General features: G+C 60.6%; 49 protein-coding genes (2 of these 49 only partly in view). 25 read left to right on the plus strand and 24 right to left on the minus strand.

Annotated elements, in window-relative coordinates; translation table 11 throughout:
* Positions 1–524: the 3' portion of an N-acetyltransferase family protein gene (locus tag ACSQ36_RS35355; RefSeq protein ID WP_436185673.1), read on the plus strand. 40 nt of this gene lie to the left of the window's left edge; 524 of the gene's 564 nt are visible here — the last part of the coding sequence; its start codon lies beyond the left edge, outside the window; the stop codon is at positions 522–524.
* Positions 525–613: 89 nt separating this feature from the next.
* Here the strand turns inward: ACSQ36_RS35355 and ACSQ36_RS35360 are convergent, their stop codons facing one another.
* Positions 614–1135, minus strand: a complete 522-nt coding sequence (locus tag ACSQ36_RS35360; protein ID WP_436185674.1) for a DinB family protein — start codon at positions 1133–1135, stop codon at positions 614–616.
* A 99-nt stretch (positions 1136–1234) separates the two neighbouring features.
* Between ACSQ36_RS35360 and ACSQ36_RS35365 the strand changes: the two genes are divergently transcribed.
* Positions 1235–2395, plus strand: coding sequence for a citrate/2-methylcitrate synthase (locus tag ACSQ36_RS35365; RefSeq protein WP_436185675.1), 1161 nt, complete (start codon positions 1235–1237; stop codon positions 2393–2395).
* 274 nt (positions 2396–2669) lie between these two features.
* Here the strand turns inward: ACSQ36_RS35365 and ACSQ36_RS35370 are convergent, their stop codons facing one another.
* Positions 2670–2954, minus strand: a complete 285-nt coding sequence (locus ACSQ36_RS35370) for a hypothetical protein (RefSeq protein WP_255631748.1) — start codon at positions 2952–2954, stop codon at positions 2670–2672.
* Positions 2955–3317: 363 nt separating this feature from the next.
* On the opposite strand from ACSQ36_RS35370, the gene ACSQ36_RS35375 reads away from it, so the two are divergent.
* Positions 3318–4382 carry an AraC family transcriptional regulator gene (locus ACSQ36_RS35375; RefSeq protein ID WP_255631749.1) on the plus strand — a complete coding sequence of 355 codons (1065 nt, stop codon included), beginning with the start codon at positions 3318–3320 and terminating at the stop codon, positions 4380–4382.
* 37 nt (positions 4383–4419) lie between these two features.
* On the opposite strand, the gene ACSQ36_RS35380 is transcribed toward ACSQ36_RS35375, so the two are convergent.
* The 3 genes from ACSQ36_RS35380 to ACSQ36_RS35390 form a co-directional block, all read right to left on the minus strand.
* Positions 4420–5730, minus strand: a complete 1311-nt coding sequence (locus ACSQ36_RS35380) for an MFS transporter (protein WP_436185676.1) — start codon at positions 5728–5730, stop codon at positions 4420–4422.
* Positions 5731–5940: 210 nt separating this feature from the next.
* Entirely contained in the window at positions 5941–7035 is a 1095-nt protein-coding gene (locus tag ACSQ36_RS35385) for an adenosine deaminase family protein (RefSeq protein ID WP_436185677.1), read from the minus strand.
* A gap of 27 nt (positions 7036–7062) precedes the next feature.
* Positions 7063–8412, minus strand: a complete 1350-nt coding sequence (locus tag ACSQ36_RS35390; RefSeq protein ID WP_436185678.1) for an NCS2 family permease — start codon at positions 8410–8412, stop codon at positions 7063–7065.
* 92 nt (positions 8413–8504) lie between these two features.
* Here ACSQ36_RS35390 and ACSQ36_RS35395 point away from each other — a divergent pair, with 92 nt between their 5' ends.
* Positions 8505–9413, plus strand: a complete 909-nt coding sequence (locus ACSQ36_RS35395) for a LysR family transcriptional regulator (protein WP_213768369.1) — start codon at positions 8505–8507, stop codon at positions 9411–9413.
* 21 nt (positions 9414–9434) lie between these two features.
* On the opposite strand, the gene ACSQ36_RS35400 is transcribed toward ACSQ36_RS35395, so the two are convergent.
* The 3 genes from ACSQ36_RS35400 to ACSQ36_RS35410 all read right to left on the minus strand — a co-directional run bounded on the left by ACSQ36_RS35400 (position 9435) and on the right by ACSQ36_RS35410 (position 12750).
* The gene (locus ACSQ36_RS35400) at positions 9435–10478 is read right to left on the minus strand and encodes a nucleoside hydrolase (protein ID WP_436185679.1); all 1044 of its coding nucleotides are present in this window, start codon (positions 10476–10478) and stop codon (positions 9435–9437) included.
* A 2-nt stretch (positions 10479–10480) separates the two neighbouring features.
* On the minus strand, positions 10481–11593 hold the full coding sequence (locus ACSQ36_RS35405; RefSeq protein ID WP_213768397.1) for a porin: 1113 nt from the start codon (positions 11591–11593) through the stop codon (positions 10481–10483).
* 200 nt (positions 11594–11793) lie between these two features.
* Complete coding sequence (locus ACSQ36_RS35410; RefSeq protein ID WP_436185680.1) at positions 11794–12750, minus strand: AraC family transcriptional regulator N-terminal domain-containing protein; 957 nt, start codon at positions 12748–12750, stop codon at positions 11794–11796.
* Between the two features lie 118 nt (positions 12751–12868).
* On the opposite strand from ACSQ36_RS35410, the gene ACSQ36_RS35415 reads away from it, so the two are divergent.
* Positions 12869–13951, plus strand: coding sequence for an aldo/keto reductase (locus ACSQ36_RS35415; RefSeq protein ID WP_436185681.1), 1083 nt, complete (start codon positions 12869–12871; stop codon positions 13949–13951).
* A gap of 141 nt (positions 13952–14092) precedes the next feature.
* Here ACSQ36_RS35415 and ACSQ36_RS35420 read toward each other — a convergent pair whose 3' ends face one another.
* The gene (locus ACSQ36_RS35420; RefSeq protein ID WP_436185682.1) at positions 14093–14857 is read right to left on the minus strand and encodes a GntR family transcriptional regulator; all 765 of its coding nucleotides are present in this window, start codon (positions 14855–14857) and stop codon (positions 14093–14095) included.
* A gap of 157 nt (positions 14858–15014) precedes the next feature.
* Here ACSQ36_RS35420 and ACSQ36_RS35425 point away from each other — a divergent pair, with 157 nt between their 5' ends.
* The 6 genes from ACSQ36_RS35425 to ACSQ36_RS35450 all read left to right on the plus strand — a co-directional run bounded on the left by ACSQ36_RS35425 (position 15015) and on the right by ACSQ36_RS35450 (position 24111).
* Positions 15015–16235, plus strand: coding sequence for a pyridoxal-phosphate-dependent aminotransferase family protein (locus tag ACSQ36_RS35425; protein ID WP_436185683.1), 1221 nt, complete (start codon positions 15015–15017; stop codon positions 16233–16235).
* A 54-nt stretch (positions 16236–16289) separates the two neighbouring features.
* A complete protein-coding gene (locus ACSQ36_RS35430) occupies positions 16290–19322 on the plus strand; it encodes an FAD-binding and (Fe-S)-binding domain-containing protein (RefSeq protein ID WP_436185684.1) in 3033 nt (1010 codons plus the stop codon).
* Between the two features lie 196 nt (positions 19323–19518).
* Positions 19519–20820 (plus strand): MFS transporter, encoded by a 1302-nt coding sequence (locus ACSQ36_RS35435; protein ID WP_436186450.1) that lies wholly within the window; start codon positions 19519–19521, stop codon positions 20818–20820.
* A gap of 48 nt (positions 20821–20868) precedes the next feature.
* On the plus strand, positions 20869–21651 hold the full coding sequence (locus tag ACSQ36_RS35440; protein ID WP_436185685.1) for an enoyl-CoA hydratase/isomerase family protein: 783 nt from the start codon (positions 20869–20871) through the stop codon (positions 21649–21651).
* A 1-nt stretch (position 21652) separates the two neighbouring features.
* Positions 21653–22882, plus strand: a complete 1230-nt coding sequence (locus ACSQ36_RS35445; protein ID WP_436185686.1) for a CaiB/BaiF CoA transferase family protein — start codon at positions 21653–21655, stop codon at positions 22880–22882.
* Positions 22883–23214: 332 nt separating this feature from the next.
* Positions 23215–24111, plus strand: coding sequence for a DMT family transporter (locus ACSQ36_RS35450; protein WP_436185687.1), 897 nt, complete (start codon positions 23215–23217; stop codon positions 24109–24111).
* 21 nt (positions 24112–24132) lie between these two features.
* On the opposite strand, the gene ACSQ36_RS35455 is transcribed toward ACSQ36_RS35450, so the two are convergent.
* The 3 genes from ACSQ36_RS35455 to ACSQ36_RS35465 all read right to left on the minus strand — a co-directional run bounded on the left by ACSQ36_RS35455 (position 24133) and on the right by ACSQ36_RS35465 (position 25844).
* Positions 24133–24762 (minus strand): LysE family translocator, encoded by a 630-nt coding sequence (locus tag ACSQ36_RS35455; protein ID WP_436185688.1) that lies wholly within the window; start codon positions 24760–24762, stop codon positions 24133–24135.
* Between the two features lie 117 nt (positions 24763–24879).
* Positions 24880–25248, minus strand: coding sequence for a DUF4406 domain-containing protein (locus tag ACSQ36_RS35460; protein ID WP_436186451.1), 369 nt, complete (start codon positions 25246–25248; stop codon positions 24880–24882).
* Entirely contained in the window at positions 25245–25844 is a 600-nt protein-coding gene (locus ACSQ36_RS35465) for an NUDIX domain-containing protein (protein WP_436185689.1), read from the minus strand. The genes ACSQ36_RS35460 and ACSQ36_RS35465 overlap by 4 nt, the downstream gene beginning before the upstream one ends.
* A gap of 83 nt (positions 25845–25927) precedes the next feature.
* Here ACSQ36_RS35465 and ACSQ36_RS35470 point away from each other — a divergent pair, with 83 nt between their 5' ends.
* A complete protein-coding gene (locus tag ACSQ36_RS35470; protein WP_436185690.1) occupies positions 25928–26683 on the plus strand; it encodes a DeoR/GlpR family DNA-binding transcription regulator in 756 nt (251 codons plus the stop codon).
* A 58-nt stretch (positions 26684–26741) separates the two neighbouring features.
* Here ACSQ36_RS35470 and ACSQ36_RS35475 read toward each other — a convergent pair whose 3' ends face one another.
* The 3 genes from ACSQ36_RS35475 to ACSQ36_RS35485 all read right to left on the minus strand — a co-directional run bounded on the left by ACSQ36_RS35475 (position 26742) and on the right by ACSQ36_RS35485 (position 30722).
* Positions 26742–27431: a nucleoside 2-deoxyribosyltransferase gene (locus ACSQ36_RS35475; RefSeq protein WP_436185691.1), complete on the minus strand. Its 690-nt coding sequence runs from the start codon at positions 27429–27431 to the stop codon at positions 26742–26744.
* Between the two features lie 1118 nt (positions 27432–28549).
* The gene (locus ACSQ36_RS35480; RefSeq protein ID WP_436186452.1) at positions 28550–29098 is read right to left on the minus strand and encodes a glycine zipper family protein; all 549 of its coding nucleotides are present in this window, start codon (positions 29096–29098) and stop codon (positions 28550–28552) included.
* 484 nt (positions 29099–29582) lie between these two features.
* On the minus strand, positions 29583–30722 hold the full coding sequence (locus tag ACSQ36_RS35485) for an ABC transporter substrate-binding protein (RefSeq protein ID WP_436185692.1): 1140 nt from the start codon (positions 30720–30722) through the stop codon (positions 29583–29585).
* Between the two features lie 434 nt (positions 30723–31156).
* Here ACSQ36_RS35485 and ACSQ36_RS35490 point away from each other — a divergent pair, with 434 nt between their 5' ends.
* The 4 genes from ACSQ36_RS35490 (at position 31157) to ACSQ36_RS35505 (ending at position 34551) form a co-directional block, all read left to right on the plus strand.
* Positions 31157–32680: a beta strand repeat-containing protein gene (locus tag ACSQ36_RS35490; protein ID WP_436185693.1), complete on the plus strand. Its 1524-nt coding sequence runs from the start codon at positions 31157–31159 to the stop codon at positions 32678–32680.
* The gene (locus ACSQ36_RS35495) at positions 32641–32907 is read left to right on the plus strand and encodes an autotransporter outer membrane beta-barrel domain-containing protein (protein WP_436186453.1); all 267 of its coding nucleotides are present in this window, start codon (positions 32641–32643) and stop codon (positions 32905–32907) included. Before ACSQ36_RS35490 ends, ACSQ36_RS35495 begins: the two co-directional genes overlap by 40 nt.
* Positions 32888–33202 carry a hypothetical protein gene (locus ACSQ36_RS35500; protein WP_436185694.1) on the plus strand — a complete coding sequence of 105 codons (315 nt, stop codon included), beginning with the start codon at positions 32888–32890 and terminating at the stop codon, positions 33200–33202. The genes ACSQ36_RS35495 and ACSQ36_RS35500 overlap by 20 nt, the downstream gene beginning before the upstream one ends.
* 233 nt (positions 33203–33435) lie before the next feature.
* A complete protein-coding gene (locus tag ACSQ36_RS35505) occupies positions 33436–34551 on the plus strand; it encodes a porin (RefSeq protein ID WP_213768383.1) in 1116 nt (371 codons plus the stop codon).
* Positions 34552–34665: 114 nt separating this feature from the next.
* Here the strand turns inward: ACSQ36_RS35505 and ACSQ36_RS35510 are convergent, their stop codons facing one another.
* Positions 34666–35988 (minus strand): MFS transporter, encoded by a 1323-nt coding sequence (locus tag ACSQ36_RS35510; protein ID WP_436185695.1) that lies wholly within the window; start codon positions 35986–35988, stop codon positions 34666–34668.
* A gap of 264 nt (positions 35989–36252) precedes the next feature.
* Between ACSQ36_RS35510 and ACSQ36_RS35515 the strand changes: the two genes are divergently transcribed.
* From ACSQ36_RS35515 to ACSQ36_RS35540, 6 genes are all read left to right on the plus strand, one after another.
* A complete protein-coding gene (locus ACSQ36_RS35515) occupies positions 36253–37188 on the plus strand; it encodes a LysR family transcriptional regulator (RefSeq protein ID WP_436185696.1) in 936 nt (311 codons plus the stop codon).
* A 113-nt stretch (positions 37189–37301) separates the two neighbouring features.
* Positions 37302–37985, plus strand: coding sequence for a TetR/AcrR family transcriptional regulator (locus ACSQ36_RS35520; RefSeq protein WP_436185697.1), 684 nt, complete (start codon positions 37302–37304; stop codon positions 37983–37985).
* Between the two features lie 70 nt (positions 37986–38055).
* Positions 38056–39876, plus strand: coding sequence for an alkyl sulfatase dimerization domain-containing protein (locus tag ACSQ36_RS35525; RefSeq protein ID WP_436185698.1), 1821 nt, complete (start codon positions 38056–38058; stop codon positions 39874–39876).
* 30 nt (positions 39877–39906) lie between these two features.
* Entirely contained in the window at positions 39907–41562 is a 1656-nt protein-coding gene (locus tag ACSQ36_RS35530) for a long-chain-fatty-acid--CoA ligase (protein WP_436185699.1), read from the plus strand.
* Between the two features lie 452 nt (positions 41563–42014).
* On the plus strand, positions 42015–43157 hold the full coding sequence (locus ACSQ36_RS35535; RefSeq protein WP_436185700.1) for a diguanylate cyclase domain-containing protein: 1143 nt from the start codon (positions 42015–42017) through the stop codon (positions 43155–43157).
* 579 nt (positions 43158–43736) lie between these two features.
* Entirely contained in the window at positions 43737–44123 is a 387-nt protein-coding gene (locus ACSQ36_RS35540) for a nuclear transport factor 2 family protein (protein WP_213768389.1), read from the plus strand.
* 184 nt (positions 44124–44307) lie between these two features.
* On the opposite strand, the gene ACSQ36_RS35545 is transcribed toward ACSQ36_RS35540, so the two are convergent.
* Positions 44308–44619 carry a hypothetical protein gene (locus ACSQ36_RS35545; protein WP_436185701.1) on the minus strand — a complete coding sequence of 104 codons (312 nt, stop codon included), beginning with the start codon at positions 44617–44619 and terminating at the stop codon, positions 44308–44310.
* Between the two features lie 426 nt (positions 44620–45045).
* On the opposite strand from ACSQ36_RS35545, the gene ACSQ36_RS35550 reads away from it, so the two are divergent.
* On the plus strand, positions 45046–45699 hold the full coding sequence (locus ACSQ36_RS35550) for a DUF2278 family protein (RefSeq protein WP_436185702.1): 654 nt from the start codon (positions 45046–45048) through the stop codon (positions 45697–45699).
* 63 nt (positions 45700–45762) lie between these two features.
* Here the strand turns inward: ACSQ36_RS35550 and ACSQ36_RS35555 are convergent, their stop codons facing one another.
* A complete protein-coding gene (locus ACSQ36_RS35555) occupies positions 45763–46104 on the minus strand; it encodes a zinc ribbon domain-containing protein YjdM (protein WP_436185703.1) in 342 nt (113 codons plus the stop codon).
* A gap of 85 nt (positions 46105–46189) precedes the next feature.
* Positions 46190–47350 (minus strand): alpha-hydroxy acid oxidase, encoded by a 1161-nt coding sequence (locus tag ACSQ36_RS35560; RefSeq protein ID WP_436185704.1) that lies wholly within the window; start codon positions 47348–47350, stop codon positions 46190–46192.
* 97 nt (positions 47351–47447) lie between these two features.
* Between ACSQ36_RS35560 and ACSQ36_RS35565 the strand changes: the two genes are divergently transcribed.
* Positions 47448–48275 (plus strand): IclR family transcriptional regulator, encoded by an 828-nt coding sequence (locus ACSQ36_RS35565; protein ID WP_436185705.1) that lies wholly within the window; start codon positions 47448–47450, stop codon positions 48273–48275.
* Between the two features lie 1087 nt (positions 48276–49362).
* Here ACSQ36_RS35565 and dapA read toward each other — a convergent pair.
* The 5 genes from dapA to ACSQ36_RS35590 all read right to left on the minus strand — a co-directional run bounded on the left by dapA (position 49363) and on the right by ACSQ36_RS35590 (position 55888).
* Positions 49363–50265 carry a 4-hydroxy-tetrahydrodipicolinate synthase gene (gene dapA, locus ACSQ36_RS35570; protein ID WP_436185706.1) on the minus strand — a complete coding sequence of 301 codons (903 nt, stop codon included), beginning with the start codon at positions 50263–50265 and terminating at the stop codon, positions 49363–49365.
* Positions 50266–50291: 26 nt separating this feature from the next.
* Positions 50292–52007: an ABC transporter permease subunit gene (locus tag ACSQ36_RS35575; RefSeq protein ID WP_436186454.1), complete on the minus strand. Its 1716-nt coding sequence runs from the start codon at positions 52005–52007 to the stop codon at positions 50292–50294.
* A 96-nt stretch (positions 52008–52103) separates the two neighbouring features.
* Positions 52104–53201: an ABC transporter ATP-binding protein gene (locus ACSQ36_RS35580; protein WP_436185707.1), complete on the minus strand. Its 1098-nt coding sequence runs from the start codon at positions 53199–53201 to the stop codon at positions 52104–52106.
* Positions 53202–53255: 54 nt separating this feature from the next.
* Complete coding sequence (locus tag ACSQ36_RS35585; RefSeq protein ID WP_436185708.1) at positions 53256–54362, minus strand: ABC transporter substrate-binding protein; 1107 nt, start codon at positions 54360–54362, stop codon at positions 53256–53258.
* Positions 54363–54460: 98 nt separating this feature from the next.
* A complete protein-coding gene (locus ACSQ36_RS35590) occupies positions 54461–55888 on the minus strand; it encodes an FAD-binding oxidoreductase (protein ID WP_436185709.1) in 1428 nt (475 codons plus the stop codon).
* A 759-nt stretch (positions 55889–56647) separates the two neighbouring features.
* Between ACSQ36_RS35590 and rpoD the strand changes: the two genes are divergently transcribed.
* On the plus strand, positions 56648–57434 hold the beginning of the coding sequence (gene rpoD, locus ACSQ36_RS35595; protein ID WP_436186455.1) for an RNA polymerase sigma factor RpoD. It continues 1106 nt past the right edge of the window; the window shows 787 of its 1893 coding nt (coding positions 1–787); its start codon is at positions 56648–56650; the stop codon falls past the right edge of the window.

A 57434-nucleotide genomic window follows, 5' to 3' on the forward strand; every position in this document is an offset into this window, starting at 1 on the left:
TTGGAATACGCGAGGCCACGGTCGAAGACGCGCAGGCTATCGCCACGATTCACGTGGACTCATGGCAGGCGGCTTATCGGGGAATCCTGCCCGAGGCCTACCTGGCGAATCTGGCCGTGGCGCAACGAAGCGAGGCATGGCGTAAGTCGATCATCGCCGGAAGGCCCCGGGTGCTGATCGCTCATGCCGATGCTGATGCCGACGAAGCGATTCTCGGTTGGGTCGCATTCGGGGACTCACGGGACGGGGACAAGGATCATCGCTGGGCCGAAGTGGAGACGCTTTACATCGCGCCGGCTTTCTGGCGCAAAGGCGTCGGCAAGCGATTGATCGATGCTGCCCGGCACGCGCTGCAGTCCGCGGGATATACCGATGTCGCCCTGTGGGTCTTGCTGGACAATCGTCGCGCGCGCGCCTTCTATAAACGAAGCGGCTTTGTCTGCGATAACTCGAGCAGAGGCGTTCAACTCGGCGGCAAGTGGCTGACCGAGCTTCGATACTGTTGCGCGCTCGGCGGGACCTGAGTAACTGCTAACCGCTTCATCGCAGCGGCAAGCGCGGGCGGCAGTTCCCTGACAAACAGGAAAACAGCGTGGCACGCGATAGCTGTCGCTCAAGCAAGCCCCTTCTCCGCGAGACGTTGGTAAAAAAGCAGATCAAGTTCCGGCGCTCGTCCCGCTATACCGGTCAGCAGCGCATGCACCTGGCCACGGTGATGCGTCTGGTGATTGAACCAATGCGCGAGTGCGGGCGCGAGAGGTTGCGTGATCGCGTCCGGCGTGGAGACACGCCGGTACGTGATCGAACCTTCCAGCGAAGCGTCATCAAGCCCCGTTACGTGCCGCACGATCCGTGCATCCTCCCTCTCACGCGCATGGCGCAGCGACTCAAGTTCCTCGAAGAGGATCGCGTCGAGCCTGTCAGGTGAATTCCCCTCGCCGGTGAAACGAAACATCCATACGCGGTCGGTCACGAGCAAGTGATTGAGCGTCCCGTGTACCGATCTGAAAAACGCGCCCCGGTCCGCTCGATAATCGGCGTCGCTGAGGAGCGCGGCGGCATCGAAGAGTCGTGTGTTCGCCCAGGCGTTGTAGCGCGCGAATGTGTCGAAGTGCTGTTTGAACAGGCTCTGCATGTCGTCCTCCTTGCGGCTTTAAATCGTTCGTCCTGCATGGATATTAATATTGATAGAGTTGACGTCAATCTTGATTCAATTCATCAATGTGAGATCCCCATGGCATGGATGACGGCGGCCGAGGCCTTGAGCGTATTGAACGTCCGCGCGCAGACGCTGTATGCGAACGTGAGTCGCGGAAAAATCCGCGCAAAGCCCGATAAGACAGACCCTCGCCGCAGCCTTTATCACCGCGACGATGTATTGCGGATGGCGGAGCGCCGTAGCGGACAACGCAAGGTGGAGAAGGTCGCGGCGCAGACAATCGACTGGGGTGATCCCGTTTTGCTTTCCGCTATCTCGACGGTATCGAACGGCAAGCTTTGGTATCGCGGGCGGGATGCCGTCGAGCTCGCGAACGCGGCGTCGTTTGAGGAAGTCACCGGGCTGTTATGGGAGACCGATGCGGTCTTGATCAAACCATCGGTTGCGCGCAAGGCCGCCGGCGCCGACGATCCTTTGACCGCGAGTCTCGTCGCTTTGGCCAGGCGTAGCGCGCGTGATTTGCCATCGAGTGGACGCACGCCTGCTGTGCTGCGAGACGAGGCCGCCAGCGTGCTTTCGACGCTTGCACAGGCCATCCTTGGCGGTACAGCTTCTTCGCGCGCAGGACGCACGTTAAGCGAGCGCCTGGCCGTATCGTGGGGACGCAGCGAGGCGGAAGACGCAATTCGGCGCGCCCTCGTTTTACTCGCCGATCATGAACTGAATGCATCGACCTTCGCGGCGCGCGTCACCGTGTCCACCGGCGCGTCGTTATCGGCTGGCGTGCTGGCTGGCCTCGCTACGCTCACTGGACCGTTGCATGGAGGGGCGTCGTCGTCGGTTCGCGCGCTGATCGAGTTGGCAGCCGATATCGGCCCTGAAGCGGCCGTGCATAACTGGCTGGCGCAAGGCCGCGCGTTTCCGGCGTTCGGGCATCCGCTATATGCCGATGGGGACCCAAGGGCGAGCGCTCTGCTCAGCACAGTAAGCGTGCCGCGGCTCTACGCGGAACTTGCCGCGTGCGTGGAGAGGGCGGTTGGCGAGCGGCCGAACGTTGACTTCGCGCTGGCGGTTCTTGCCGCTGCGTTCGATCTGCCGGCGCATGCGCCGCTGTCGCTGTTCGCGCTTGCGCGCTGTGCTGGCTGGCTCGCTCACGCGCTGGAGCAAGCGCAAACGGGCCGCCTGATCCGGCCTCGCGCACGTTATGTCGGGTTACAACCGAAGCCCGCGGAGTGAGTCTGCCCGAGCGGCAGACTCATTAGTTCAAGCATCCAGGTCGATGGCGATTTTCCGAAATGTGCTGTGCTTGCAAGGAAGCGGTAAGCATCGACGATTTGCTCGAAGCCGAATGCTCATAGATCACCGGCTTGATGCCAGTCGTGGCGATTGCGCGCGGCATCGGCGAGATTCGCTGTCGATCCCGTGTGACCGCCCTCAATAGGCTTCCAGGTCGCTACCCGTGCCTGCGCTTACCGCTCGTTCTCCAGACCTCCGCTCGTCCTTTCGCGATTCACGCTGCCGTTTGTGTCAGTGCGTTCGGCCGTGCGCGCTTGGCCAGATCCAGTAACAATCGTTTCACCCGGTGTTGTTGCACGGCCACAAGATCGCTCTCATTCATCAGGACCCGGAGCCGGCTTTCCCAGTACTCCTGGTCCATGCCGTGGACGGGTCCAGCCGAACTGACGCGCACGACGGACCTGACCATGCGTTCGATATGGTCAAGCTGGTGATCGGCTAAACTTGCGGGCATCAAGTTGCCGGGATTAAGCGACGGTGCTTTCTTTAAAGCGCTCATTTGCTGATATCTCGTCTGCTTCGCTGAGCTGCCTCAGGAAGGGTGCTGCAATCAATTCGTCCGGACATCGCTGATCAGGCTGCTCATTCTGCCAATACCCATACCCATGGCGATGAACGAGCGGGGCGGTTTTGTTTCCCGCTCCCGCCGCCTTTTGATGGAAAAGCCTGCGCTTCCCGCTTGCAATGCCGTAAACAAGGCATTTGCCTCTCATGATGCGGAATGGACAGCGAAGTTATTAATCTGAAGATAGCGCACAGTTTTTGGCAGGCTTTACCCTATGTCTCAGTTCTCGAAATAAATTGATCATCGCGACCCGGGCAGGATGGATCGGCTGTTTGGAGGCACTAACAGGTAATGAAAATGGCTTCGTATACCCGCCGCGACGGGCTCGCTCAGGCTGCCGCGCCGGACGCTGGCATCGTCCGCAGCAGTTTCAGCACGTACGCCTCGGAGGTGGACCAGCAGCTCCTCGCCTGGCGCGACCGGGTGGGGCATGTCGTCGATGTCCTGCCTTCAAAGGCGCAGATCGCGGGCGGCTTTAACGGCCGTATCGACCGGTATGCAGTGGGCGATTTCATCTTCACGGATGCCGTCACCGACGCCATGTCGCTTGAACGCTCGGTTGCGAGAGTGTCCGCCGACGTTCGGCGGGACTATGTTTTCCACATATTCGTCCAGGGCGAGGTCGACGCGGTAGTGGGCATGCAGAAGAAACGCAGCGCCCCGAATCCGATTCAGGGAATAGTCGTTTTCGACATGGACCAGCCGTTTCGCACCGAGCGGTCTGCGTGCCAGGTGTTGACCATGTTCGTGCCGAGAGCGGTCGTGGAGGCCGCGATTCCAGACGCGGATTCGATTCATGGGCGCGCGGTCGAGCACGGCGCGCCGTTGACCCAACTGGTGACGAATCACGCGTTGGCGCTGAGCCGCGACCTGGCCGGAATGAACGCGGCGCAGGCGGCGCGGGAAATGGATGCCGGCGCGCAACTGCTGCTCGCGGCTTTCCGCAAGCAGGCAAGGCTGACCGGCGACGCCCGCGCGGCGGTGCAGGCGGCCATGATGAGCCAGGTGCGGCGGTATGTCGAAGCGAATCTCAACCAGCCTGATCTTTCGCCAACCAGCGTGGTGGATGCGTTGCACTTGAAGCGCGCCACGATCTACCGCTGGTTCGAGCATGAGGGCGGACTGGGCGCGTATATCCGCAATCGCCGTTTGCGCGAGGCGGCTGACGAGCTGGTCCGCTTCCCCCACCTTCAGGTTGTCGATATTGCCTACGGGCTGGGGTTCAACAGCGCGTCGGATTTTACGCGCGCGTTTCGCCGCGCCTACGGCATGAGCCCGCAAGATGCGCGCGCTCGCGCGCTCGAGTTGCAGCGGGCAAGCAAGCTGGACCTGATGTCGTCGTACGGGCCGGGCGGCAGATAGCGCGATAACCCCGCGATAACCCGGCGCGCCAGCCCAATCAGTCGGGCGCCGTTTCGGGGAAGCGCTGCAGGGCAAAAAGCGTGATGCAGATGGCGGCGATCAGATACCACGCGGGTATCATCGGATTGCCGGTCGCGGCGATCAGCCACGTGACGATAAGCGGCGAGAAGCCGCCGAAAATCGCCACGCCGAAGCTGTACATGATGGAAAGCGCGGCGGCGCGATGTTGCGGCGCAAAGGCCTCCAGCATCATCACCGTGCTCGCGCCGGCATTGCTGAGCGCGACCGCCACATACCCAAGGATGATCAGCAGCGCGGTGACATTGCCTACGCCCATTCTCAAGGCGAAGAAGGCCGGGTAAGTCAGCACAAGACAGATCACGAGCGCCAGGTACTGGATTGGCTTGCGGCGCTTTTGGCCGTCGGCGATCCGGGCCACCAGCGGGTTCGCCACCAGGATCACGAGACCGGACAGGCTGGCGGTCAGCAGGCTGATGGCCGGGGGCCGATGCAATGTACGCACCAGATAGCTCGGCATATAGAACACCGTGATGTAGATACCGATCGACGGCGCGGCCATCATCAATGTTCCGTAGAACAACGGGCGGCCATGCTTTGAGAACAGAGTCGCGAGCCGGGGGCGCTTGGGTACCTCCACGACAACTGAAGGCATGCTCCGGCGCAGATACCAGCCGACGGGGCCGATCAACCCACCGAGCACAAACGGAATCCGCCATCCCCATTCGTGCATGTCGGCCGGCGAGAGCAGCTCGGTGGTAGTTGCGCCGACCATCGCGGCGGCAAATGCGGCCGCGCCCTGGCTCGCGCCACGCCAACTGGTGAGATAACAGCGGCGGTTGCGCGGGACCGACTCCATCAGCACGGCCGACGCCGGCCCGATCTCGCCTCCTGCCGCGAGCCCCTGCATGAGTCGCGCGAGAACCATCAACACCGTTGCAGCCGGGCCAATGGAAGCAACCGTGGGCAGGCAGGCGATCAGCCATGTGCCGAGTGTCATGAATGCGAGCGACCAGGTCATGCCGGCTTTGCGGCCCCGGCTGTTGGCGATCTGCCCGATGATGATTGCCCCGAGCGGGCGCATGACGAAGCCCGCACCGAAGGTCGCAAGCGAGAGCAGCAGTGAGGACAGCGGGTTGTGCGACGGGAAGAATAGCTTGCCGATGATGACGGCGGAGAAGCTGTAGACCGTGAAGTCGTACGCGACAAACGCGTTACCGATGATGGTAGCCAGGACGACGCGGGCGGGTTTTGCTTTTGGGGTGTGGGTCAGGTGGTCTGCTGCGGGGTGCATAGGCGCGGTCTTGGGGGCGGCGGTGCCGATACGCATAAGTTACGCACGCGTTACGCATGAGTTGCTATCTTGGGCTTGGGCGATGCGGGGGAATGATAAGGCAACGCGACTATTTGTGCTTGGGGCCCCATCGACGCTGACCCGGCCTCCAACATCCCCACCGACCGCCAGCGCCCAAAACCCGTCCAACCCCCAAAACCCGTCCAACCCCCAAAACCTATCCAACCCCCAAAACCTATCCAACCCCTATGGCAACTGCTCGGCCAACGCGTCAAATTCACCCGGCCATTGGGCTCGCCACGCGTCGCGCGTCGCGCCATCGACCCATGCTCCGTCAATGCCGTTGAGCATGAAACCCTTCAAATCGCCGATGCCAAAGCCGAAATGGCTGAACATCAGTTCCCACGCTTCACTCGGATTCACCTTGTGCAGCGCCGGGTCGTCGGTATTTGGATGAATCTTCAAACCAAGCCCGGGCATGCGGCGGATCGGATGCAACTCCGCCCATTTCTCCGGCGGCAAAATGCGCAAGTAATAAGAGTTGCTAGGCACGACCGTGAACACCAGGCCAGACGCGGCATATTTGGCGGCCAGCGCGGGATTATCGACGATCGTATAACCGTGATCGACACGATCCACCTTCAGCAACTCAACCGCAGTCTCCACATTGCGCCAAGGCATGCCGAACTCGCCCGCATGCGCGGTAGTCTTGAAGCCTGCATTTCGGGCATTGCGATAAGCCTTCCAGAACAATTCCGGCGGCCGGTCATTTTCACGATAATCCACGCCAATGCCGGCGACTTCATCGGCGCGATGGGCTTTCATCCACTCGACCAGGGTCACCGCTTCGTCGGGATCGGCCTCCCGGTCAATACTTGGAATCAGCAGCGCGGACATTCCAAAGTCCCGCGATGCATCGCGGATCGCCGCGACAATGCCGGCCTGCGCATCGCCGTACGCAATCTTCGATACCCGTACCGTGCCGGTGGGATTCCAGAAGAATTCTGCGTGGCGCACGTTATGCGCGGCGGCGTCCTCCAGATATTCGTACGTGATGCGGTGCAGGTCATCGGCGTTGGTGAGCAGGTATTCATCAAGCGCGCGCAGCACGCGCAACACGCCAACCGGCTTCTCGCCGCGCGTATAAAACGCATCGATCTCCGCCCGCTCGATCGGCGCACGGCTTTTTTCGGCCAACGCGATAAACGTCTGGTGCCGAACCGCGCCCAGCAAATGGCAGTGCAGTTCGACCTTCGGGATTGCCTTGAAAAATGCCCGATGCGCAGGCGTGATCTTGATGCCGGTGCGTGAAGCGGGCACATTGCCAAATGTCTCGTTCATATTCCAGGTACTTGCGGGAGTGCAGGATTAATGGTGTTTAACAACGGTCCAGAAGTAATAACCGAGCGGAATCGCCAGCACGACAAGACCCCAGGGGACTTCTTTAAAGCGGCCTGCAAGCAGCTTCACGATCACGAAACACAACAAGCCGCCCGCAATCCCTGTGCCGAAACTGTTCGACATCAGCGTGAGCAGGACCATGGAAAGGACCGGGAAAGCGTCCGTGAAATCGTCGAAATGCGCGTGGCGGATCGTGCTGAACATCGACAGGCCGATCAGGATCAGCGCCGGCGCGGTGGCTTCCTTCGGAATCGCGAGCGCGACCGGTACGAACAGCAGCATCAACGTGAACATGCCTGCCGCAGCCAGCGATGAGAGGCCGCTGCGCCCGCCCGCTTCCACGCCCGCCGCCGATTCGACCAGCGCCGTGAGCGCTGGAATACCGAACACGGGGCCGAGCGTGGCTGCGATCGAATCGACGAGGAACGGCCGGTTGATATTCGGCAGGTTGGCGTTTTCATCGAGCAGGTTCGCTTTGGCGCCGACCGCGAGCGTCGTGCCCAGTGTCGAGAAAAATTCGGCTGCGAAGAACACGAACAAATAAGGAATGGCAGCCACGGTCAGCGCGCCCGGAATATCGAGCTTGAACGCAACGGGCATGATGTCGTGCGGCAACGAGATCATGGATTGCGGCAGATGCGTGACGCCCAGCGGTACGCCCGCCGCCGCCGCGATCAGGATTGCCCAGAGAATGGCGCCGGGAATGCGTCGCCCCTGCAACACCACGGCTGCGGCCAAACCAATCAACGCGACAATCGTGCCGGGCCGTGAAAAATCGCCGAGGGCCAGCGCATTGGTCTTTGCGTTTGCGATCACCATACCCGCGTTACGGAAGCCAAGCACCGCGATAAAGAGCCCGATGGACGCGCCCAGGCCGAGCTTGATCTGAGCCGGGATCAGCCGCACGACCAGACTGCGTGCGCCGACCAGCGTGAGAATCAGAAACAGCACGCCGGAGATAAACGCAATGCCGAGACCGGTTTGCCAGGCGACGTGTTCGGTCGCCGCCAGCGTCACGCCAAGGATCACCGACCCGCCAATCCCAGGCCCGACGATAAACGGCAGATTCGTATAAAGCCCCATGAAAATGGTGCTCAAAACAAAAACGATGATGGTCGACGTGGTCGCCGCACCCCGATCCATGCCGCCCGTTGCGAGCAGCGACGGGATCACGACGAGCAGATACGCCGCCGCGAGAAACGACGTAATGCCTGCAAGCGTCTCGATGCGCACGCTGGTATTGCGGGCGCTCAATGCAAAGCGGCGATCCAGCCAGCCGCCCGATGTTTTTGGTGCGGCGAGGTCGGGAGAAGCCATCGAAGATTCCTTGTTCACTATTATTTCCTTTACCTGTGCCGGCTTGGTCGCGCTTTATACTGCGGCGCATTGTCCCCAAGCGGTGGCGCTCAATGTCCGATCGTTCGTCCCTCTTACCCGCGCTGACGTTGCGGCAAGTGCAGTACTTCGTTGCGCTCGCGCATGCGCGCAGCTTCACACAAGCGGCGCAATCGCTTTCGCTGACACAACCTGCCCTGACCGCCGCGATCCGGCAGATCGAGTTCCTGCTCGGCGGTCCATTGTTCGCGCGTTCCGCTCACCGCCTCACGCTGACTGCTGCCGGCGCCAGCATACTGCCGCTCGCCGAACGCCTGCTCAACCACGCGCGCGGTACGTTCGACGACATGGCCAGCACCTTCGCCGAGCAACTGCAGACGGTGCGCATCGCGATGATTCCATCGGTGGCGGGGCGTCTGCTGCCGGTGCTGAACGCGTTCCGCGAACAACAGCCGTCGCTGCGCTTCACGCTCACCGACCTGCCCAATAGCGCGCTGATCGACGCTGTGCGCGATGGCGTCGCGGACATCGGCATTGGCGTGCATGAGCCGGAAGCGAACCACGAGGCCCTGCGTTTCAAAGACGTCTTCGAAGACGAGATCGTCGTGGTCCTGAGGCGCGACGACCCGCTCGCCAAACGCAAGACCCTGCCGTGGGCGAAGCTTGTCGGCCGCGATCTCGCCGTGTTCGTGCGCGGCAGTGTGAGCGACGCGCTGCATCGCACGAGTGGCGATGAAAAATTGCGTCTCTCGGTGGCGTACCGGATGGAATACTCCGAGCCGCTCTACGCGCTGGCGCGCAATGGACTCGCGATTGCGGTGCTGCCGAGCCTTTACACATTGCATCTGCACGATCCCGAGCTCGTGGCGCTGCGCCTCGACAAACCGCGCGTCACGCGTGCCATTGCGTTGATCTCGCTGGTGGGCGAAGATCGCGGCCCGCATGCGAAAGCGTGCTGGGACTATATTGCCGCGCACATTTGAAGCATGGGTCACAACGTCGGCTCAAGGTAGCGTAGCGATGCTGGCCCGCAACGCGGCATAAAACGCGTCGGCATCGACGTCGGTGATCCAGGTCGCGTTCGGCGTACGGCCACTATGTCCGCTCCAGTCGACCACGGTCTCTCCCAGCGTCCATTGCCCGGTTGTTTCCACCACCACATTGACCAGCCGGCCCTTGAACAAGCTCGGGTCGACGAGATAACCCGCTGCCGTGGGGTCGTACATGGGTGCTTCTTCCACGCCGCGCCGGCCCTTCTGATACTTCACTTCCGCCGCCATGATGTCCGCGACAATCGCGCCGCAACGGTTGCCGATAGCGCGGATGGGTGCGATGCGGGCGGGCGTGATGGGCGCCTTCACGGCGACATCGCGTGGCAGCACGACGATCGGCACGCCGCTCGCGAAGACAATGCTCGCCGCTTCTGGATCGACGTAGACGTTGAATTCGGCGGCCGGCGTGATGTTGCCGCGCTCGAAGAATGCGCCGCCCATCAGCACGATTTCGCGCAAGCCTTCGCGGATTTCGGGCGCTTCGGTGAGCGCCGTCGCCAGGTTCGTCAGCGGTCCGATCGCGCAGATCGTCACGCTGTGGGGCGCGGCCGCTTTCAACGTTTCGATGAGATACGCCACTGCGTGTTGCTGAGCGACCGGCGCCAGCGGTTCGTGCAATTCCACGCCTTCAAGGCCGGTCTTGCCATGTACGTTCGCCGCGGTAATCAGCGGGCGCATCAGCGGACGCGGGCATCCCGCGTACACCGGCAAGGTCTTCGTCTGACCTGCCCAGTCACGCACGATGCGCGCGTTGCGCTCGGTCAGGTTCAGCGGCACGTTGCCCGCAACGGCGGTCAGTGCGCGCACGTCGAGCCGGTCGCGCGCACCGAGTGCGAAGAGGATGGCGATGGCATCGTCCTGACCCGGATCGCAGTCGATGATCACCGTGCGCCGTTCGTTGGCAGCCTGCGCGAGCGGGTTGAACAACGCACCGGCAGTCAGCGCGACCGATGCCATGAGGAACGTGCGACGGGGGACGTTAAAAGTTTGGCTCATGGTCAGAATACGTGGCGCATGCCGATGGTCGCGACCAGTTGGCGCGTGGTGGTCGACTGCGCGAACGCGAAGATCTGCGCATGCTGCGCGTCGCCGGCGGCTAGCTGACCAATCACCGTCAACGCTACGTCGGTACGCTTCGAAAGAAAATAGTCTGCCTGCAAGTTCACCTGATGCCACTGCGGTTTCTGGTTGATGACGTCGTACTTGCCGTCCGTGTAACCGTAGGCCGCGCCGAGGAACAGCGCCGGGGTCATGGTGTACACCACGTTCACGCCGAAGTTCTGCAAGTGCAGGTGGGAGTTGTCGAGGTAATCGTAGTGGACATCGGTGAAGAGTGCGGCGAATTGTGCTCGACCGATGGTGTAGAAACCGCCGGTGCCGGCAATGCGCTGTTTGCTCGCGAACACGGACGGGTTGGTCGCGCTCTTATCGAAGATCAGGATGGGTGATGCGTAGTCGTTGGAGATCGCGCCGTCCTGATTCGTGGGGCTGTACGGGTGGTTGTACTGCGCGTAGACCGCGCTCCACTTCAGCGGGCCGTTCTCGTAACCGACCCCGAAGCTGTACGCGTTGTTGTCGCCGAAGCCGGTCGAATTGCTGAAGCCATAGATGGCGGTGGCCTTCAGCCCACGATAATTCGGGCTCACGTACTTGACCGAATTCTGGACGCGAATGTCGTTATAACCGTTGTCGTTATCGCCGATATTCACGCCGTTGCTCGCGATGATCACCGGGCCGATGTAATCGTGGATCGTGTCGTACTGGCGGCCGAGGGTCAGCGTGCCGTAGGTTTTATCGGCGAGACCGACATACGCCAGCCGGCCGAATTCGCGGCCGTTCTGGGAGGCCGCGCCGCTCATGATGTTGAAACCGTTCTCAAGCTGGAACACCGCGCTCAAGCCACCGCCCAGGTCTTCCCGTCCTTTCAGGCCCCAGCGAGGATTCTGGTTCGTGCCGCTGAGCGCCTCATAAGCGTTGTGACCGCCCTGGTTGGTCGCGAAGCCGACACCTCCTGAAATCAGGCCGTAAAGGGTGACACTGCTCTGTGCATACGACGACACCGTGAAGGCGCCCAGCACCGCGAGAGGAGCAAGCTTGAGTAGTTTCATGATGGTCCGGTGGCGAGTAAATGTTCTTGTCGCGCTCGTTTTTCGTTGCGTGGCGCGTTGTAAGTGCATCGGACTGTACAAAGCCGAAAACCATAAAAATAATTGTGATTTCTTATCAACCCATCAAATGGATTTATACAAGGAGCTTCAGGTGTGGAGAATGTGCGCGGGTTGAGGACCCGCTGACAGGTGCGTCCGACCGTTCAGGCGATGCCTTGCTCCAGCGTCGGCACGGTGCGTAAGCGCGCCACGTCCCGGCCTGGCGGCGCGCCGAACAGGCGGCTGTATTCGCGGCTGAACTGCGACGGGCTGTCGTAGCCCACCTCGAATCCCACCGCAGCAACGTCTCCCGATTCCGCCAGCAGCCGTGCACGCGCCTCCTGCAGGCGTATGCGCTTCTGATATTGAAGCGGGCTCATCGACGTAACCGCGCGGAAGTGCCGGTGAAACGACGAAACGCTCATGCCGACGAGCCCGGCGAGCGCTTCAGTCGCGAGCGTCTCGGCGTAGTGGCCGCGAATCCAGCGGATGGCATAACTGATTTGCGATAAGCGGCTGTCGGCGAGACCGATCTGCCGCACCATCGCACCCTGTTCGCCCGCTAGCAGCCGCCAGAGAATTTCGCGTTCGAGCATGGGCGCGAGCACGAGGATATCCTCAGGACGATCCAGCAGGCGAAGCAGGCGCACGATCGGATCGAGCAACTCCGGCGATGCATGGCTGATAGCCAGACCCAGAGGCTCGGCGACGGTCCTGTCGCCGGTCGCAGTCTCGAGCAGCAGGGTGGCGATGTTCGCCGGCTTCAGCACCAGCCCCATCGCGAGAAAAGGTTCGCGCTCGCTCGCCTTGACTACATGACCGGTAATCGGCAAATCGACGGACACTACCAGGTACTGCCCCGCGCGGTATTCGAATACCTTGTCGTTAAGCACTGTGCGTTTGGTGCCTTGGGCGATCACGGCAAGCGTGGGTTCGTACACATGGTAGATCGGCTCGGTGGTTGTGTCGGAAGCCATGACGGCGACGCCCGGGAGCGCTTCGACCATCATGTCGGCGCGGGCGTGGCGGGTGATCAGCGTGCGAAGTTCGGCGAGATGGTCCATCTCGCCACGGTAAGCGGCAGACGCGCCAACTGCAAGCACGGCAAGCAACGCACGCATGATCCGCTCAATATTGGCAGGATTGTGCAAGAGCTTGCGAGCATTGGTCTATCGCCGGGAAGGCGCGCGGTGGTTTTATTGACGTCAAGCCAACCCGTCAATTTTCAGGAGAAACATCATGTCGCTGGATTCGTACGTCACCCTCGGCCGCTCCGGCCTTCGCGTCAGTCCGTTTTGTCTCGGCACTATGACTTTCGGCGAAGACTGGGGCTGGGGATCGAGCCCCGCTGAAGCAGAAACCATCCTTGCGGAGTATCTCGACCGAGGCGGCAATTTCATCGATACCGCCAACATCTACACCGTCGGCCATTCCGAAAAGATCATCGGCGATTTCTTTGCGCGGCAAAAAGGCCGTCGGGATCGCACTGTCATTGCCACGAAGTTCTTCGGCAACCTGCATCGCGGAGATCCGAACGGTGGCGGGGCCGGGCGCAAGGCAATCGTCGAGCAATGCGAGGAATCGCTGCGCCGGTTGCAGACGGATTACATCGACCTGTACTGGATGCACAACTGGGACCGCACCGCGCCCATTGAAGAGACGATGCGCGCAATGGACGATCTCGTCAGCGCCGGCAAGGTGCGTTATCTGGGGTTCTCCGACGCGCCCGCCTGGAAGGTCGCGCAGGCGCAGATCATTGCGCAGTTCCGCGGGTGGACGCCGTTGATCGCGCTGCAGGTCGAATACTCCCTTTTGCAACGGACCGTGGAGGGAGAACTGACGCCGATGGCGCAAGAGCTTGGCATCGGCGTGATGCCTTGGAGTCCTCTCAAGAACGGCTGGCTGTCGGGCAAATACAGCCGTGAGAATGTGAGTACCGTTGCGTCGGATCGCGGGTCTCTGGTCGGTTTGCCGGGCGAGAAGGATTTTCTGGTTATCGATGCGCTGATGGCCGTTGCCAAGGAAGTGAACGCTACTCCGGCGGCGGTTGCGCTTGCGTGGGTACAAAACCGTCCGGGCGTGGCATCGACAATCCTTGGTGCACGCCGGATTGATCAGCTTCGGGCGAATCTTGCCGCGCTCGACCTCAAGCTGACTGACGCGCAGATCGCGACCCTCGACGCGGTATCGAAGCCCGTGCTCAACTTCCCCGCCGATCTCAACAGGGATCTTTCGCCGAGCTTTGCATTTGCAGGCGCAACCGTCGACGGTCAGCGGACGGCGGTGTTGCCCTTGCTGTCCGAAAACGCGCCTCGATATTGAAGGAGTAAGGGCGCCGGGGACTTGTGGTGTCGAGCCCCGGTGCAGTAGATAGCCTTCCTTAAACAACGGTGAGCGACGATTTCCGAGGGCGATTCAATTTCGCAGACGCTATCTGCGAAATCTTGCTTAGCGCGCAGCAATTTAACCCGGCGGCAAGTCAGGCAGCGTGCCGCCTTCCGAGTGCGTGCGCAGCGTCGTCATGGTTCTCTCGGCCAGTACCGCATCGCGCTTGGCCAGCAAATGACCGCGCAGGATCGACGCCATGCGCTTGCCGTCGCGCGCTTCCAGCGCCTCGATCATCGCTTCGTGATCGCGGATTGCGCTGTCCCACTTCACCGTCTGGAAGTTGGACCGGAACCGTAATGCCTGCAGCCGCCGGTTCACCGATACATAGGTCTGCCGCAGCGCGGAATTACGCGCGGCGTCGTTGATCTTGTCGTGAATGGCCTGATTGCGGCTGTAATACCCCGACAGGTCGTTCTGTTCCCGGCACGCCAGCATGGCGTAATGCAGCGCCTTGATTTCGCTCAGCTCGGTGGACGTTATCCGTTCGCACGCGAGTTCGCCCGAGAACGCTTCCAGCCCGCTCATCAACTCGAAGGTCTCGCGAATCTCCGCCTCGCTCATCTGCGACACCGACGCGCCCCGGTTCGGCAGGATGTCGATCAGTCCTTCGGACGCCAGCACCTTCAGCGCCTCACGCAACGGCGTGCGTGAAATGCCCAGCGTCTCGCACAACGTTCGTTCGTTGAGCTTCACGCCCGGCGCGAGCAAGCCCTCGACGATGAAATTGCGCAGATGCTCAACCACCGTGTCGTGCAGCCGTTGCCGCTCGACCTTGGGGAGCGTGGCCGCGATCTGCGCAATCTGTGCAATTTGCAGATCCGCCAAATGTTCATTTTGCATTCAATACCTCTACCCATTCTGTTGGCGCGATTTTACCGTACGACGCCGGCAAATTTGGAGGGACGGGTTTTCACCTAATAAAAACAAGCATTTATCGCTTCCGATCGCCGCGACGGTGCGATAAAGTATTTTGCATGCAAAATTCAAAGGACGCATCATGTTAAAGCTGGATTTCCATCCCGCCGGTCGCCATTTTCTGCAGATTCCCGGCCCCAGCCCGGTCCCGGACCGCATTCTACGGGCAATGAGTTATCCGACGATCGATCATCGCGGGCCGGAATTCGGTGCGTTGGGCCTGAAGGTCCTGGACGGCATCAAGGCCATCTTCAAGACCGCGCAACCGGTCGTGATCTATCCGTCCTCGGGCACGGGCGCATGGGAAGCGGCGCTTTGCAACACGCTCAGCCCCGGCGACACCGTGCTGATGTTCGAGACCGGCCACTTCGCGACGCTCTGGAAAAAGATGGCCGAAAACCTCGGACTGAAACCGGAATTCCTGGGGCTGCCCGGCATCGAGGGATGGCGGCGCGGCGTGCAGGCGGACATGATCGAAGCGCGTTTGCGCGAAGACTCGCAGCACACGATCAAGGCGGTTTGCGTCGTGCATAACGAAACCTCGACGGGCGTTACATCGGACATTGCAGCCGTGCGGCGCGCGATTGACGCGGCGGGGCATCCGGCGCTGTTTCTCGTCGATACGATCTCGGGCCTCGCGTCCGCCGATTATCGGCATGACGAATGGGGTGTGGACGTCACCGTGTCGGGGTCGCAAAAAGGCTTGATGCTGCCACCGGGGATCAGCTTCAACGCGGTTTCGCAGAAGGCGATCAAGGCAAGCAAGGACGCCAGGTTGCCGCGCGCGTTCTGGGCGTGGGACGAGATCATCGAGATGAACAAGAGCGGGTACTGGCCGTACACGCCGAACACCAATTTGTTGTACGGCTTGTCCGAAGCGCTCGAGATGCTCGGTGACGAAGGACTCGACCAGGTCTTTGCCCGGCATCAAAGACTGGCTGCCGCTTGCCGCGCCGCAGTCAACGCATGGGGACTCGAGGTTCAGTGCGCCGACCCGGCTGTTTATTCGCCGGTGCTCACCGGCGTGATGACGCCCGAAGGAGTCGACGCGGATGCGATCCGCAAGACGATCTACGAGCACTTCGATATGTCGCTCGGCACGGGCCTCGGCAAGCTGAAGGGCCGCATGTTCCGCATCGGGCATCTGGGTGATTGCAACGACCTCACGCTGATGGCCACGCTCACAGGCTGTGAAATGGGCCTCAAGTTGTCGGGCGTGAAGCTTGCCGGCAGCGGCGTCCTGGCGGCAATGGACCACCTGACGAGCCACACCGCAGCACCGGCATTGAAGGCGGCGGCGTGAGATCTTCAGGTAGGCATGAGTAATCCTTACTAAATCAACCGCGCGTAGACGCCGATGCTGACTAAATCATCCGAAGCACTCGTCCAGCCGATCCACCTGATGCCGGCGTCGGCGCGTGCCACGCTGTCGCCGCTGGCCATGCGCCTGCGCCAGGAGTTGAAGGGCGATGTGCTGTTCGACCGGGCGGCGCGCGGACGCTACGCGACGGATGCATCGATCTATCAGATCATGCCGCTGGGCGCAGTCGTGCCGAAAGACCAGGCCGACTTGCTGCTCGCTTTGGAGATTGCACGCGACGCACGGGTTCCCGTGCTCGCACGCGGTGCCGGAACGAGCCAGTGCGGGCAAACGATTGGCGAAGCGCTGGTTATCGATACAAGCAAGTGGCTCAACAATATCGTCCACTTCGACCGTGAGGCGCGCACGGTAACGGTGGAGCCGGGCGTGGTGCTCGACCATCTGAACGCGTGGCTGAAACCGCACGGCTTGTGGTTTCCCGTCGATGTATCGACCAGCGCGCAATGCACGATCGGCGGCATGGCGGGCAACAATTCGTGCGGCTCGCGGTCGATGGAATACGGGATCATGGTGCACAACGTGGCGTCTATTGACGCCGTGCTGGCCGATGGTCATCAAGCTACGTTCGCGGCATTGCATGCAATGTCATCCGACTCCCGCACGCGTTCGCTGGTCGAGGGTGTGCAGCGTATAGCGCTTCGCGAACGCGATGAAATCCGCGAGCAGGTGCCGAAGGTATTGCGGCGCGTGGCGGGCTACAACATCGATCTCTTCGATTGCCAGAGCCCGTTGCCCTTCAGCGCCGACGGCGAGCCGAATCTCGCGCAGTTACTGGTGGGCTCCGAAGGCACGCTTGCGTTCAGCCGGCAACTCACGTTGAAGCTGTGGCCGTTGCCCGAGCACAAGATGCTTGGCGTCGTGAACTTCCCCACGTTCTACGACGCAATGGACATGACGCAGCACATCGTCAAGCTGGGGCCGGTCGCGGTGGAACTGGTCGACCGCACGATGATCGACCTGTCGATGTCCAATCCCGCGTTCCGTCCAGTAATTGAACGCGCGCTGGTCGGCCAGCCGCAAGCCGTGTTGCTGGTGGAATTCGCCGGTGCGGACAAGGCCGTGCAACTCGCGAAGCTTGCGCAGCTCGTGGAACTGATGGGCGATCTGGGCTTGCCGGGTTCGGTGGTCGAGATGCCCGACGCCACGCAACAAAAGGCCCTGTGGGAAGTACGCAAGGCCGGCCTGAACATCATGATGAGCATGAAGGGCGACGGCAAGCCGGTCTCGTTCATCGAAGATTGCGCGGTGCCGCTCGAACATCTCGCGCAGTACACCACGCGCCTCACCGAGGTTTTCCACAAGCACGACACCGAAGGCACCTGGTACGCGCACGCGAGCGTCGGGACGCTACATGTGCGGCCGATTCTTGATATGCGTCGCACCGGCGCGCAGAAGATGCGGGCGATTGCAGAGGAAGCATCGGCTTTGGTGCGCGAATACAAGGGCGCTTATTCAGGCGAACACGGCGACGGTTTGTGCCGCGGCGAATGGGTCGCGTGGCAATACGGACCGCGTCTCAACGAGGCATTCCGCGAGATCAAGACGCTCTTCGATCCCGAGAATCGCATGAGCCCGGATCGCATCGTGAATCCGCCAAAGATGGACGACGCGACGAACTTTCGTTTCACGCCGACGTACCGCGAACGTGAGATCGCGACGCAACTCGATTGGTCGCAATGGAACGTGACACGCGATCCGTTGACGGGTGCCGAGACCGGGCCTGGAACGGGCGATGACCGCACCGGCGGGCTCGCGAAGGCTGTCGAGATGTGCAACAACAACGGCCATTGCCGCAAGTTCGATGCGGGCACCATGTGTCCGAGCTATCGCATCACCAAGGACGAACAGCATGTCACGCGAGGCCGCGCGAACACGCTGCGGCTCGCGATCAGCGGGCAACTCGGTGAGGGCGGCCTTGCAAGCCAGGACGTGAAGGATGTGCTGGACCTGTGCGTATCGTGCAAGGGCTGCAAGCGCGATTGCCCGACGGGCGTTGACATGGCGAAGATCAAGATTGAAGCGCGCGCCGCGTGGACGTCGGTGAATGGCTTGCGCATGCGTGACCGGCTGGTCGCCTTCCTGCCGCGTTACGCGCCGTATGCGAGCCGCATGCCGTCGCTGTTCGGGTCGGTCGAGCGCTTGCCGCGTTTCGCAGGCTGGTTGAAGACGCGCCTTGGGCTTGCGCCGCAACGCTCGTTTCCGCATTTCACGAAGTCATTTTTATCGACGGCGGTGCAACCCTTGCCACCCGCGCAGGGCGACAAGGAAGTGCTGCTTTTCGTCGATACCTTCAACAACTATATGGAACCCGACAACGCCCGCGCCGCGAAGCGTGTACTCGAGGCGGCCGGCTACACGGTTCATCTGAACGTGAAGGCGGGAGAGCGGCCGCTGTGTTGCGGGCGCACGTTCCTGTCGGCTGGACGAGTCGACGAAGCGAAGGCTGAAGCGCGCCGCACGCTGGACACATTGCGGCCTTATATAGAACGCGGAGTGCCGGTTGTTGGCCTTGAACCATCGTGCCTGCTTTCTTTCCGCGATGAATTCCTCGACTACGGTTATGGCGATGAAGCGCGCAAGCTCTCGCAGTCATCGTTCTTGTTCGAGGAGTTCCTGGTCCGCGAGAAAGAGGCCGGACGCCTGCGGCTTTCGCTCAAACCCCTCGCTCAGCCGAAGGCACTGGTTCACGGTCACTGCCATCAGAAGGCCTTTGATGTGTTTCGTCCCGTGCAGGCTGTGCTCGGCTGGATTCCTCAGCTAGAGGTCTCGGTAGTCGAGTCGTCGTGTTGCGGCATGGCCGGGAGTTTTGGTTACGAAGCCGAGCACTACGAAGCATCGAAGGCAATGGCGGAGTTGTCGCTGCTGCCGGCCGTGCGGAAGGCACGAAAGGCACAGGACGCGGTGATAGTCGCCGACGGCACCAGTTGCCGTCACCAGATAGCGGACGGCACGGATGCGAAGGCGCTGCATGTCGCGCAGGTATTGGCCGCTGCGCTCAGGGAATATTGACCCGCACGGGTTCACATAAACAGCGGACGGCGTCACGTTCCGCGACACTGGAGACCAGTATGGCACGACCGCGCAAACCCAGGATTCGGCAGATCGCTTTAACGTCCATTCAGTAAAGCCTTATCGAAGTTCCGGATGCAGTTCGCTTCGGGCGCCCATGAGCGCCGGGATGAAGCACGCACTACTCAAGGAGACGATGATGTTCCGTCGAGCTACGACGCGCGTTCTGTTGCTGCTGTGCGCAATGTATTTCATCACCTATGTCGACCGTGTCAACGTCAGTACCGCCGCCTCGCAGTTCGGCGCGGAACTGCACTTGTCGCATGTCGAGATCGGCTTTGTTTTTTCCGCATTTGCCTATCCGTATCTCGTGTTCCAGATTATTGGCGGATGGGTGGGGGACCGCTTCGGGCCGCGTCGGACGCTTGCTGTTTGCGCCGTGATCTGGGCGGGCGCCACGATCATGACCGGGCTGGCCGGCGGGTTTGTATCGCTGATCATTGCGCGCTTGTTGCTCGGACTGGGCGAGGGCGCCACGTTTCCTACCGCGACCCGCGCCATGTCCAACTGGATGCCTGCCGATAAACGCGGCTTCGCGCAAGGGACCACGCATGCCGCCTCGCGTATTGGCAATGCGGTGGCGCCGCCATTGATCGTCTGGTTGATGATCGCGACGAGCTGGCGCGGTGCTTTTATTGTGACGGGGATCATCAGTTTTCTGTGGGCGATTGTCTGGATCTTCTATTTCCGCGACAACCCCCGTGACCACAAGCGCATTACCGCCGATGAGTGCGCCACGCTGTCCTCGTTCTCCGGAGTCAAGCAGCGAGTACCGGTGCCATGGCGTGCGCTGCTGGGACGGATGGCGCCGGTTACCGCCGTGTACTTTTGCTACGGCTGGGTGTTGTGGCTTTTCCTCGGCTGGATTCCGCAGTACTTTCTCCACAACTATCACATGGAGTTGGGGAAGTCGGCGCTGTTCGCATCGGGCGTTTTCTTTGCCGGCGTGCTTGGCGACTGGCTCGGAGGCTCGCTCACGGACCGCATCCTGCGGCGCAGCGGCAACCTGCGCATGGCTCGCAATGTGATGGTCGGCGTCTGCATGCTCCTGACGCTGCTGTCGCTCGCGCCCATCATGCTGGTGTCCAACATGTCGATCACGTTGGCCGCGGTTTGCCTGAGCGGCGGGTTCTTCTTCAACGAGATGACGATCGGACCCATGTGGGCCGTGCCGATGGACATCGCGCCGAAGCACGCCGGCACCGCGAGCGGCATCATGAATTCGGGTTCTGCGCTGGCCGCGATTATCAGTCCGGTGGTCGGCGGTTTCCTGATCGACAGGACCGGAAACTGGAACCTGCCTTTCACGGTTTCCATGATCCTGATGGGTCTCGGCATTGTGCTCTCGTTCACCATGCGGCCGGATCGGGCGCTGGACGTTGATGCTGTGGGCGCAGAAGGAAAGGAAGGCGCTGAGCCGGCGAGGAAATTTGTCTAGAAGCGCGCGCGGGCCGGAAGCGATTATTTTCTTTTTCCAGGAGACGATGTGGCTGAACCATCCATCTTGATCGAACGCGAGGCGGGTATTGCGACGGTTGTCATCGACCGGCCCGCGAAGCTCAACGCAATGACCAAGCCGCTCTGGCAGTCGCTGGGCGAAACCATTGATGCGCTCTCCGCCGACGACACCATCCGTTGCATCATCCTTCGCGGCGCTGGCGAGAAAGCCTTCTCGCCGGGCAACGACATAGCCGAGTTCCGCACCGATCGCTCCAACGTCGAACAAGCCCGCGCTTATGGGGCGATCATGCATCGCACGTTGAGAGCGCTGGGTGCTTGCCGGCATCCGATTGTCGCGATGATTCACGGCATCTGCGTGGGGGGCGGACTCGAGATTGCGGCCATGTGCGATCTGCGCATCTGCGGAGAATCCAGCCGCTTTGGCGTGCCGATCAAGAACCTCGGTCTGGTGATGGCGCATGCGGAACTCGATGCCCTCGTACAACTCGCGGGTCCCGCCGTCGCGCTCGAAATCCTGCTGGAAGGGCGCATCTTCGGCGCGCAAGAGGCATTAGCCAAGGGGTTGGTTACGCGGGTCGTAACTGACGATCAGGTCACCGCCGAAACGCTTGCGACGGCGGTCCGGATTGCGGAGGGTGCGCCTTTGGTCGCGCGCTGGCATAAGCAGTTCGTGAAGCGTGCGATGAACCCGGCGCCGCTCACATCCGAGGAACGTGATGAAGGTTTCGCGTGCTTTGGCACGGAGGACTTTCGCACGGGTTATCAAGCTTTCCTCGACAAGGTCAAACCGGAATTCAAGGGGCGTTGAAATGCTCGACACAGAAACAGGCAGCAAAGGCCCGCTTAGCGGCATGCGCGTCATCGAACTGGCTCACATCATGTCCGGCCCTATCTGCGGAATGATGCTCGCCGACATGGGCGCCGATGTCATCAAGGTCGAAAAGGTTCCCGGCGGCGACGACTGCCGCCGTTTCGCTCCCATCCTGGAAGGCGGGGAGTCGGCGTCGTTCATGATCGTGAACCGCAATAAACGCGGCGTCGCGATCAACCTGAAGACCGACGGCGGCCGTGAAGTGCTGCGAAAAATGCTCGCCACCGCCGACGTAGTCACGGAGAACTACCGTCGCGGCACGATGGAAAAACTAGGCATGGGTTATGACGCACTCAAGGCGGAAAATCCCGGCCTGATCTATTGCGCGATCTCGGGTTTCGGCCGCAGCGGACCCATGGCCGACAAGGGCGGTTTCGACCTGATCGCGCAGGGCATGAGCGGTCTCATGAGCATGACCGGCGAACCCGGTCAGGCACCGATCAAGGCGGGCTCGCCGGTCACCGATATCAACGCAGGCATTCTCGCCGCGCTTGGAATCTGCGCGGCCTACGCCGGCAAGCAAAAGACCGGGCTGGGCCAGATGGTCGACACCTCGCTCTTCGAAGCCGGTTTGCAGCAGATGTACTGGGCCTTCGCCAACTACTTCGCCGACGGCACGGTGTTGCCCAAGGCGGGCTCGGCGAATCCAACCAGCGCGCCGTATCAGGCGTTCCGGACCCGCGACGGCTGGGTGAATATCGGCGCGGCGAATCAGAGTAATTATGAGCGGCTGGTTGGCGCGCTGGATATTCCGGGGCTTGACGAAGATGAGCGTTTCAGGACCAATGCAGGGCGTTTGAAACATCGGGGAGTACTGGTCGACATCCTGACAGCGCGGCTCGTCGAGCGGACGACGAACGAATGGCTCGCGGCTTTCGATGCAATCGGCCTGCCGTCAGGGCCGGTGCTCGGCGTCCCCGAAGTAGTGGCGCATGAGCAAGCGCTGGCGCGCGGAATGATTGTCGAGACGACGCATCCGGTAGCAGGGCGCATGCGCGGTCTGGGCCTGCCGATCCATTTCTCTGACGGGCGTACCGAGTCACCCTTGGCCGCACCGCTGCTGGGTCAACATACAGTGGAAGTACTGCAGGAATATGGCTTCTCCGACGAACGTATTCATGCGCTAAAAGAGGAAGGTGCCATTCTCGTCAGCGATGTAACGGTCTGAGTCCATGTTTTCAAAGACTGAGACGTCCGGCGTGCCGGACGTCTAGCAGCTAAATCCGCTTAGGTCGGACTTCAGCTATAACGCTAAGCACATTCCCGTTCTAGCGGAATGTCTTAACCCGCCAGCAAGGTGATTTAATCCGTCATCGTCCGAAAACACCGCGTCGCATTTGATCAATATCGTGAGCAAAAGCATCGCCTGACGCCCAGTCATCCGGTGATAAGCTACGCGATGTCCAGACAAGTCGGTTCTCGTATCGGGTTCGCTCGACTCAGCGTTATCGCAGGACGCTTGCGCGGGGACGCCGCGTTTCCTTCGGATCATGAATCACTATGCCTGCAACCATTGCCCAAAGCAGAGCGGTGCCGCTGCGCAGCATTACGCAAATCCTCGCCGCCATGCTTTGCTTTGCAGTGGTCGATGCCCTGGCAAAGTCGGTCAGCCTGAAATACCCCGCTAACGAGATCACGTTCTTTCGGATGATCTTCGGTTTGTTGCCCGCGTTTGCGATGTGCCTGCAAGGCAAACCCTTGAGCGAGCGGCTAAGGACACTGGATTTTCCGGCGCAGACACTCCGCGCGATTACCTTGCTTTGCGCACTCGGACTGTTCTTCGCGGGATTGCCTTACGTGCCTTTGAGCGAAGCGGTTGCCATTGTCTATTCGGAAACGATCTTCGTGATCGTGCTGGCGCCCTTGCTTCTCAAGGAAACGCTAAGACGTCGTGATGCCGGTGCGGCCGCGATCGGTTTTATCGGCGTGCTTTTAGTCGTGCGTCCAAGCAGCGATCAGACAAGTTGGCTCGGCCCCGTGCTCCTTGTAGCCAGCGCGATTTTCGGGGCGTTATCGATTTTGCAAATCAAACGCATCCGCGCATCGAACGATTCGAGTGTCACCGTGCTTTACTTCACCTTCATTGGTGCGGTCGTCAGCGGGCTTTCGCTCTTTTTCGCGTGGCAAACACCGACGCTGGATTTCCTGGCCGTCATGGGTTTGCTCGGCGTCCTGGCCGGCACCGGGCAACTGCTGTTGACCATGGCGTTCCGGCAAGCCGATGCGAGCGCGCTCGCGCCGTATAACTACACCAGCATTGTCTGGGCAGCGATCTTTGGGTATGTGGTCTGGGGAGAGATAGTCGGCATGATGTCGCTGATCGGCATCCTGCTGATTGTCGGCAGTTCAATACTGGTTGCGATCAGGAGCAAGCAAGCCGATGGTCCGCTGGTTTAATCAAGCGAACCGAAGGCCGTCTTAATCAATCGACAACCTCAACGCAAACGCCAGCAAGGCAATCGAGAACGTCCAGCGTTGCACGACCTGAGCGCGTGGATGGCTGCGCAGCCAGCGCGATAACCGTATGGCGGAAAACGCGAGCGTTGTGTCGAAAATCGCGCCGACAGCAACCAGCACCACGCCCAACTCAAGAACCTGCGCCCAGACCGCGCCCGCTTCCGGATGGACGAATTGCGGCAGCAGGACCGAACAGAACAGCAGCGCTTTGGGATTGAGCAGATTGCCCAGCACGCCCTTCGACAAGGCGGCGCGCAAGGTTGGGCGCGTCTTCGATCTCGCGTGGCTGTCGTCGAGACCGAACGCCGGCGAGCGAAAAATCTGGATCGCCACGTACGCGAGATACAACGCGCCTGCAATACGTACACCGTCGTATAGCCACGGCGCGCTGCGCAGCAGCGCCGCGACGCCGAGCGCCGACAACGTGACATGCATGCTGCGAGCAATCGCCAAGCCGGCAGCGGTCGACAGTCCGTACCTCAAACCATGCGATGAACTCCCCTGCAGGATGAGCGCCATATCCGGACCAGGAAGCGCATACACGACCGCAAGGGCCCCGATAAAGACGAGCAGCAATTGCAGCGAGACCATGATCCAACCTCCGTTTTGAAGGCTTGATATTGCCGCTGATCGATGAGCGTTTTCTGGCGTAGTTGTGTCTGTTTTGAGGCGCGCTTAGGGGAAAACGCCAAGCGTCCAGTCTTGATGTCAGACAGTCGCCTCCGGAATCTCCCCCGCGCTTCTATAAACCGGCAAGCCGAGTTCTTCAGCCAGGCGGACATCGGCATCGGCGCCCTGGGACGCGCCGTCGATTCGATACACCGCGTGACATTGCCTTATCAGGCGATTCGCGACCGGGTACAAGAACGTTTCGCTGATCGGATCGCCCACCGCTTTGGAGCCTGCCGCAGCCGCTAGCGGAAGCGCTGCCCACTCGCCGATCATGGGCATATGTCCGCGCCGGTAGACCTGCAACGCAGCCTCTTCAAGCCGATGAAGATTGCCGGCAATCAACGCGGCATTCCCTTTTGTGCCGCTGCGATACGGTCCCGCGATGAGTATCAGTCGAGGTGTCACCATGCGCTCCTTTCAAGCACCGGGTTTAACGCGGCGAATTGCAGCAGCATGATGGTTTTCGCATCGACGATCTCGCCGCGACGCACCGCATCCAGCGCATCGTCGAGCGTCAATTCGATCACTTCAAGATCCTCGCCCTCCGCCTCCACGCCGCCGCCGTGTCCCACGCGGGTCGTTGCATCATATTCGGCGATGAAGAAATGCAGCTTCTCCGTGACCGAACCGGGGCTCATGTACGCTTCAAAAACCTTCTGCACATTGTCCACCCGATACCCGGTTTCCTCTTCCGCTTCGGCGCGGATCCGCTCCTCAGGCGTTGCGTTGTCGAGCAGTCCGGCGGCCGCCTCGATCATCATGCCGTCGTGGCCATTGACGAACGCGGGAAACCTGAACTGCCGGGTCAGCACGACGGTTCGCCGGTCGCGGTTGAACAGCAGGATCGTCGCCCCGTTGCCCCGGTCGTAGGTCTCGCGGCTTTGACGCTGCCACACCCCGTCGCGGCGCTGGAAGTCGAACGTCGTCTTCTTCAGCACGTACCAGTCGTTGGACAGAACCGTTGTGTCGATAATGCGAACCCTGTCTTTTGTAGCCACCATCTTGTCAGCTCCACATCGCCCAAAGGGAGTAGTCATGGTATCGTGCAGATTCGTGCAATATCAAGATATTTCGTGCAAACGCCATGCTGACATCTCAACGCAAGAAAGCGATCCTCAAAACCCTGGCGCGTGATGGACAAGTGCTTGCCAAACAACTCAGCGAGACGTTCGGGGTATCGGAGGACACGGTGCGGCGCGACCTGCGCGAGTTGGCCGCCGAGGGATTGCTGCAACGCGTTCACGGCGGCGCGCTGCCCGCTTCTACGGCCGTGGCGCCGTTCGCCGAGCGCCGGGGCCTGGAGTCGACGGCCAAGCGCGCGATTGCCGCAGCGGCGGCGGCCATGATCGAAACCGGGCAGGTGGTGATCATCGATGGCGGCACGACTTCTGCCGAACTCATCCGCCAGATCCCGCAGGATTTATCGGCCACGGTGGTGACGCATAGCCCGAGTGTTGCCGTCGGGCTGGTCGATCATCCCTTGATCGAGGTGATTGTCATCGGCGGCCGGCTGTTCAAGCATTCAATCGTGACGGTCGGCGCCGCCGCCGTTGAAGCGATGTCGCATATCCAGGCCGATATCTATTTCATGGGCGTGACCGGCGTGCATCCGACCGCGGGCTTGAGCACCGGCAATTTCGAGGAAGCGTTTGTAAAGCGCGCACTTGCCGCTCGCGCGGCGGAAACGGTTGTGCTGGCTTCATCCGACAAGATCAACGCTGCGTCGCAGTATGTGATCGGCGGCATCACGCTGGCTCAGACGATCATTGTCGAGCGGGAAACAGAGCTTGCACTGACCCAGCCGCTAGAGGACGCAGGTATGACGATAGTGCGGGCTTGATCGGGAACAAGCAGAGAACAAGGGGTCCTGTCGCATTTAGCGTTCTCACTCGTTCCGACTAGAACTGCCCGCTTGCAAGCATAGCGTCCAGGCACGCTTGCGGGCCGCCCACGACAATACGGGCAGTGCACGCCAGCATCAGATTCATGTTCAAGCCGAAGTCTTCGACCAGGAAACCATTTGCGCAATACGCGGCGGATTCGTCCGTCTTTACCGATACGCGCTCGAGCAGCGATCGGTCGTCGTCGATATACGCCCATATCGGCTTGCCGAGCGCAGCAGCAAAACCGACTTCGAACGCGGTTCCGCTGTCCGGCTCGCCCGCTCCGCGAAAGTCGTTGAGGTTGGCGAGGATGATGTCGGCGGAACGAATGGCGTCCATGTTCGCGCGGCAGATCCACTGCGCTTTTGCGCGGGGCTCAAGCTCGTCGGGAACCTGTCCGTCGAGCGGATAGAGACCGATCATCCCGCGGGCCTGGCAGAGCGCTTTCAGATGCCGGCCGTGACTGAGCGCGTCGCTGCGGAAAACGTCGAAGCCCGCGAGGTAGACGCGCGGGGTGGCCGCGGCGCGCTCGATGGGTAGAGGGGCGGGTGCAAAATGCCCTTCGCGCACTTTGCGTCGAACCCGGTTCAATTGCTTATGAACCGACGCCACCAGTTTTCCGGTGCGCATCGCAATTTCCTCGACGCTTAAGCCCTGGTCGACCAGTTCGATTAAAGTCAGTTGCTTTTTGGTTGGCCCGCGCATTGCTCTCCTCATATACCGCTTTCGGCAGACATTCCCCGACACGGGCGTAAGTAGAATAGCGAACGCGGGTCAAGTCAAGAACCCCGTTGTGTGCGCTCAAAACATAGGATACGACAGTGCCCGGAAAGTCTGCGACCTCGACGCAATCCGCTGTCGGTTGACGCCCTTTAGAGGGATAGCGGGGGCGAGCGTCGAGATTCAGGTAGCCGCCTTCCATGATCAAGCTCCCTGTCAAACCGTCCAGGTGCGGACAAAGGACACACCACATTGCTGATACATTTGTGGCCGATGGCGGTGATGGAGATCCTGTTATTCTGTTTTTATCGCGCTGTGGCTACGCATGAGGGTGTGATGCACCCGTGACCACCAGCGCCGCGTTCGCTGGCTGGAATTTGCCGTCTTACTTCGTTGGGCACGTTTGGTGGAAACCTGCCTAACCCGTAGTGCGCCGATAAAGCCTCTCAATGCCGCGCACTATCCGCCCAAGGCGGCCTCGGGGCGAACTTCTTGTTGATTTCCCCCGGAAACTGACCCACTTTTAGTCTAAGCGGGTCAGTTTTGCGTGGCCGTCAACAGCCGGGATATGAAGCTCCCGCGCGTCCGGATGGCTAGCAGTTGGCAATCACGGCACACTCACGAATCCCGATCAGCGACGAAGCCACGACAGGGCGTGTCCGTTGTGGGCTTGTGATGGAATCTACGCTTTCCCAGCGTGCTGTCGGTATGGAAGGCATCGGGACACTCCGCCTTCAATTTTTCGATCGTCATGTCAATATGCTCGATGCCGATCTTTGATGCGTTAATCAATTCTGTTCGATGAGGATAGCTAATCATTATGGTCTCTCACTTATCGGGAAGGTTTGCTACGCAATGGAACTTGTCAAAGGTTGTTCGCTGCAAGTGCCAGTGCGCATTGACTGGATACATCGTATAGGCAGTCAATTAGGGAAAATTACGTCGCGGCCATCGAACGCATACGGTGGACTTCGTGCCTGTATTCCGACTGTCGGGTCACCGACGCACCGCGGTACAAGGCGGTTCGACTACTTAGACCGCGCGAAGACCAGGCGGCAAACTGCGGATGGAATAGCAAGGCCTCGGGGCATGGGTCGTCAGTACTACCAGTAGCCGAAAGGCTGCGGATAGCCATAGACGACCGGCGCAGGCGCAAGGACAGGCGGCGGTGCGTACATTGGCGCGGTCGCAAAGCCGACCGCCTGTGTGATTTGATTTCCCTTGGACGCCATGCATTGCGAATAAGCGGCGTCGTAGCGGGCTTGCAGACTGGCCGAGGTGGCTTGAGCCCCGTTGGCGCCCGCAGCGCTGCCAAGCAGCAAGCCAGCGCCAGCGCCGATCGCCGCGCCGATACCGGCATCGCCCGCTGCCGCGCCGAATAGCGCGCCTGCCGCCGCGCCGCCTACGGTGCCGATCGCCCCGCTGCGTAGACCGTCGTTGGCCGCCGCCGATGGTTGCGAGGCATTGTCAGAGCGGAACGCATAATCCCTGCACGCGTAATCTTCCTGCTGGAATTTGCTCAGCGGCTCTCCTTTCGGCGGCAACGCGACCACGGTCGGGCCGGTGGGAGGAATGACGGCGCACCCGGCCAAGGTGAGGGCGATCAAGCATAGAGGTGTTGCCGCGCTCGCGAGTCGTAGACGTTTCATGATGTCGATATCCAGTAGTGAGTACATGGATGACACTGTGACGTCGAAGAATTAGCGTTGAATTACCTTACGGCGAGTGAGGATCCTCTTGCCAGGCCCAATGACGGGTCTTCTGCCATTGCCGTCGGTCGCTCGGCGACGGCAGAGCGACCGCTGTGGTGGACGCCAATTCGATGGGGCGGAGCTAGACAGTGCCTGACTCGAGACACCGGGTAGGCCGGCCTTGCCGGTTCTCAAGCGCGGCGAGACTAGTCACGAGCAGTATAGGCAGACCGGGGACCAGATGTGCAGTGGATCTCATGGCTGGTCGCGACGCGCTTCATTTCCATGCTCGAAATCGAACGTGGAAAGCATCTCGGAGACCGCCGCGGTCGCAGAAGCCAAAACCCGTCGGGCACCCCGTTCGTCAATTTTCACGTCGAACGGGAATGCTAGCCGTATGGCGCCGGTGGCAGGTGCGCTGTGTTGCGAATGGATCCCGAGCCGCCTAGCCGCCCGCCCCGATTACCGTCGGCCGGCCGTTGTGCAGACCAATGATTTGCAGCGGCATATGGGAATGGTTGTGATCGTCCATTACGTAGGTACCGCCCAGCAAAGACTGCATCCGGGTGGTCTTCAGCGCCTCCTCGATATCGGCCGGCTTGTCCGACCCGGCACGGCGTATTGCATCGACGATCAGATAAGTTGCTTCGTAAGCGTAGAACGGCAACTGATTCGGTACCAACCCATATTTGGATTCATAGGCATGGACAAAATCCTGCACTCCCGGCGTTTCGATGGCCGGGGAAAACATTGAAACGCTGGCGGCATTGTCGAGCCCACCAGAGGCGATGAAACCGGGGGATACCGCCTTGGCGACCGCCGAAAAGTCGATGCGCCCGGTCAACGGCACCTTCCAGCCGGACTTTTCGTAAGCCTGGAAGAACGGCGCGGTGGAAGCATTGAGAATCGGCACTACATGATCGGGGTTGATCTCCTTGAGCTGTTGCAGCACGGGTTCGAAATTCGTGGTGCCGCGCGCCACGGTGATGCTGGTCACAACCTGTATTCCCAGCTCGCTTGCCGCCCGGGAAAAGCTCTGCGAATTCGCATTATTGAAATAGCTATCGTCGCTGATGATCGCAACACGCTTCGCGCCCTGTCTTTTCAACCAGCCCATCATGCCGCGAGCAATATCGAGTTCGGACGGAATGGTCTTGAACACATAAGGATTACCACCGACGCCCGACGCTTCCACGAAATCCTGCAGCGACGAGATCTCGATCACGAGCGGAACCTTCTCTTCCTGGGCCACCGGCATGATGGCATGCGTAACGGCGGTCAACAGCGCACCGATCATCACCGACACATGCTCCTGTTCGATCAACCGATGCACGGCCTTGATGCCGGTCGCGGGATCGGATGCATTGTCGCCATAGAACGCCTCGACGGGACGTCCGAGTACGCCGCCGGCTTCGTTGATCCGTTCAAGCGCCAATTCGATACCATACTGCTCGGTCTGGCCGCGCGCCGCGTCCGAGCCGCTAAGCATCGTCGTTACACCAATGCGCACGGGGTTTTCGGCAAGAGCAGGAGCAGCGGCAAGCATTGCCGCGACCAGGAGGACCGTGAATTGTGTACGTTTCATGATTGCCCAGGTGTCGATGGATGCATTGAATATAACTGCATTACGAGTTTAACGAATGACCGGCCCGCTCGTGCGGAACCGGCATTGGAATACCAAGCAGACATACGAACAAAGACAGGGAGCGACCCAGACCGTTACCGGTCACTCGCATCAGCGCGGGGAGGCACCCTGTCGTTGCCTTAAAGCGGCTGGAGTCGGAGCCGTCCCAGTGAAGGCTCATTCAAGGATGGGTGGGCAGCAGGAATTTGCGTGAAAGCCGCCGTTGCGGGGTGGTCGTAGTTGTATCGGGCGGTCGCTCGTGTGATCGGAGATCGAGGCGTGCTGCCCGCAAAGCCGGTCATGTTGAAGAGGCGCGTTAACGTCATATTTAATATTGCATAAATGCCTTTCATCGACAAAACTAAAGGCAGGCTGACTTTGTCGGGGGCAGATCGATGCTGCCAGGCAACTTGTTTGTCCAGACGCCTGCAAAAGGCAATTATCATTGCTTCCAGCGCGACGTCGTATGCGCATTGCGTACGATGTTCGCTTCGTTCGTGGTGGCAGGTGGCGTTTCCACCGCGCAGGCCGCGTGCGCTCCCGACGGGCAAGGCGGCGTTACCAATACCGGCGGGACCTGTACGGTCGTCCCTCCCGTCAACCGGATCACCGCAACGGGTAATGGGACGACTACGGCGGCTGGCGTCACGCTATCCGTGCCGTATGGCGTCACGCTATCCGTGCCGTATGGCGTCACGCTATCCGTGCCGTATGGCGTCGCGGTGACGGCTTCGGGAGGAGCGTCCGTCAGCCTCGGTCAGGATGACGTCGCTGGGCCGTCGATTATTTCGGCTCCCAACGGCGGTGGCCTCGTCGGCCTGTTTGCGACCGGGGTGTCCAGCCAGATCACAGCGGATGGTCTCAACATCGGCCTTCCTTCGGGGGGCGGGAACGTCGCAGCGAGAGCAACCGCCGGTGGCCACATTACATTCCTGAATAGCGCCACTATCGCCTTTTCGCCAGGCGGCGGGGGTGGCACGGGCCTGCTAGCCGACGGCGCAGGCAGCCAGATTACAGGCGCCAACGTCACCGTGACGGGGGCGGGCGGCGGCGGAGATTTCGTCGCCCACAGCAACAACGGTGGAGATATCGCGCTGACGGGCGGCGCACTCAGCCTGGTGTCTCCTGGCGGCGGTGTCGTCGGCGTGCTGTCGGAAAACGGCAGCACGTTCATGGGCAATGGTGTCGCGATCAGCGTGTCCGGCTCGGGCGGAAATGTCGCGGTGAAGTCCACCAGCAATAGCGATATCGCGTTGACTGGCGGTTCCGTCACATTGAACGGGACAAGTGGCGAAACCGGCTTGATGGCGCAGGGCGCAACGGTCACGGCGGTGAACGTACCGATCAATGTGACGGCCAACCAGTCATCAGCCGCTACGGTACAAGGCGGTGGCACGCTCGCAATCACTGGCGGTCCGGTGACGGCGTCGGGTAGAGGAACGTTCGGACTACTGGTCAACGGCGCGGCGGGCGCCACCAATACGCTTGAACTCAACGGTACGACGCTCAGTTCCACGGCCGACTCGCTGCACGTGAGCGGTGCCAACGCGAACATTGCGGTGACCGGATCGACTGTCACCGACAACAACGGCGTCCTGCTCAGTACCACTGGGTCTGCGTCGGCAACGACCTTCGACGCGGGCGCCTCGACGCTGAGCGGCGCGATTACCACCGGTTCCGGCAGGACGTCCGCCGTCACGCTGCACGACGGTACCGAGTGGACGGTCACGGGCAATTCCAACGCGACCAGCCTCGCCAACAATGCGAGCAGCATCCTGTTCGCGACGCCGGCTGGCGACCCCACCCAGGCCACAAGTTACAGGACCGTGACTGTGGGAAGCTATACGGGCTCGGCAGCGCTATCACGATCAATAGCTATCTGGGTGCCGACGGCTCTCCGTCAGACAAGCTGGTCGTGAACGGGGGCGCCGCGACCGGGACGACGGATCTCACGGTCCGCAACGCCATCGGCCCCGGTGCCGAGACGCAGGCCAACGGCATCCAGGTCGTGCAGACACTCAACGGCGGCACGACCGCGTCGGGTGCTTTTGCGTTGACCGACAGGTTGCGCGCCGGCGCCTTCGACTACTTCCTGTTCCATGGCGGCGTCGGCGGCAGCAGTCCTAATGACTGGTTCCTCCGCTAGCGACAGTCTCCTGAACTCTCTCAGCAACCTCAGGCATCCGCATTGGCAATATCGCGACCGGGCGGCGATGCTCCCGGTCCACGCACCGGCAGACGGATGCGTCGCATTCGCGAAGATCAGTTCGACTTCACTGAACTGCGCCTCGAAGACAGGACTGCGGCGGCTGTACAACGGTTGCCATCTTCAGATCGCTTATTGCAGGCTCGCGCCTCGTGACAACGCGCTCGTGATCACCACCCCGGCGGATTTTGCAAAAGGGCCCTTTGGCGGCTGGCAGCGGCCTGTCCCGGCTTAAAGCCTCTGCCAGCCTTCCGGCGCACCTCGCACTCCATGCAGTGAGTGCATCCAGACGATAACAACAATGCACTGGAATTATTACAAGCTTACCGTCAAATTGAAGACGCAAGCACCGTCTTGTAAGTCAGCAGGACGAATCGACAAGCCTTTGCATGGAGATGGTGAGGCTGTCGATTCCGGCACAAAGCCACCAATCAAGTAGAAAGCGATACTCAAAAAAGCGGAGACAATATGAGGAAGTTGAGCAAGTGGCGTTATGCCTTGCTGCCGGTCGCGTTGGCTTGTCAGCAAGCCCATGCGCAATCGAGCGTCACGTTGTATGGCGTTGTCGATGAAAGCGTCCGCTACATGACGAACGCCAACAAAGCGGGTGATTCAAGCGTGGCACTTGGCAATGGCGGTCTGACGCAGAGCCGCTGGGGCCTGAAGGGTGTCGAGGATCTGGGGGACGGTTGGTCGACCTTCTTCAAGCTCGAAAATCGATTCGACATCAACAACGGTCAAAGCGATCCCACGTTGCCGTATTTCAACGAAGCACAGGTCGGAATACGTTCGAGTACGTATGGTCAGGTCATCGTAGGTCGTCAGTACAACGTGATGATCGAAGGGATCACGATTGGCGGATACGGCAGCAATCCGTGGGTTCCGTATGACTTCAGCTTCCAGCCCGAGGTGACAATGACCGGCGGGATCTGGACGAGCAATCAGGTCCAGTACCAGTTTCATGCTCACGACCTCATGGTCTCGACGGCCTATGCGTTCGGTGGTGTTGCGGGTCACATGTCGTACGGCAGCGAGATGGGCGTGGCCGCCGCCTACGCGCCGGCGGGCGGTCCGGTCTCGCTGGGTGGCGCCTACAAGGAATCGAAAGACTCCGTCAACGGCAGCGATTCGAAGTCATGGACCTTCGGGGGATCGTACACATGGGACAAGACGCGATTTGCGCTGGGGTACATCGTCGACCAGAACGATGCCGGTTTCTCCAATTTCGCTAACGGACCGTTCACGGCTGCTGCCCTGACAGCGCTCAAGTACACGGACTTTTCAAAGCGTCGGATGATCATGGGAGGCGTGACGCAGCAGGTGGGTAACGCGTGGCACTTTGCGGCGAACGTCTGGCGTACGCTGCAGGATGGCAAGACCCAATCGAAGGACGGGTCAGCGTGGCAGTATCAGCTGGTGGCTGACTACAACTTGTCCAAGCGTACTGACGTGTACGTGGAAGCAGATTACTCGCAATACCGGGGAGACCTGATCGGCGCGCAATTGCAAGGTGTCAACGGCGTCGGGCTGGCTCAGAAGGGTACGCAAGTGGGCGCGATGGCAGGTCTGCGTCACCAGTTCTAACGTTACTGTTGTTACTGCTGACCGGATCAAAACTGCGGCGCCCGGCAAAATGCCGGGCGCCGCAGTTTTTGCTCCGGCATTCCAGAAACAACGTTCCCGGAATTAAAAGCGTTTTCAACCGATGGCGGATTGTTGCAGATGCTTATGCGAGCGTTGCGGATTGAGCAGCATGAATCCTGCTGCGCCCACCACGACCAACAGCACGCCGGTGGCGGCAAAGCCCAACTCATATCCTCGATTGTTCGCCACCACGCCGAGCACCTTGCCCATCGCCGCAGGGGCAATCAAACCCGCCAACGTTGCAATCGAATTCGTGATCGCCAGCATCGCGCCGCGCCGTGAATCCGGCGTGACTTCGGCTACCAGCAGCGGGCCGAACGTGAACGCCTGGAGGGCCAGCGCGCTCGCCAGCGCCATCAGCGCCACTTTTGCGAACGGTGGGGCATCGACATACAGCATGCAGTACGCCATTCCACTCACGACGCATGCGCTGCTGACCAGCCCGCCACGCGCCAGCCGTGACGACACACCGCGTGCGAGCATCCGATGCGACAACATGGCCAGCGCGAGCCCGATGGGAATTTGCGCTGCCACTTGCAGCGCGAAGAGCCAGCCCGCCTCGGTGGCGCTGAACCCGAGCGCCACCCGAAAATAGCTGGGTACCCAGGTCACGCCGATCGCTATCACCGAATAGCCGACAAGCCCCTGCAGCAGCACGCCGATCACGGTCCGGTCGGTGAGAAGGCGCCTATAACTCACACTCGAGCGGACCGGCGACCAGCCGGCGCGCAGCGCATTCCCGAGCGGCTGGCGGCGGTGCGCGTCGCCGCTTTTTCCCACGCCCAGCCAAAGGATCGTCCACATGACGCCGACCACACCCAGCGATAGAAAAGCCGCGTGCCAATACCAGCGTTGAGCGATAAAGGTGAGCACCGGCCCCGCCAGGATGATGCCGGTCGTGGCGCCTTGCTGGACGATGGTGGTCGGCAGGGCGCGTTCATGATCCTCGAACCAGGTGTACACAACGTGAAGCGCGAGCGGCGACGCCGGCCCTTCTCCCGCACCAAGCAGGATTCGACAGGCCAGCAGCACGGCGAAGCTGGTTGGCCACGCAAGCGGCAATTGCGCGATCACCCACACCAGGGCAAGGCCGGCCATCAGCCATTTCACGTTGAGGCGGTCGGCAACCAGCCCGACGCTGATTCCCGACAACGCGAAAAGCAGGAAAAACGCGCTTCCGACAATTCCAAACTGCGCATGCGTCAGTTGCATGTCTCGCATGAGTGGCAGGGCGACGAGGCCCAGCACGGCCTTGTCGGCGAAATTGATCGCCATGAAAAGAAAGAGCGACGCTACGATCACCCAGCGCCGACGGTTGGTTGCTGCCACGGGTGCAGAGCGGTCCAACACGAATCCGGAATCTTTTGCTTCAAACATCGAGTGCTCCTGAGAATGCCCTGGCAGGGGGTAACGAACTCGTCGTACCCCGACGCGTTACCGATGACGATGACAGCACGTGGACACCGTAGCGGACAAGGCGGGTTTTGGAGCGGTGCGCAATGAGGTGGTTTTCAATAACGTCTCCTGTGTGCGGCTCTGTATTGAGCTTATCGAAGCGGTCCTGGCCGCACGTTTGCGCCCATTTGAGGTGGTATAACGCAATAGTTCAAGTGCAATATCTTTATCGGGAAGTTGCAAACAATGCATGAAATCAATTCTCGCCGGCTCTCTCACGTGGTTGCGCTGGCTGAGGAAGGAAGTTTTGCCCGCGCTGCCAGCCGCGTTCATTTGAGCCAGCCCGCGCTGAGCCGCAGCATCCAGGCGCTTGAGGACGAACTCGGCATGAAGCTCTTCGATCGTGCCGCGCGCGGAGTCGCGCTGACGGCTGCCGGCCGCCTTCTGGTCGAGCGCGCCCGGCGTGTCCTGTTCGAAACACGGTGCATGTTTCGTGATGTCGAGTTGCTCAAGGCACACGAACTCGGCGAGGTGAAGATAGGCTTGGGGCCCTACGCGGCTGTCGTGCTGTTGCCAGATCTGCTGGTTGAGTTTTCACGGCGCTTTCCCAAGATCAAGGTGCTGATCGAGCTGAGCGAAGGCGATGAACTCATGCAGAAGCTTCGCGCGGAACGGGTCGATTTCGTGGTGACGGACCGGCGCGTTCCGCCCGTCGCGCCGGACCTGGCGTTGCACCGGTTGCCGCGTCATGAAGGCGGCTGGTTTGCCCGGCCGGATCATCCACTGCTCGTGCGCGGCCCGGTGCCGCTCTCCGCGCTGCGTGAGTTCCCGCTTGTTTCCGTGTCGCTGCCTGGGTTTATGAAAGACGCGCTGCATCGCCTGCTCAAGTATCGCGCGCACGAGGAAATTCCGTTGCAGGTCGAGTGCAATGACGTCGCCGTGCTCAAGGAGGTCGTGGCCCGAACCGATGCTGTGCTGTTCGCGACGGCCTCGGCCGTCCGGCGCGACCTGGAGGCCCAGCGCCTCGCGCGCATTTCGCTCACCCATCCGCCGAAACTGAGCCTTGACTTCGCCCTTGTATCCCTGGCTGAGCGGACCCATTCGCCGGCAGCCAGCGCGGCGTTTGCGTTGACCGAAAAAGTCATGGACGACGCCAATACGGCCGCGCGCGGATTGATGTAACCGCGCCGCGCGCAGGCATAGGGCTTTCCCTTGGGCGGGTTGACAAAGCGCCGGCGTTCACCGAGGATCCGGAATCCAGATTCCGTTTCATGCAACGTCGTTCACCAGGCCCCATGACCCGACCCCAGGCACGCAGTCGCGCAGCAGTTGAATCCGCCCTCGCGGTGCCGCGGCAGGCGCGCAGCCAGATCGGGCTGGAGAAGATGCTACAGGCTGGCCGCGAACTGATTGAGGTGAGTGGCAACCTGGACGATCTGTCCATCACGGATATCGTTGAACGCTCGGGCACTTCTATTGGCGCGTTCTATCGTCGCTTTGACAGCAAGGACATGTTTTTCGACGTGGTGCTCGACCGCGCAATGACCGAAGGTCGCAACCGTGTTCGCGACATGGTCGCCAGCGGCCCCGAATGGCGCTCGGGCGACGCACGGGCGGTCGCGGACGCGATCGTCGAGATGTACGTGCAGTCGTTTCGCCGCAACCGCGGACTATTCCATGCGTCGCTGTTACGCGTGTCGCGACCGAGAGCGACGTGGGACGTCGTCAAGGAAGCAAACCGCGACGTGCTGGCGTTGATCGTGCCGCCGCTCGTCGCTGCGATTGTGAAAGAACGCGATGTGCAAAAAGCGGATGCAAGTTCGATCGAGTTCGAGGTACAAGCCGCGCTTCAACTGATCCTGGGGATGCTGGTCAACATCGTCCTGAACGACCCGGGCCCGTTGTCGCTGGCGAGCCGCCGTCTCGCGCCTTGGCTCAAGACACAGTTTTGCCGTTGCCTGATTTTGGCTACTCCCTGATTTTTTCATCAAAAACGGAATAAGAATTCCTATTCCGATGTTATTTATAGACTGCCGCAAGGAGACATCCATGACCTCATGTTGCGCTGGCATATCGCGCCAACCCGCTTTTGACGCGCCACACGTTGGCGAGCCGCTTGATGTCGCGTTCGACGCCGGCGTGAACCTCGCCTTCGCGATCGCCGCGCCGACCGTTCCGCCGCGCCTGACGGAACATTCGCAGCGCATGGCTCAGCGTATCTACCGCGTGGCGGAGCGGGTGTACTGCGCTGTCGGCTATGCGATTGCGAACATCATCTTCGTGGTCGGCGACGACGGCATCGTGGTGATCGATACAACCGAAGCGGTGTCGGCGGCAAAGCGCATTTATGAGGACTTCTGCGCAATCGATCCGCGCCACGCGCAATTGCCGGTGAAGGCGGTGGTGTACACCCACAACCACACGGACCACACGGGCGGCGTGCGTGCGTTCGCCGATGAGGCGCAACTCGCGGCGGGAAGCGTCGAGATCATCGCGCACAGCTCGCTGATGGAAACGGTCATCAACAACGCGAACCTGGTCGCGCCTATCCTGGCCGCGCGCTCGGCGTACAGCTTCGGCACGTTGTTGCCCGCAGGCGCGACCGGTAAGGTCAACGCAGGAATCGGGCCGGTACTGATTGCTGAACCGGCGAGTTTTCTTGCGCCCACGCGCGTGTTCGACGATACCCTGGACATCGTGCTCGCCGGGGTGCGTTTCGAGTTCCGTTATGCGCCATCGGAGGCCGATGACGAGATCGTGATGTGGCTGCCCGAGCTCGGCGTCCTGCTGTCGGCAGAGGTGATCCAGGGCGAGTGTCTTGCGAACGTGCATACGCTGCGCGGCACGCGCTATCGCGATCCGGTGCGCTGGTATCGCACGATCGACATGATGCGCGACTTCCATGCCGTGCATATGGTGCCCGCGCATGGCCGTCCGGTGTCGGGCAAAGCGGCCGTGGCGGACGTATTGTCCGTGTATCGCGACGCGATCCAGTTCATCCACGACCAGGCGATCCGCCATATGAATCGCGGCATGACGCAGGACGAACTCGCGGAGGCCATTCCATCGCTGCCGCCGCATCTGGCCCAACATGCGTGGCTGGGCGAGTACTACGGCACGGTCAAGCATTCCGTGCGGCAGGTGTACACCGGACAACTGGGGTGGTTCGACGGCGATCCCGCTTCTCTCGATCCATTGCCGCGTGGAGAGCGGGCTCGTCGCACGGTCGCCATGATGAACGGTTCCGAAGCCGTGCGCGCGGCCGCCTGGGTGGCTATCGGTGACGGTGACTGGCGCTGGGCTGCCGAGCTTGCCACGTTACTCGTGCGACTCGATATAACGGATAACGACGCACGTACGATCAAGGCTGAGGCGTTGCGCCAGTTGGGGTATCGCACCGAGAACACGAATTGGCGCAACTGGTACTTGAGCGCGGCGCGCGAACTGGAACATGCTTATGACGACCTGCCTTTCGCGGGCGGCGGGGGACTCGCGTCAATGGACGTGATGCGCGCGCAACCGCTTGGCAACGTGTTACAGCGCCTCTGCGTCTGTGTCGATCCCGCCCTGTCTGCCGATGTACACATGATCCTCGTGCTGCGGCTGACGGACCGGGACGCCACGTTTGCGCTCGAATTGCGCAAGGGCGTGCTTCAGGTTCACGAGCGTCCGTGGCCATCTGCTCACCTCCAGCTTGCACTCGATACCGCCACGTTCTACACGATGCTGCGCGACATCGCGGGTCAGATGCCGGAACTGCTTGAAGCAGGAACCGCCGCGCTCGAGCGCGGAAACATCGATCAACTGAATGCGTTTGTCGGCTGCTTCGATCGGCCATCGCGACGCTTGCCCGCGCTCGCGGCACGTTAGACATCGAGGAGAAGCACGATGAGAAGCAGAATGGAAAGAACCTGGTTGAAAGCCTATCCACCCGGCGTTCCCGCGGATATTGACCCGGCGCGATACCGTTCGCTGCCGGACCTGCTCGACGAGAGCTTCGAGGCGTTTGCGTCGCGGCAAGCGTTTGCCTGCATGGGCCGGACGCTCACGTATGCGGAACTCGACGTGCAGTCGCGAAATCTCGGCGCGTGGCTGCAATCGAAAGGGCTCGCCCGGGGCGCGCGGGTCGCGATCATGATGCCGAATGTGCTGCAATATCCGGTGGCAATGGCGGCTATCCTGCGCGCCGGTTATGTGATCGTGAACGTCAATCCGCTCTATACGCCGCGCGAACTCGAACATCAACTGGCCGACAGCGGGGCCGAGGCGATTGTCCTGCTCGAACCATTCGATGCAGTCCTGCAGGCGGTCCAACGCAACACGCGGGTGTTGCATGTCGTGGTGACGTCGATTGGCGAGATGATGGGCGTGTCAATGGCAGCATCAGACTCGCTCACGTCCGACGGCCAGGCGCCTACCCCGCGCACCGGTTTCTGGGACGCGTTGGCGCAAGGCGCCCGCAGCCCGTTTGCGCGTGCCGATCTCAAGCCTGATGACCTGGCGGTGCTGCAATACACCGGCGGCACGACGGGCGTTTCCAAAGGGGCGATGCTGCTGCATAGGAACCTGATTGCCAACGTGCTTCAGAGCGAAGCGTGGCGCGAGCCGTTGACCCGCGATCGTCCCAATGCCGATCCGATTGTCACCGTGGTCGCCTTGCCGCTGTATCACATCTTCGGGCTGACGGTATGCGCGTTCCTGACCATGCGGGCCGGTGGCCTCGGTATCCTCATTCCGAATCCACGCGATATTCCCGCCATGATAAAGGCGCTGCAGGGTTACGCGATCAACTCGTTCCCGGCCGTCAACACGCTCTACAACGCGCTGCTGAACGACCCGGGGTTCGCCACGCTCGATCTGTCCCGGCTACTGCTTGCGAACGGCGGCGGCATGGCAATCCAGCACGGGGTAGCGGCGCGCTGGTTTGAGAGGACGGGCAAGCCGATCATTGAAGGCTATGGACTGTCCGAGACTTCGCCGTGCGCGACAAGCAACCCGTCCAACGGTACTGCGTTCAGCGGTTCCGTGGGTGTGCCGCTGCCTTCGACTTTCATCGTGATTCGCGACGACGACGGGCGTGATGTTGCCAACGGTGAGCCCGGCGAAATTTGCATTTTCGGACCGCAGGTGATGGCCGGCTATTGGAACCGCCCCGATGAAACCGCCAGCGTCATGACGCCCGACGGCTACTTCAAATCCGGCGACATCGGCATCATGGATGAACGCGGCTTCGTAAGGATTGTCGACCGCAAGAAGGACATGGTCATTGTGTCCGGCTTCAACGTGTATCCGAACGAAATCGAGGACGTGGTCGCCTCGCATCCTGGCGTGTTCGAGGTCGCGGCGATCGGTGTGCGCGACGAACATTCGGGCGAGGCGGTGAAGCTTTTCGTCGTGCGTCGTGATCCGGATCTCTCTGAGGGCGACATCCTGGCATTTTGCCGGGAGCGGCTGACTGGTTACAAGAGACCGAAGGCCGTCGAGTTTTGCGATGATCTCCCCAAGAGCAATGTAGGAAAGATCTTGAGGCGCAAGCTTCGCGACAGGGAAGGTTAGGAAACGGGTGTCATCGGCTGAGTTTGAATCAGATCGAACTCAGCCGGAAGCGGACCATCGAGCACGGGTCAGCGAGTGTTGTAATCAAATTTCAAAACGCGATGGTGCTGGCCGCGGCACATAAAAAGATTCCCATCGCCTCATCGATGCTGCGAACCAGTCGCAGCCACCCCACATCTTCTTTCGTTTGCCGATCCTTCACCAGGGACAACGGCGCCCGCAGTTGAATTCTAGGCTTTCTCCGTCGGCAGTGGACTTCATTGGCACAGTGGCCGCTTTAGTGCCAATCAGGCGAAATGGCCGCAAGCAGCGCCCGTCCCATGCACCGCTCGCAATCGCCTGACATAAGCCAAGTATAGAATACCGGCTTATTCGGCTAAAGCGCTCGGATGGGCGCCCACGCCGTGACGAGCAAACTTGACCCGGCAGTCGCGCATAAAACGAAACGATCCATGGATACGAAAATAGCGCCGTTTAGCTTGCCTCGCTGGCGATTTACGACCTGGTTATGTTATTCCGGGCCCGACGTACCAGATGACATCCGGGTCGCGCTGATCGGAAGCCTGTTCGGCACGCTGCCTATTTTCGCCGGTGGCGTCCTTAATACCATCGCTGTCTCGGTCGCGATCGCCCTGCGCGAACCCTCGGCGGCATTTATCGCCTGGGTGGTGATCGAAGTCGTCCTGTGCAGCGCACGCCTGATCTTGTTGGTCGCGGCGCACCGTGCAGCGAGGCGCGGACAGCCGACCTTCACCGATGTCTATCTGCTCCTCGGCGTTCTTTGGGGTGCAAGCGTGGGTTACGGCGCATTTATCAGCATCCTGAGCACGGACTGGATCGCCGCCACGCTCTCCTGCTTGTCCGCTGCCGCGATGGTCGGGGGCATCTGCTTCCGGAATTTTGGCGCACCCCGACTGGTCGGGATCATGATTCTTTTGTCCCTTGGCCCGTGCTGTATTGCAGCGGCGATGTCCAGAGAGCTCATCCTGAGCCTGACGCTGATTCAGATTCCGTTCTACCTCGTCGCCATGAGCATTGCTGCATTTCGCCTGAACGGATTGCTTGTCTCGACCATGAAAGCGGAACGGGAGAATGATCACCGCGCGCGCCATGACGCGCTGACCAGCCTGCCGAATCGCGCCGGGTTGATCCATGCGTCGCAGACCCGATACAAAGCGGTGTCGGACAGCACCGTAAAAACCGCCGTTCTTTATATCGACCTGGATGGCTTCAAACCCGTCAACGACCGGTACGGCCACGAGGCGGGAGATCTGCTGCTGGTGATGATCGGGGGCCGTCTCAATGCATTGAAGGGACCGGAGGACATGGTGTTTCGCATTGGCGGTGACGAATTTGTCGTCACGTTCAGCGCGTCGAACTATGAGGAAGCGGCTGCATTCGCGGATCGCCTGATCAGCGAAATGTCTGCACCGTTTGCGCTGACCGCGCATGTCTCGGTCAATGTGGGCGCGAGCATTGGCGTGGCATTGATTCCGGACCACGGCACCGACGTGCTGACGGCGCTCAATGCCGCCGACAAGGCGCTCAACGTCGCGAAGGCAATGGGAAAGTCGCGCTGGAGCCTTGCGTCCTAGACGGGGACTTCACGCCTTCTCTCACGTATCGGTTTCAGGGCAGACAAATCGATCGGGCCGCCCGGGTTGTCGTATTGCCGCTTGCAACGGATGTTCAAAGTAAGCTACTTAATACTTAGGCATCCTTTCTTCAGTATGTCCCGCCATTGCTGCAGTCGATCCGCACTCGACACCCTGGATTTATAGGCGGCCACAACCTATAACACCGTTCATTGTGCTGGTTAATACATCGCGTTTAAGTTCGGCATGACTGGAAAACTCCCGTCATTTCCCGTTCTTATGATGATTCTTCCTGCTTCATGACTGGCGAATCCTGAAGCGGGGGAAACCCCCGGTCATTCAAACCGAGCCGCTAATAAGCCGCTAACAAGCCGGTAATCGTCGTTATCGACGCCGCTGCCTTAAGGTATTGCGAGGTTGACCGTCTCACGTGAGACGGTGTATCGGACGTAGGCGAGGTCCCGTTTGTGACGGTGAAGCCTTGGCGAAAGCACACCGCCCATGCGCATCGACCTTCGCGGCAACTCGATTCGTTCGGTGGACCGTCCCGCGCCACCCATTTGCTCCAAGGAGGAATTCATGGACACGCCCATGGCTGTTTTGAAGCGGGCTTATCAGGCGTTCGGGCGCAACGACATCGAGGCAGTCCTCGAGTGCATCGCGCCGACGGTCGACTGGCGAGTCGTCGGCCCCGCCTCGTTACCTTTTCCAACGCAATGCCGTACCCGGCAGGAGGTCGGGCAGTTCTTCAAGGAGCTGGCTGCGGACGGCGAGATCACGGTGTTCGAACCCCGGGAATTTATCGACGCGAACGAACATATTGTCGTTCTCGGGTTTGTCCGGGTAATGCTTAGCGAAACCGGCAAACCATTCGAGTCGGAGTGGGTTCACATCTGCACGGTCAAGGACGGGTTGTTGACGCGCTGGATTGAGTTCTTCGATACGGCGGCGCGTTTGACAGCGTAGCGCCAGCGATTGCTTCGGCCTCGGGCGCGGCGCACGCCAGCGTGGTGCCGCACCGCACATGATTCGACCCAGCGAGCATAGCCCGCCTGCTTGGCATGCTCGCCGTTTTTTTGGGCGGATTATGCCGGGCAATTGTCCGGCACACTACACGAAGGTGGAAAATCAATGGTGAATCGCATCGCCGCTAGGCAATGGCATTCACCCTGTCGGACCTGCGCTCGCCTTCGCCAACCGGCTTCGATCCACCGTTCAGCCACGCCATCTCCACGTGCAGGAGTTCCGACAAGCGACGGCAGTCGGCAGCTCGCGGCAGCGTGATACCAGCTCGCCACAGCGTGACATCGCCCTCGGTGACACCCAGTGATTTCGCCACGCGCCCGGACGAAAGCCCGGAGCGCTTGATGGTCATGTCAAGCCTTGCGGCGAACGCGCGGCCCACTCGTTGGCTATCAGGGGCGTCGCTGACGTGGTGGTCAGAAAGGGAAGGTGCATTCATGAATGTCGCAGGACCTGATAAACGGTTACGGTGGTCGAACGGGGCACTGTACATGACGAAAGAGTCGCGTTAGTGACATTACATACCGCTCGCAAAAGCCGATGTGTCTGCGAGCGTACATAAGATGAAAGGTGCTTGTGATGATCTCCGCGCGCCCGTTTTCTTAATGACGTTTTGATGGCAACCGCACATTCTGACGATGTTTTCGAGCGTTCGCCGTTTCCATTGCACTTCTTGCCAAGCCGTCTGTCGAACTGGCCGACGACAAGCGCAATGCATGCATTGCGCTTGTCGGATGGGCGTTCCGCGAAGTCGCCCGGCGGCTATGGCGATGTCAGGGTTGATCGCGGGAGTAAGGTGAGGGATGAGAGAAGCTGGATTTCGCAAGGGCAGCGGTTGCTGCTGGTTTTAGTACGAGGAGGACACATGGCAGTGAACTACGGGGTGCTCAAGGGCACCGTGACCGGTCATCTTCGTAATGCCGATGACGACCACTATCAAATTCTGGTCCACGCAGGAACGACGGTTTTTCGGATTGCGTCGAACGTAAAGTCGTCGGCGCCGCACGCGCCTTCAACAGTTCTGTTCGAAGAGCTGGATACGTTGCCCGATACGTTGACGAGCGGTCTGGGCGCGTTGACGCCTGGGTTCACCAAGCTGCCGTCTACACCCGGCGGTCTCGCCATTGACTATGTGCGCAGCGGCCTGGTCGATATCAAGGCAATGGTGCCCGTTCCCGCCGACGCACCTGGCTCGACCAACGATCTGAAAGATAAACTGGAAAATGCGGTTGTCACGGCGATGGCCATGGAAGGGTCGATCATTTACGCATTTGGATCGCGATGGGGTCCTGAAGAAAACAAGCCGGACCAGTATTTCAAATTCGTCCCGGGCAATGGCGTTCACGACATCCACATGAACCAGGGCAACGGCGGGCAGTACGAGCAGGATAACGGCGTGTATCAGGACGGCGCGCTGATGATCGCGTACGCGGACAACACATGGCGCGCGTTTTTCTTTGCGTTCCAGTCGCAGAGTTTCGATACCGACGACCAGGGCAATCCGATAGCGGGAGGGTGAACGCTGCGCAGGGCATCGTCGAAAGTCATCGCGGTCCGATGGCTTTCGACCTCCGCCTACTCCTTAAACCTTCTTCAAATAGCAGGCTTTCAGCATAAAGCTGCCGGCGTCCATCTTGCAGTCGACCTCGTGGTCGCCGCCTACCAGCCGGATGCTCTTCACCTTCGAACCCACCTTCAGCGTGATCGATGAGCCCTTCACTTTCAGGTCCTTGATCAGCACCACGGAGTCGCCGTTGGCCAGCACGTTGCCATTGGCGTCCTTCACCACTGCATTCGCGTCGTCATCGGTGGGCGCGGCTTCTGATGCTGACCATTCATGACCGCAATCTGCGCAAATGATGCGATCGGCGTCCGCGTAGGTATTCTCCATCGCGCATAGCGGGCAGGCTGGGAGTGTAGACATAGTTCCTTCAAATAATCGTAATAATCGAGGAGGCGCGAACGCGCTCCGGCGACCGGGATTATAAAGGGCTGGCTGACTGCGTTGTCTAAACCAAGCGTGCGCCACGCGAACCATCGCGCCCGACAAACGCCGGACCGAGATCGCCAATCCCCTGGCACCCCAGCAGCCGCAGCGAAATCAGCATCTCGTCCATCATCAGCGCGAGCACTTCGCTGGCCCCGGCTGCTCCGCGCGAAGCGAGTCCATACAACGGAGCACGCCCGAGCAGCACTCCGCGCGCGCCTAACGCGACCGCCTTCAGTGCATCGCTGCCGCGCCGCACGCCGCCATCGATAAAAATCTCCGTCTTTCCGCGTACCGCCGCAACGATTCCCGGCAGCAACTCCAATGGTGCGAACGTGCTCCCCAACTGCCGTCCCCCATGATTCGATATCACCACGCCATCCGCGTCATGCGCCACGGCCAGCAGCGCGTCTTCCACACCCATGACGCCCTTGACGATCACCTTGCCGCTCCAGTGCCGCCGTATCCACTCCAGATCCCGCCAGCCCAGCGTCAAGTCCATCTGCCGGCTCAGCATGGCGGCATGACGCGATAAATCCGCATGCTCGCCCACGCTCTTCGCGATGTTCTTCAATTGCGGAGAACCCGCGCGCGCCATCTGCCAGCACCAATGCGGATGCGTCAGGCAATCGACGAGGAGCCTGGGCGACAGGCGCAACGGCAAGCGGAAACCATTGCGCGTGTCGTGATCGCGCTTGCCGTGCACGGGGACATCGACGGTGAGAACCAGCGTTGAATAACCTGCAGCGCTTGCGCGTCGCATCAGGTCTTCTGCAATGCCTCGATCCTGTTGCACATAGAGCTGCATCCATAGATCACCGTGCGGTGCGGCGGCGCGCACATCCTCCAGCAGCGACGTCGATGCCGTCGACAACACGAACGGCAAGTTCGCGCGGCTCGCGGCTTGTGCGAGCAGTTCGTCGGCGCGCGGCCAGAAGAGTCCGTTCAGACCTGTCGGTCCCACGATCAGCGGCGCGGCCGCTTCGCGTCCAAAAAATTGCGTAGTGCTTGAACAGCGTGACACGTCGGTGAGCACACGGGGTTTGAACAGGCACTGCCCGTACGCGTCGATATTGCGCCGCAACGCGTCGCCGTCTTCGGCGCTGCCCTCCAGGTAGTCGAACGCAAGCCGCGGCAGGCGCCGTTGTGCAGCGATCCGGTATTCAGCGACAGAGGCAAGCATCAATGCTCCACGAACTGGCAATCGACCATAAACGTGAGATTCGATTGCACTACAATTGAGATAATTACGATCCGATACCTTCAAAGCCCCCACAAGCATGTCCAAAAGCGCCGCTGGCACGCCCGAAGAGCCGAACGAAACGAGGGCCGCGCGCTCGTCGTTGTTCGTTGGATCGACTGAAAAAGCCTTCCAGGTCCTGCATGCTTTCGACGGTCCGAGCCGTCATATGACACTCGTCGATATCGCCCGCGCGTCCGGTCTCGACCGCAGCGCGACGCAGCGCCTTGTTCATACGCTCGAAGCGCTCGGTTATCTTTATCGTGTGCCCGAAACGCGCAACTACGGCCTGACGACGAAGGTGCTGCAGTTCTCGTACAACTACGTGCGGGCCAACGAACTGATCGACAAAGCCTCGCCGTATCTGCTCGATATCAGTCGTCGTCTTGGCGAAACCACCAACCTGCTGGAACTCGATGGCCACGAGATCGTGTTTGTCGCGCGTTTTCCGGGGCAGCATCTGGTGAACATCGACATTGTGGTTGGTGCTCGTTTGCCGGCCATGTTCACTGCTGCGGGCATAGCAATCCTTTCGCGTTTGTCGGACGAGCGCGTGCGCGAGATCCTGGCGCAAACACGGCTCGACCCGCTCACGCACTACACAGAAATCCATCCCGACAAACTGCTTGAACGCGTACGCAAGGTCGCGCGGCGGGGTTACGCGGTGATTGAGAACGAGACGGTCCTCGGCGATATTTCCGTCGCGGCGCCGGTCACGGATCACGGTGGTATGGCCGTTGCTGCGATCAATATTTCGGTGCCGACGTCGCGGTGGTCGATCGAACGAGTGGAAGCCGAACTCGCGCAGCATGTGCAGGTCGCTGCGACGTCGATTTCGAAAGCGCGGTTGGCGGGTTACAAGCGTTGAGGGGTTTTGGGGATTGGTCTTTGTTCGCACTTGGGGGTGATGGTGGGTTTTGGGGTTCTTGGGGGTGGGGTCGATGCTGGGGTGGTCGGTTCCGGGGGGTAGCGGTCGGGGTTATTGCCGGGTTGGTGCTTTCGGCGTTAGTGGTCTGCGAGAGTCGGATTTTCTCTTTATCACTATTAGCCACTGTGCGTGGCGGCACGTCATTTCTTTGTCCAAAGCGACAAAGAAACGAAGCAAAGAAAACGCTTTCCAACCGCGCTACCCTAAGTGTCCACAGCGTGCAGTTTTGATTCATAGGTGCCCCAAAAGCACGGTGCTCGCCAGAGCGAAGGATGTGTGAACCCCTCCTTCTCCGAACACCGATACCCACACGCTTCGCCACCAGTGATTGAACCTGCCCAAGGAGCACCCCGCGCTATCCGCGGAACCTCCCTCCGAATTTGTACTCTCGTCGAACCACGCGGCCAACCCGCAACGTATCAAAACCCCAAAGATGCTTAAGGCAGTAATCAACGAAAATAATCGTATGGAGAACGTAGCCAATTCACTAAAACTCGAAGCGGTAATTCGCGTCAAGCTGCTACGGATCAGGCTGCGATCCACGAATATGACCGCGCAGCCCAGGCAGCTAACCCACCAAAAAACGAAACCGAAAAGACGCGTGAGGCCGTGGTGGTTCCTTGGCAATGGTGCTTGCCCGAGAGCGTACGGGGCGAAGCGTGTTCATGTCAGGATTCGCGAGAAGGAGGGGTTCACACATCCTCCGCTCTGGCGAGCACCGTGCTTTTGGGGCACCTATGAATAGAAACTGCACGCTGTGGACACTTAGGGTAGAGCGGTTAAAGCGTTTTCTTTGCTTCGTTTCTTTGTCGCTTTGGACAAAGAAATGACGTGCCGCCACGCACAGTGGCTAACAGTGATAAAGAGAAAATCCGAGTCAGGCAGACCACCAACGCCGAAAGCAGCAGCCCAGCATTGACCCCGACCACTAACCCAAAAACCACCCCCCCGGCATTGACTCCGACCGCTAGCCCCAGAACCGCCGACCCTGCCCCCTAACCCCAGAACCGCCCCCCGCCCCCTAACCCTACCCACGTTCAAACAAATCAAGTTGTTTCTCCAGTTCCACGCGCAACCGCCCCGACAACTCCGCCTCCGCTTGAACCAGCGGCGCAAGCATCGCAGGCGCGTGCACATCGATCAGGTCCATCACGGACTTCATCGGCCCGGGATTGGTCTCGGCGAACGCCATGTTCATCAGCGGAATCAGCGAGCGATGCAATGTCAAGGCTTCCTGCGTCTTCCCCTCCGAAGCCAGTTGATAAATCTTTCGCCACGCAGTCGGCAGCAACGTCGCCGTGACGACAATCCCGCCCCGCGCACCGGCCACCACGTGCAATGGGAACAACGTATCCTCACCGCTCAGCACCGCGAACGATTCATCCACGCCCGCAACGGTGCGCAGAAAATGCCACATGTCCGTGTTGCACGCCTTCATGCCAATGATCCGCTCATGCCTCGACAACTCGTGCAGCACCTCGGGCGCAATCGCAATCCGCGTGCGGTACGGAATTTCATAGATGAGAATCGGCAGCGGCGATTCATCGGCGTAACGCATGAAGTAATCGCGAATCCCGCCTTGCGTCGGGTTCGTGTAGTAGGGCGTCAGCACGAGCAGACCATCGGCGCCGGCCCGAGCGAAGTCCTTTCCCGCTTGCATCGCATCGTGATAACCGGGGTCGAGCACGCCCGCGACAACGGGGATCTTGCCCGCTGCCTGCTCCGCCGTGATCTCGGCCATGCGAATGCGCTCGGCGCGCGATAACGCGCCATATTCGCCGGTGCCGCCAAGCGGCACCACACCGTCCACGCCTTGTTTCAGCAGATAGCGCATGAGCGCGCGAGCGGCGTCGGCATTAATGGTGTCGTCGGGATTGACGGGAGTCGGAATGGCCGGCAAGACGCCACGCAGTTGATGTGCTGAAAGCATGAGTTAGTCCTGGAAAACAAGGTTATTCAAGAAGCAAGGCTGCGGCGGCGCAACCGGTCCGCCACCCAGATCAAGGCTGCAATGAAGACGAACAGGCACGTGGAAACGGCCGCAATGACCGGTGAAATCTGCATCGTGATTTCGTCCCAGAACTGCTTGGGCAAGGTCGTGCTCAAGCCGCCCGACGAGAACAACGCAATGGTCAGTTCATCGAAGGAGGTAGCGAAAGCGAACAGGAACGACGACATCAACCCCGCACCGAGAATCGGGAACGTGACGAGGCGCAGCGTGGCCCACGGCCGTGCGCCCATGCTATGCGCGGCCAGATCAAGTCGCGTGTCGTAGTTGCGCAGCACGGCCATCATGGTGATCACCACGTAAGGCACAGCCACCACGGTATGTCCCAGCACGAGGCCGAACGACGACCCGATCAAGCCGATCTTCGCGAAGAAATAGAACACGCCTACTGCAATGATCATGCGGGGCACCACGATCGGCGCGAGGATGAAAGCGAGCATGGCCGCCTTGCCCTTCATGCCGCCGCGCACCAGCAGAAACGCAGCGGGCGTGCCGATCAGCATCGAGAGAATGCCGGTGCCGATACCCACCAGCATCGAGCGCGTAATGGCCTGCATCCACAACGGTGAATCAGTGATCTGCCGATACCACTGCAGCGAGAAACCATGCGGCGGCCACGCGAGACCGGACGCGGAATCGAACGAGAGCGGAATCATCAGGAACGCAGGCGCGCTGAGGAAGACAAGTAGCAGGATCACCACCACGCGCAACGTCAGGCTTTCGCCGTTGGCGGCACGGCGTTTGCGACGTTTGGGAAATAGACTGATTACCGCATCGGTCGCGTTGCCCAGCGCGGTCAGGATCACATCACCCAGCATGCGGCTCCAGCCGCCGCCGTGCTTTGGACCACGCGCGGCCGAGCTGCCGCCAGCCATCGTGGAGAGCCCAACCATGCGGTCGTAGATCAGGAACACGAGCAGCACGACTGCCAGCAACAGCACGGAGATTGCCCCTGCGAAACCCCAGTTCAACGCCTGCATCACCTGGTCGATGATCAGTTGCGTAATCATGGTCTGATGTCGTCCGCCGAGCAGCGTGGGCGTAATGAAGAAGCCGATAGCCGTGACAAACACCATCAACGCGCCCGCGGCAACGCCCGGCAGCGAGAGCGGAAAATACACCTTCCAGAACACCGTGCCCGGCCGCGCGCCGAGCGTGGCGGCAGCACTTGGCAAGCGGCGGTCGATGTTCTCCATTACCGAGAGCATGGTCAGCACCGCGAGCGGCATCAGCGCGTGGACCATGCCCACGATCACGGCGGAAAAGTTATAGAGCAGGCTCAACGGCCGGTCGATGATGCCAAGTCCAAGCAACACCTGGTTGATCACGCCGTTGCGCCCGAGCAGCAAGACCCATGCAAAGGTACGCACGAGAAAGCTGGTCCAGAAGGAGAGCAAGACCCAGAACAACAGGCGGTTCTTGCGCTCCCGCGTCAGCGATGAAATCAGATACGCGATCGGATAACCGGTGAGCACGGAGAAGAAGGTCGTCCACAATGAGATCTTCAGCGTGATCAGCAATACATCCACATATACCGACGATGCAAAGAGCCGCTTGTATTCAACCAGCGTAAAGCCGCTGTCGTTATGTACGCTGAGCAGCAACAACTGGCCGACGGGGTACACGAGCATCACCAGCAGCAACACGATGATCGGTGCGCTCATTGCGCCGGGTCGCAACCACGCGCGCCATCGGGCAGGGCGTGGCGGCGGCGCGTCCGGATGCGTTTGCTCGGCGGTCAGGACGGAACGATTCATCTCTTACCCCGCAATGGCAACAGCGTCCGCAGTCAGCCACGAAAGCCCGAGCGTCTGCCCGATCTCGTACTGGCGGCCGAGCCGGTTGGTAGGGAAAGCCGCGACGAGCGGCGGGGCGTCGCTGATATGCGACTGCAGATAAAGCTTCGTCATGCTGCCGGTCACCATGATGTCGGTGAGCTTCGCCGACAATGTCCCGCCGTTGATCGACGCGGCCGGCGGCCCATCGTGGATCTGCAGGTTTTGCGGACGCAACATCAGCTTCACCGGCTTGCCGTCTCGAATCACGGAGTCGTACGCCATTGCGTTGACGTTCGCGCCACCCTGCACGCTGATCTGTACCTGATCGCCGCTGCGCCCCGTGACCACTGCATCGAGCAGGTTCGATTCGCCGAGGAAATCCGCGACAAACACGCTCTTCGGGCGGAAATACAGATCCGCGGGCGTGCCGAGTTGCGCAATCGATCCGGCGTTCATCAGGCAGATGCGGTCGGACATGGTCATCGCCTCTTCCTGATCGTGCGTGACGTAGACAATCGTAGTGCCCAGGTCCCGATGAATCCGCTTGATTTCCAGTTGCATCTGGTCGCGTAATTTCTTGTCCAGTGCGCCGAGCGGTTCGTCCATCAGGATGATCGACGGGCGGTAGACCATACAGCGCGCGAGTGCAATCCGCTGCTGCTGACCGCCCGACAATTCACGCGGATAACGCCCCGCTACATGCGGCAGATGCACCATCTCAAGTGCTTGCATGACCTTCTCGCGCGTCGCTTTGGCGTCGGTCTTGCGCATCTGCAACGGGAACGAGATGTTCTCCGCTACCGTCATGTGCGGGAACAGCGCGTAGTTCTGAAACACCATGCCGAGGTCCCGCTCATACGGCGCTCCATACGTCACGTCGACCCCATTGATCCGCACCTGGCCATCGTCCGGCTGTGCCAGTCCCGCGATCAGGCTGAGCAGCGTTGTCTTGCCTGAGCCGCTGGGTCCGAGCAGGGTCAGGAATTCGCCCTGGGCGACATCGAGATCGATCGGCGCGAGCGCGACGAAGTCGCCATAACGCTTGCACAGTCCCGTGATTTGAAGATTCGAGGCAGACATGGAATCGGCATCCGTGGCGGTGAAAACACAAAAGGAACGCGATGAAAACAGCGCTCAGGTCAGGATCCAGCTATTGAACCGTTCGAGCGCGACGCTTTGTTTTTCCTGCCAGAACTTCGCATCGATATGCAGGCCGTTCTTCATGTTCTCCGGGAACGTCGGGCAATTCTTCGCAATCTCCGGCTTGATATAGTTAAATGCTTCGGGCTGCGTAACACCGGCCGGAAAATATTCGACCAGCGCGGCCTGACGTTTTGGATCGGACGCAAACTTGATGAACTCGCGGCACGCGGCCGCGTTCGGCGTGCCTTTGAGGATCGACCAGTTGTCGACGCCCCAGATGTTCTGGTTCCAGACGATCGCCACCGGCGCGCCGTTCGCAATAGCCGATTGCGCCCGCGATACCCACGTGCTGATCATGTCGACTTCACCGGAGCCCAGCATCTGTTCGACTTGCGCACCCGTGGTCCACCATACATCGACGTGCCTGGAAATTTTGTCGAGGCTCGCGATGCCCTTGTCGAAGTTGACCGGATAGACCTGCGAGGGCGACGCGCCGTCTGCCATCATCGCTTCTTCGAAGGTATCGAACGGATACTTGCGCAGGCCGCGACGGCCCGGGTAGTCCTTGACGTTCCACATATCGGCCCATGAATTGGGGGCTTTGCGGCCCTTGAAGGCATCGGTGCGATACGCGAGCACGGTCGTATAGATGTTGGTGCCGACGCCATACGGCGACATGTATTGCGGTGGAATCTTCGCAATCACCGGATCGGCTTCAAGCCCATGCTTCTCCAGGTATTCCTTGCCGCCGCCCGTCAACAGGAGGATAGCTGGCTGACTGATCTTGGCCATGTCCCACGTGTAACTACCGGTCTCGACCATGCTCTTGATCTGGGCGGTCGGTTCAGCGTTAGCCTGCACGCCGATCACTTCAATTCCTGTCTTCTCCGTGAAGGGCTTGTAGAAAACCGCGCCGTACGCCTTGGTGTAGATGCCGCCATCGTCGCGAATGACGATCCGCTTGCTTGCCGCGCGCGATGGCGTCCAGACGAACGGGAACGCCACCGCCGCGGCGCTGGCGACAGCCGTCTTGATGACCGTGCGGCGGCCGGGTTGCTGAAGCGGTTGGATCTCATCGCGTGCGGGCTGCTTTTTCATGTCGGCTCCAAGGGTGTGGATAGAAACAGAAACGCTGTGATGCGAACGTCCTGGCTTCTTCCTGGCCTGGATCGGTTAGTTCTAAGGTAACCAAAAACTCAGGGCAGCAAACGCCCCGGATTGAACAGGTTGTGCGGATCGAGCGCGTTCTTCACCGCGCGCATCAGGCCGAGTTCAGCCGCGGATTTGTAGTGCGCCATTTCCGGCAGCCCGGTTTGCCCGACGCCATGCTCCGCGCTGAACGTGCCGCGTAATTCATGCGCTACGTCGTTCACGCAGCGGCGCATGGTGTTGGCCATCGCGGAACGATCGGCGAGTTGGCGCCAGGCGTCGAAGGTGAAGAAAGGGATGAAATGCGCGTTGCCGTCGCCAAGATGCGCGACCACGATGATGTCCAGCCCGGGAACAATGGCATGCACCGCTTGCGTGGCACGCTCGATTAACAGGGGCACCGCGGACACCGGCACCGCACAGTCGGTCGTCAGGCCCACGCCCGCTTTCTTGTTGGCTTCCGACACGCTATGGCGAATTTCCCAGAGCGCGGCGCGTTGTGTCTGGTTGCTGGCGAGGACGGCGTCGTGGATCAGCCCTGCAACGGCTGCGTGTTCGAGCGTTTGCTGCATCAACGCGGCCATTTCCTCGCCGCCGTGGGTGTCTCCTAGTTCGACCAGCACGTGCCATTCATGCAGTTCCGAGAGCGGATTGCGGCGGCCGGGAACATGCTCGACCACGAGTTCAAGCTGGCGGCGGTTGATCATCTCGAAGGCGCTCAGACGCGATCCGCACGCGGCCTGGAACATCCCGAGGATGTGCAGCGCGGCGGCGGGATCAACGGGCGCGAACCACGCGAGCGCGTGTTGAACAGGCAACGGGTGCAGCTTTAGCGTAGCCGCGGTGATGATCCCCAGCGTGCCTTCCGTGCCGATGAACAAGTGCTTCAGGTCGAGCCCCGTGTTGTCCTTGCGCAAGGCGCGCAGACCATTCCAGACGGTGCCATCGGCGAGTACGACCTCTAGACCCAGCACGTTGTCGCGAGTGTTGCCGTAGCGCAGGACCGCAGTGCCGCCCGCATTCGTCGATAAATTCCCGCCGATCTGGCACGAGCCTTCGGCGCCCAGACTGACCGCGTACAGGCGTTGTTCGGCCGCGGCTGCGTCCTGGATGGTTTTCAGCACGCAGCCGGCTTCGACTTCCATCGAGCCGTTGGCGGCATCTATATGGCGGATGCGCCGCATGCGCGTCAGATTGACGATGACCGGCGGCAGGCCCGCGTTTGCCGGCACCGCGCCCGCACACAGGCTGGTGTTGCCGCCCTGCGGCAGGACCGGGACGCCGTACGCCGCGCACAGGTGCACGACGGCCGACACCTGCGAGGTGTTCGACGGCTGGACGACTGCCGCAGCCGGTCCCTTGTAGCGGCCTCGCCAGTCTTCCGTGAAAGGCGCGAGGTCGGATTCGGCCGTCAGCACCGCATCGGCGCCGAGTTCCGCTTCCAGGGCTGCGATCAACGCCGTGACGTTCTTCATGTCGAGTTCCTCGATAGGCACTGGCGGCCTCCCGGACCAGCAACGGGTCAGCGGAAACGCCGCGTCTGAAAAACAGCATAGGGAGAAAAAAATCGCATTGAAATGTGTTTAATCGTAATGCGATTAAAATAGGCGTTATCGCCGATCAGATAGTCGGCGGGAGCGGGTCGCAATGACGGGAGAAGCCTGCCGCCCGAAAAAAAACGCCTCAGCGGCGGCAAAGTCGTCGAGAATCGACCCATCATTGAGCAAAGGCATTAATCAGGGTCGGAATAAGGCCGCGTTTTTTAGGCTCGATGAGCGGCTGCATGCGGCTTTTGCGGTCTTGATTCGGGCTAAATCGTCCGCAAATGAGTGCTTGTCCGAGCTAAATGTTGTAGTTTTGCTGCGCTCGGCTACTAGATACGCCTGATATTGGCGTTTACCGCACTAGCCGCAAGCAAGTTGCTATAAACTGTACGACCCGCGCGAATACTGCGCTCGTTAGCGCGTCCCGCCTCCAAACTGATTCAGTTTTGCTCGAATCAGCGCATCGAATTGGCTGAATAAGCTGAATAGCTGAACCCGAGGTGATGATCCCGTTGGTCGTCACGGTAGTGCTCGTGTCTAACCGCTTGTGCACTGGTTTGTCATTACAGAGCAAAGCTGTCGAGGAAATGTATGACAAGTTTTGATCCAACCGAATCTACCGCCGGCAACGGCGTTCCTGCAAAAAAATCGAAAGCCCGCCGTGGGTCTGCCGACAAGTTGTCGCGCCCAATGGACGAAAGCGTCTGCTCGCCCGAGCAGGCCGATGAGCGTCAACGCCAGATGCGGGCGTTGATTCAACTGGGAAAACAGCAAGGCTTCCTGACCCACGCAGAGATCAACGATCACCTGCCGGGTAACTTTGCTCAGACGTCGGCTATCGAAACCATTGTCAGCACGTTCCGCGACATGGGTGTGGCCGTCTACGAAGAAGCGCCGGACTCGGAAACATTGCTGCTGAACGATTCCGCCCCCACGGCGGTGTCGGACGAGCAATCGGACGAAGAAGCGGAAGTCACGCTGGCGACCGTCGACTCGGAATTCGGCCGGACGACCGATCCCGTGCGTATGTATATGCGCGAAATGGGCAGCACCGAACTGCTGACCCGTGCGGGCGAGATCGAAATCGCGAAGCGCATTGAAGATGGCCTCGGCGAGATGATCAAGGCGGCATTCACGTGCCCGTCGACGGTGATCACGCTGCTCACGACCGTGGACAAGATTGTCGCGGGCGAGCTGCGCATCGACGAACTGGTCGATGGCTTCAAGGACACCACGCTGGACGAAGACGCGGTGCCGGCGGATGCCGACTCGGACGCTGAACTCGACGAAGCTGAACTCGCGTCGGAAAGCGACGACGAAGACGGCGAGACCGAAGACGAGCAGGCAACGCGTGCGAACGCAACGCGCCTCAAGCATTTGCTGCGCGACTGCTTGCCTATTTTCTCGAACGTGCGGGACCATTTCGACGTGTTCCATGCGGCTTATATCGCCGACGATTCACGCACCGGTGACTGGC

Source organism: Caballeronia sp. LjRoot34 (assembly GCF_964253815.1).
Classification (GTDB): domain Bacteria; phylum Pseudomonadota; class Gammaproteobacteria; order Burkholderiales; family Burkholderiaceae; genus Caballeronia.

What these genes read in the sequence shown, in the direction of transcription:
- ACSQ36_RS35515 (WP_436185696.1), top strand. Translation starts at nt 36,253, where the DNA reads ATGCATGAAATCAATTCTCGCCGGCTCTCTCACGTGGTTGCGCTGGCT.
- ACSQ36_RS35415 (WP_436185681.1), top strand. Translation starts at nt 12,869, where the DNA reads ATGTCGCTGGATTCGTACGTCACCCTCGGCCGCTCCGGCCTTCGCGTC.
- ACSQ36_RS35525 (WP_436185698.1), top strand. Translation starts at nt 38,056, where the DNA reads ATGACCTCATGTTGCGCTGGCATATCGCGCCAACCCGCTTTTGACGCG.
- ACSQ36_RS35535 (WP_436185700.1), top strand. Translation starts at nt 42,015, where the DNA reads ATGGATACGAAAATAGCGCCGTTTAGCTTGCCTCGCTGGCGATTTACG.
- ACSQ36_RS35425 (WP_436185683.1), top strand. Translation starts at nt 15,015, where the DNA reads ATGTTAAAGCTGGATTTCCATCCCGCCGGTCGCCATTTTCTGCAGATT.
- ACSQ36_RS35420 (WP_436185682.1), bottom strand. Translation starts at nt 14,857, where the DNA reads ATGCAAAATGAACATTTGGCGGATCTGCAAATTGCACAGATTGCGCAG.
- ACSQ36_RS35550 (WP_436185702.1), top strand. Translation starts at nt 45,046, where the DNA reads ATGGCAGTGAACTACGGGGTGCTCAAGGGCACCGTGACCGGTCATCTT.
- ACSQ36_RS35520 (WP_436185697.1), top strand. Translation starts at nt 37,302, where the DNA reads ATGACCCGACCCCAGGCACGCAGTCGCGCAGCAGTTGAATCCGCCCTC.
- ACSQ36_RS35450 (WP_436185687.1), top strand. Translation starts at nt 23,215, where the DNA reads ATGCCTGCAACCATTGCCCAAAGCAGAGCGGTGCCGCTGCGCAGCATT.
- ACSQ36_RS35485 (WP_436185692.1), bottom strand. Translation starts at nt 30,722, where the DNA reads ATGAAACGTACACAATTCACGGTCCTCCTGGTCGCGGCAATGCTTGCC.
- ACSQ36_RS35560 (WP_436185704.1), bottom strand. Translation starts at nt 47,350, where the DNA reads ATGCTTGCCTCTGTCGCTGAATACCGGATCGCTGCACAACGGCGCCTG.
- ACSQ36_RS35360 (WP_436185674.1), bottom strand. Translation starts at nt 1,135, where the DNA reads ATGCAGAGCCTGTTCAAACAGCACTTCGACACATTCGCGCGCTACAAC.
- ACSQ36_RS35585 (WP_436185708.1), bottom strand. Translation starts at nt 54,362, where the DNA reads ATGAAAAAGCAGCCCGCACGCGATGAGATCCAACCGCTTCAGCAACCC.
- ACSQ36_RS35445 (WP_436185686.1), top strand. Translation starts at nt 21,653, where the DNA reads ATGCTCGACACAGAAACAGGCAGCAAAGGCCCGCTTAGCGGCATGCGC.
- ACSQ36_RS35490 (WP_436185693.1), top strand. Translation starts at nt 31,157, where the DNA reads ATGCTGCCAGGCAACTTGTTTGTCCAGACGCCTGCAAAAGGCAATTAT.
- ACSQ36_RS35475 (WP_436185691.1), bottom strand. Translation starts at nt 27,431, where the DNA reads ATGCGCGGGCCAACCAAAAAGCAACTGACTTTAATCGAACTGGTCGAC.
- ACSQ36_RS35530 (WP_436185699.1), top strand. Translation starts at nt 39,907, where the DNA reads ATGGAAAGAACCTGGTTGAAAGCCTATCCACCCGGCGTTCCCGCGGAT.
- ACSQ36_RS35500 (WP_436185694.1), top strand. Translation starts at nt 32,888, where the DNA reads ATGACTGGTTCCTCCGCTAGCGACAGTCTCCTGAACTCTCTCAGCAAC.
- ACSQ36_RS35470 (WP_436185690.1), top strand. Translation starts at nt 25,928, where the DNA reads ATGCTGACATCTCAACGCAAGAAAGCGATCCTCAAAACCCTGGCGCGT.
- ACSQ36_RS35385 (WP_436185677.1), bottom strand. Translation starts at nt 7,035, where the DNA reads ATGAACGAGACATTTGGCAATGTGCCCGCTTCACGCACCGGCATCAAG.
- ACSQ36_RS35545 (WP_436185701.1), bottom strand. Translation starts at nt 44,619, where the DNA reads ATGAATGCACCTTCCCTTTCTGACCACCACGTCAGCGACGCCCCTGAT.
- ACSQ36_RS35380 (WP_436185676.1), bottom strand. Translation starts at nt 5,730, where the DNA reads ATGCGTATCGGCACCGCCGCCCCCAAGACCGCGCCTATGCACCCCGCA.
- ACSQ36_RS35575 (WP_436186454.1), bottom strand. Translation starts at nt 52,007, where the DNA reads ATGAGCGCACCGATCATCGTGTTGCTGCTGGTGATGCTCGTGTACCCC.
- ACSQ36_RS35465 (WP_436185689.1), bottom strand. Translation starts at nt 25,844, where the DNA reads ATGGTGGCTACAAAAGACAGGGTTCGCATTATCGACACAACGGTTCTG.
- ACSQ36_RS35435 (WP_436186450.1), top strand. Translation starts at nt 19,519, where the DNA reads ATGATGTTCCGTCGAGCTACGACGCGCGTTCTGTTGCTGCTGTGCGCA.
- ACSQ36_RS35370 (WP_255631748.1), bottom strand. Translation starts at nt 2,954, where the DNA reads ATGAGCGCTTTAAAGAAAGCACCGTCGCTTAATCCCGGCAACTTGATG.
- ACSQ36_RS35540 (WP_213768389.1), top strand. Translation starts at nt 43,737, where the DNA reads ATGGACACGCCCATGGCTGTTTTGAAGCGGGCTTATCAGGCGTTCGGG.
- ACSQ36_RS35400 (WP_436185679.1), bottom strand. Translation starts at nt 10,478, where the DNA reads ATGAGCCAAACTTTTAACGTCCCCCGTCGCACGTTCCTCATGGCATCG.
- dapA (WP_436185706.1), bottom strand. Translation starts at nt 50,265, where the DNA reads ATGCTTTCAGCACATCAACTGCGTGGCGTCTTGCCGGCCATTCCGACT.
- ACSQ36_RS35390 (WP_436185678.1), bottom strand. Translation starts at nt 8,412, where the DNA reads ATGGCTTCTCCCGACCTCGCCGCACCAAAAACATCGGGCGGCTGGCTG.
- ACSQ36_RS35505 (WP_213768383.1), top strand. Translation starts at nt 33,436, where the DNA reads ATGAGGAAGTTGAGCAAGTGGCGTTATGCCTTGCTGCCGGTCGCGTTG.
- ACSQ36_RS35510 (WP_436185695.1), bottom strand. Translation starts at nt 35,988, where the DNA reads ATGTTTGAAGCAAAAGATTCCGGATTCGTGTTGGACCGCTCTGCACCC.
- ACSQ36_RS35395 (WP_213768369.1), top strand. Translation starts at nt 8,505, where the DNA reads ATGTCCGATCGTTCGTCCCTCTTACCCGCGCTGACGTTGCGGCAAGTG.
- ACSQ36_RS35430 (WP_436185684.1), top strand. Translation starts at nt 16,290, where the DNA reads ATGCTGACTAAATCATCCGAAGCACTCGTCCAGCCGATCCACCTGATG.
- ACSQ36_RS35375 (WP_255631749.1), top strand. Translation starts at nt 3,318, where the DNA reads ATGGCTTCGTATACCCGCCGCGACGGGCTCGCTCAGGCTGCCGCGCCG.
- ACSQ36_RS35580 (WP_436185707.1), bottom strand. Translation starts at nt 53,201, where the DNA reads ATGTCTGCCTCGAATCTTCAAATCACGGGACTGTGCAAGCGTTATGGC.
- ACSQ36_RS35590 (WP_436185709.1), bottom strand. Translation starts at nt 55,888, where the DNA reads ATGAAGAACGTCACGGCGTTGATCGCAGCCCTGGAAGCGGAACTCGGC.
- ACSQ36_RS35410 (WP_436185680.1), bottom strand. Translation starts at nt 12,750, where the DNA reads ATGCGTGCGTTGCTTGCCGTGCTTGCAGTTGGCGCGTCTGCCGCTTAC.
- ACSQ36_RS35555 (WP_436185703.1), bottom strand. Translation starts at nt 46,104, where the DNA reads ATGTCTACACTCCCAGCCTGCCCGCTATGCGCGATGGAGAATACCTAC.
- ACSQ36_RS35365 (WP_436185675.1), top strand. Translation starts at nt 1,235, where the DNA reads ATGGCATGGATGACGGCGGCCGAGGCCTTGAGCGTATTGAACGTCCGC.
- ACSQ36_RS35455 (WP_436185688.1), bottom strand. Translation starts at nt 24,762, where the DNA reads ATGGTCTCGCTGCAATTGCTGCTCGTCTTTATCGGGGCCCTTGCGGTC.
- ACSQ36_RS35565 (WP_436185705.1), top strand. Translation starts at nt 47,448, where the DNA reads ATGTCCAAAAGCGCCGCTGGCACGCCCGAAGAGCCGAACGAAACGAGG.